This is a genomic window from Micromonospora sp. NPDC049559, from assembly GCF_040676675.1.
Taxonomy (GTDB): domain Bacteria; phylum Actinomycetota; class Actinomycetes; order Mycobacteriales; family Micromonosporaceae; genus JBFAPK01.
This window is the reverse complement of sequence record NZ_JBFAPK010000016.1, coordinates 56124-113794: the sequence shown is the minus strand read 5'-3', so window position 1 is coordinate 113794 and position 57671 is coordinate 56124. Positions and strand designations below refer to the sequence as shown.

Below are 57671 nucleotides of genomic sequence, written 5' to 3'. Positions count from 1 at the left end.
CGCCCTCGTGCTCTCACCGGCGGTGGTGCACGGGATGCTGGCCGGAATCGGCATCGTCATCGCCCTCAGCCAGCTGCACGTGGTCCTCGGTGGCGCCCCGCAGCACTCGGCCTGGGCCAACCTGCGGGAACTACCCGCCCAACTCGTCGGGTACCACGACGCGGCGGTACTGGTCGGCGTGGTCACCATCGCGGTGCTGCTCGGCTGGTCCCGGCTGGTCAGGGTGCCGTACCTGCCCGGACCGCTGGTCGCCGTGGCGCTGGCCACCGGGATGGCCACCGGGATGGACCTCGACCTGGCCCGGGTCGCGCTGCCCGACGACCCGCTGAGCGTACTGGCCGCGCCGCACTGGCCGGACGTGTCGATCGGCGCCCTCGCCTCCGGCGTCCTGCTGCTCGCGCTGGTCGCCAGCGTCGAGTCGCTGCTCTCGGCCGTGGCCCTGGACAAGCTGCACGACGGCCCGCGGGCCCGGCTCGACCGGGAACTGATCGCGCAGGGCGTCGCCAACACCGCGTCCGGGGCGCTGGGCGGGCTGCCTGTCACCGGGGTCATCGTCCGCAGCTCCACCAACGTCGCCGCCGGCGCCCGCAGCCGGGCCTCGGGCATCCTGCACGGGGTCTGGCTGGCGCTGGCCGTGCTGCTCCTCGCCGGCGTGCTGGAGCGCATCCCGATGGCGGCGCTCGCCGGCGTACTGGTGATCGTCGGGTTGCGGCTGGTCAGCGTCGCGCACATCCGTACCTTCGTGCGGCACCGCGAGTTCGCCGCGTACGCGATCACCGTGGCCGGCGTCGTCTTCCTCGACCTGGTCACCGGCGTGCTGATCGGCATGGCGGTGACCCTGCTGTCGGCGCTGTACCGGCTCACCCACTGGCGGATCGAGGTCGAGCCGCGCGGTGAGCAGGAGTGGCTGGTCCGGATCACCGGCACCCTGCTCTTCCTCGGCGTCGGACGCCTCACCCACCAGCTGCGCCGGCTGCCGCCCGGCCAGCGGGTCCAGCTGGAACTGCACCTCGACTTCCTCGACCACGCGGCCTTCGAGGTGATGCGCGACTGGCGCGACGAGTACGAACGCGGCGGCGGCCGGGTCCGCGTCGAGGAGGTGCACGACACCTGGTTCGACCGCGCGGTCCGCGACCGGCTCGGGGTCCGCAAGAGCCTGCCCGACCTGCTCCCCCGCTGGTTCGCACCCTGGTCCCAGTGGCAGGGCACCACCCCGACCGACCCGCCCGGCCCGACCCCGGCCGTACGCACCGAACGAGAGCCGGAGGCGGTCGCGCCCGGGGCGCAGCCGGCCACCCGCACCGGCCACGAACCGGTGCCCGCCGGCTCCGGAGGCACCGACGGCGCCGCGGCGAGCCTGCTGGTCGGCGTGCGGGAGTTCCAGCGGCGCGTCGCCCCGCACGTGCGGCCGTACCTGGTCGAGCTGGCCCGGGACGGGCAGCGACCGCGCGAGCTCTTCATCACCTGCGCCGACTCCCGCATGGTGCCGAACCTGGTCACCGCCAGCGGGCCCGGCGACCTCTTCTGCCTGCGCAACATCGGCAACATCGTGCCGCGCCACGGCGCGCCCGGCGACGACAGCGTCGGGGCCGCCATCGAGTACGCCACGGACGTGCTCGGCGTCGCCACCATCACCGTCTGCGGGCACTCCGACTGCGGCGCCATGCGCGCCCTGCTCGGCGACGACGTGGGCAGCCAGACCCACCTCGCCTCCTGGCTCCGGCACGCCCGCCCGCTTCCCGTCGGCCGGGTCCCGACGGTGGTCCCGGCCGACGACGAGCGCGTGCGGGCCGCCGGGGAGCGGGCCGGCGAACTCGACGGCGCCGAGCCCGGCGGCGCCGAGCTGCCGCCGGTGGAGCGGCAGGCGCTGGTCAACGTCGTGCAGCAGCTGGAGAACCTGCGGACCTACCCGAGCGTGCGGCGGCGGTTGCACTCCGGCCAGCTCGCCCTGGTCGGCATGTACTTCGACCTGCACGAGGCCCGGATGTACCTGGTGGACGACGGGAGCAGCACGCCGCGTCCGGTCCCCGGCTGACCGTCCCGCCCCGACCGTCCGTCCGGGGCGGGACGGGCGGGACGGGCGGGGCGCGCTCGCTCAGTCCCGGGTCAGGACGATCAGCTCGGCGTCGTGCTCGGCGCTCCACCGCACCGGCAGCCCGACCGAGGTGAGATGGGCGCCGGAGTAGACCTGCTCGCCGTGCCGGTACGTGCCCTCGGGGGCGAGCCCGCGCAGCGGCAGGCGTACCGGGCGCGACGGGAGCAGACCCGCGCCGTCGAGCCGCCCCGGATGCCAGGCGAGCACGACGATCTCACGGCCGTCCACGCCGGTGTACTGCACGGCGCACCGGTCCTGGTCCGGTCCGCCGACCAGGTGCACCTCGCCCCGGGTGACGACGTGCCGGATCCGCTTGTAGCGCGCGATCCACTCGGCCGCCTCGGCGCGCTGGGCGGGCCCCCAGTGCCGCAGGTCGGCGCCGATGCCGAGCACGCCGGCCATGGCGAGGACGAAGCGGAACGCCAGCGACCGGGGGCGCGGGTCGAAGATCCCGGGCGCGTCGGTCACCCAGGAACTCATCAGGTGCGGGGCGTTGGCGTGCAGGAAGCCGTACTGGATGGCGAGCCGGTCCAACGGGCCGGTGTTGTCGCTCGGCCAGATGACGTCGGTACGCGCCGCCATCGCGAGGTCCGCCCGGGCCCCGCCGCCGGCGCACGCCTCGATCAGCACCCCGGGGTGGTCGCGGCGCAGCGCCGCCAGGATGCGGTAGAGGTTGGCGACGTGGCCGCCGTCGAGGTCGACCGGGCCGGAGCCGGGCCGGCCGGGCTCCGTACGCGGGCGGTTGAAGTCCCACTTCAGGTAGCCGATGTCGTACGTGGAGAGCAGGCCGTCGAGGGTGCCGTGGACGAACTCCGCGACCTCCGGCCGGCCGAGGTCGAGCAGGTACTGGTTGCGGATGGGGGTGAGCGGCCGGCCGTGTACCGAGTAGACCCAGTCGGGGTGCTCGGCGTAGAGGCGGGAGCGCGGGCTGACGCACTCGGGCTCCACCCAGAGGCCGAAGTTCAGGCCGAGGGCGCGGACCTCGTCGACGAAGGCCCCGAACCCGTCGGGGAACTTGGCCGGGTCGGGGGTCCAGTCACCGAGCCCGCCCCGGTCGTCGTCGCGGCCGACGAACCAGCCGTCGTCGACGACGAAGGTCTCCACGCCCAGCTCGGCCGCGACCCGGGCGAGTTCCAGCTGGGAGTCGGCCCGGACGTCGAAGTAGGTGGCCTCCCACGAGTTGTAGAGCACCGGGCGGACCCGCTCCAGCCGGTCGCCGGCGAGCTGGCGCTGGTAGCGGTGCCAGACCCGGGCCAGTCCGTCGAGGCCGTCGTCGCTGTAGGCGCCGGCGGCGACCGGCAGGACCAGCGTCTCGCCCGCCGGCAGCTCCAGCGGGCCGTCGGCGAGCAGTCGGCCGACGCGTACCCGGGTCAGGCCGCCGTTCTCCACGTCGGCCGCGATCTCCCACGAGCCGGTCCAGGTCAGCGCCGTACCCCAGGTGGGGCCGTCGGCGCCCGCGCGGTCGCGTACCGCGAGCCAGGGCGCGAAGGCGTGGCCGGGCACGCCCTGGGCGCTGCCGACGCTGAACCGCCCCCGGGTCAGCTCGACGTGGTCGAGCTGGAACTCCTGGGCCCACTGTCCCCAGAGGTAGCTCAGCCGGGCGCCGTGCGGCGTCGGTACCGAGAAGCCGGCCGACCCGGCCCGGACCACCCGCAGCGCGGCGTCGCCGGTGTTGGCCAGCTCGACCCAGCGCTCGACCACGTCGGTGCCGGCCGGGATCCGGTAGTGCAACGTCGCGCGCGCCCCGGTGGCCTCGTCGGCGAAGACCACCCGCAGCGCCGCGTCGTCGCCGTCGGCCTCGACGAAGCGCCACTGGACGCCCCGGTCCCCGCCGGCCGTCTCCAGGACCAGGTCGGCTCCGGCGAAGGGGCGCAGCCCGTCGGTGGCGTACTCGACCGGGGCCGCGTCCCCGGCGGTGAAGTACGGCGTCGGCCCGGCGTACGCCACCGGGGACGGGCCGGTGCTCACGCCGTGCGGACCCCAGGCGGTCAGCTCCAGCCACCGGCCGTGCCCGGGTACGGCTACCGTGTACTCGGTGTGCGCGCCGCGCAGCGTCCACGGACCGGCCGGGGCGTCGGTCTGGCTCATCCGGCGGGATCCTCCTACCCGACCCGGCCGGAGCCGGGTCGCTCGTGCAGCCGACGTCGCTGTGGCCGGCATCGCTGTCGCTGGTGTCGCTCGGATATCCGGGAGGGCCGATCTCCCTGCTCGCCCGGGCCGGCGGATGAAGTTGTCCGCCCCAGACGGTTGCATCCGGGCCGCGAGGCTGTCAAGATGTTTTCCTAATTAATGGTTTGATGACGGGGGCGGGTGAGCCGGCGAAATGCGACGCCTGGAGGGACGGGTTGCCCTGGTCACGGGCGCGACCGGCGGCGTGGGCGGGGCCACCGCCCGGCGGCTGGCCGCCGAGGGGGCCGCCGTGGCCCTCGCCGACCTGCGCGACCCCGAGCCGCTGGCCCGGGAGATCCGGGAGGCCGGCGGACGGGCCCACGCCGTGGTCGCCGACGTCGCGGACGAGGCCGTCTGGGCGCAGACCGCCGAGTCGGTACGCCGCGCGCTCGGTCCGGTCAACATCCTGGTCAGCAACGCCTACTACAGCGAGGTCGCGCCCGCCCACGAGACCAGCCGCGCCTCCTGGGACCGGCAGCTCGCGGTCTGCCTGACCGGCACCTTCCTCGGCGTCCGGGCCTGCCTCGACGACCTGCGCGCCGACTCCGGCGCGGTGGTGATCGTCTCCTCCGTGCACGCGCTCGTCGGGCTGCCCGGGCACCCGGCGTACGCGGCGGCCAAGGGCGGCCTGGTCTCGCTCGGCCGCCAGCTCGCGGTCGAGTACGGCCCGCGGATCCGGGTCAACACCGTGCTGCCTGGCCCGATCCTCACCGCCGCCTGGGACCGGGTATCCGAAGTGGACCGGCAGCGTAGCGTGGCACAGACCGTGGCCGGGCGGTTCGGCACCCCGGACGAGGTGGCGGCCACCGTGGCCTTTCTCGCCTCGCCCGACGCCGCGTACGTCACCGGTGCGAGCCTGGTGGTGGACGGTGGCTGGACCGCGGTGAAGGCCTCGGCCTGACCATCGACCGGACGAGCGAAAAGGCGCGGAGCATTGGCACAGTACGCACGGCGGGGGGTCCACGGGCAGACCGTGGAGGTGATCGCGCGCCGCATCCTGGCCGGCGAGATCGGCGAGGGCGAGACGCTCAACATCGGGGCGCTGCAGGAAGAGCTCGACGTGAGCCTCACCGCCCTGCGTGAGGCGCTGAAGGTGCTCACCGCCAAGGGCATCGTCGACGCGCGCCAGAAACGCGGCACCTTCGTACGGCCGCGGGCCGACTGGAACCTGCTCGACGGTGACATCATCCGCTGGCAGTTCGCCGAGGGCGCCGCGCCCCGGCTCCTGGACGAGCTGCACGAGGTGCGCGGCATCATCGAGCCGGCCGCCGCCCGGCTGGCCGCCGAGCGGGCCGGGGCCGACGACCTCGCCGCCCTCGACGCCGCGCTGGCCGAGATGGCCGGCGCCGGCGGCGAACCCGTCGCGGCCATCACCGCCGACCTCGGCTTCCACCGCGCGCTGCTCGCCGCGACCCACAACGAGCTGCTGCAACGGATGGAGGTCGTGATGGAGACCGGCCTCGCCGAGCGGGACCGGCTCGTGCACGGCGGCGCGCGGCACGACGATCCGGTGCCGAGCCACCGGGCGGTGGTGGAGGCGATCCGCGCCGGCGACGCCGGCGCGGCCGAGCGGGCCATGCGCGACCTGTTGGAGAAGGCCGGTCGCGACGTCGAACGGGTACGCGGGAAACGGGGAGAGAGCCAGTGAGCGCGAGAGGCAGCCGGTGAAGATCGACCGAATCGAGACCTTCCTGGTACCGCCCCGGTGGCTCTTCTGCCGGGTGGAGACCGACACCGGGTTGGTGGGCTGGGGCGAGCCGGTGGTGGAGGGACGCGCGGAGGTGGTCCGCAGCGCCGTCGAGGTGCTCAGCGAGTACCTGCTCGGCGAGGACCCGCTGCACATCGAGCGGCACTGGCAGGTCCTCACCAAGGGCGGCTTCTACCGGGGCGGTCCGATCCTCTCCAGCGCCGTCGCCGGGATCGACCAGGCGCTGTGGGACATCGCCGGGCAGGCGTACGGCGCCCCGGTGCACGCGCTGCTCGGCGGAGCGGTACGCGACCGGGTCCGGATCTACTCCTGGGTCGGCGGCGACGAACCCGGCGAGATCGCCGAGCACGTCGCCGCCCAGGTGGCCGCCGGGCTGACCGGGGTGAAGATGAACGCCTCGGGGCGCCTCTCCCCCATCCCGACCTCGGCCGAGGTGGACGCCGTGGTCCGCCGGGTCGCCGCGGCCCGCGAGGTGCTCGGCGCGCACCGAGACGTCGCCGTCGACTTCCACGGCCGGGCCAGCGCCGCGGCCGTCCGCCGGATCCTGCCCGAGCTGGCCCCGCTGCGCCCGTTCTTCGTGGAGGAGCCGCTCCTGCCCGACCAGGGCCACCTGCTGCGCGAGGTCGTGAACTGCTCGCCGGTGCCGATCGCCACCGGCGAGCGGCTCTACGGACGCGGCGACTTCCTCGGACCGTTGCAGGCCGGGGTGGCCGTCGTGCAGCCGGACCTGTCGCACGCCGGCGGGATCTCCGAGGTCCGCCGCATCGCCGCGGCGGCGGAGACGTACGGTGCCGTGCTCGCCCCGCACTGCCCGCTCGGGCCGGTCGCGCTCGCGGCCAGCCTCCAGGTCGCCTTCGCCACGCCCAACTTCCTGATCCAGGAACAGAGCATCGGCATCCACTACCACACCGGCGCCGAACTGCTCGACTACGTGGTCGACCGCGAGCCGTTCCGCTTCGTCGACGGGCACATCGCCCGGTTCACCGGGCCGGGCCTCGGCATCACGGTCGACGAGGCCGCGGTACGCGCCGCCGACAAGCGGGGCCACGCGTGGCGCAACCCGGTCTGGCGGCACGACGACGGTTCGTTCGCCGAATGGTGAGCCGGGTGAAGCTGCGCGCCGAGGTGGACGACCGGCTCGGCGGGCGCTGGACCAGCCTGCGCGGCGGCCGGCGGGAGTGGCTGTGGTCCCGCCCGGACCCGGCCCGCGCGGGCGCCGTACCGGGCGACGGGTTCGTCGACGCGGGCGGGCTGGAGGAGTGCCTGCCGACCGTACGCGGCACGCCCGACCACGGTGACGTCTGGTCCCGCCCCTGGCGGCGCACCGGCGACGGGGAGTCCACGGTGGCGGGGGACGACTTCGCGCTGCGTCGCCGGATCGCCCACCACGACGGCGCGGTGACCGCCGACTACCTGCTGCGGGCCCGCCCCGGCTACCGCTTCGTCTGGGCGGCGCACGCCCTGCTCGACCTCTCGCCGCGCGCCCGCCTGCTCGCCCCGGACGGCACGCCGACCCGGCTCTACCCGGACGTACTCCCGCAGGCGGCCGGCCCCGGGACCGCCGGCGCCGGTCCTGCCCCCGCCGAGCCCGAGGCCCGGCCCACCGGGCCCGAGCCCTGGGTGACCGGCGCCTGGCCCGATCCGGCCGGGATACCGCTGGACCGGTTCGGGCCGGACGACGGCAGCGCCGTCGGCGCGGTACTGCTCGACTGCCCCGAGGTACGGGTCGCCGACGGCCTGGACACGCTGACCCTGCGCCTGGACTGTCCCGGGCAGCCCCGGTCGACCGCGCTCTGGCGCAACCTGGGCGGCTGGCCGGCCGGTACGCCGTACCGCAGCACCGGGGTCGAGCCGATGCTCGGCGCGGTCTTCGACCTGGCCACCGCCGGACCCGACGACGCGGCGGTGGTACCGCCGACCGGCGTCCTCGGCTGGCGGCTCACCATCTCCGCACACCGAACCACCGGAGGCGACCACCCGTGAACCTGCTCGACGCGCTGCGTACCCACCGGCTGCTGGCCATCGTGCGCGGCACCGACCCGGAGGCGGCGCTGGCCTCGGTGCTGACCCTCGCCGACGCGGGGGTGGCACTGGTCGAGGTGTCGCTGACGACCGCCGACGCGCTGACGGTGCTGCGCCGGGCCCGCGCGGCCCTCGGCCCGGGGTACGGGCTGGGCGCCGGCACTGTCCTCACCGCCGACGACGCCCGGCTGGCCGCCGAGGCGGGCGCCGCCTTCCTGGTCACCCCGGCCCTCGCGCCCAGCGTCGCGACGGCGGGCCAGCTCGGGCTGCCGGTGCTCGCGGGCGCCCTCACCCCCACCGAGGTGGTCCAGGCGACCACCGCCGGCGCGGTCGCGGTCAAGCTCTTCCCCGCCTCGCTCGGCGGCCCGGACTACCTGCGCGCCCTGCGCGACCCGTTCCCCGGCACGGCCTTCGTACCCGTCGGGGGCGTCGACGCCGCCGGTGCCCGCGACTACCTGGCCCGGGGCGCGGTGGCGGTGGGCGTGGGCTCGCCGCTGCTCGGCGACGCCCCCAGCGGCGGGGACCTGGCGGCGCTGCGGGAGCGGGCGGCGGCCTTCCGGGCGGCGGTCGCGGCATGACCGGCGTACCCTCGCCCGGCCCGGCCGCGCCGGACGTGCTCACCCTCGGCGAGACCATGGCGGCGTTCCGGGCCGCCGGCGCGCTGCGGCTCGGCGGCAGCCTCCAGCTCTCGATCGCCGGCGCCGAGTCGACCGTCGCGATCGGCCTGGCCCGGCTCGGGCACCGGGTCCGCTGGCTCGGCGTCACCGGCGCCGACGAGCCGGGCGAGCTGATCCGGCGCACGCTGCGCGCCGAGGGAGTCGACCTCACCGGGGCCCGGATCGACCCGGACGCGCCGACCGGGCTGATCCTGTTCGAGCCCCGGGTCGGCGACCTCACCCGGGTCAGCTACTACCGGACCGGCTCCGCCGGGTCCCGGCTGGACGCCTCGGACGTCGCCGCCGCGTTCGCGCCGCCCGGCGCGGCGCCGCGGATCCTGCACGTCACCGGGATCACCTGCGCGCTCGGCCCCGAGCCCCGCGCCGCGGTGGCGGCGGCGATCGAACGTACCCGGGCGGCCGGCGGCACCGTCTGCCTGGACGTCAACCACCGGCGGCGGCTCTGGTCGACCGAGCGCGCCGCGGCGGTGCTGCGGCCGCTGCTCCCGTCGGTCGACGTGCTGGTCGCCTCCGACGACGAGCTGGCGGTGCTCACCGACGACACCACCGATCCCGCGCGCGGGGTCCTCGCGGCGGGCGTCGGCGAGGTGGTCGTCAAGCACGGCGCGGACGGCGCCACCAGTCACACCCCGGCCGGCAGCGTGCACCGGCCGGCCCGGCGGGTCGCGGCCGTGGACACCATCGGCGCGGGCGACGCGTTCGTGGCCGGGCTGCTCTCCGGCCGGCTCGACGGGCTCGACGTCGCGGGGCGGCTGGACCGGGCCGCCACCACCGCCGCCTTCGCGGTCGCCACCCGCGGCGACTGGGAGGGGCTGCCCACCCGGGCCGAACTTCCCCTGCTCGACCACGCCCCCGGCACCGCCCTGCGGTGACCCCGCGGGGTCCGCCCCGTCCCGAACGGAGACCGCATGCGACTTCCCGAACCGACGCCGTGGAGCGACGACCGGCTCGAACTGGGCGAGGGCGCCCGCTGGGTCGCCGACCGGCTCGTCCTCGTCGACCTGCTCGCCGGGCGGCTGCTGGAGACCGGCGGCGACGCGCCCGCACCCCTGCGCGAGCTGCGCCGGGTCGACGCCCCGCTGGGTGCCGTGGCACCGCTGGCCGGGCGGCCGGACGCCTGGCTCGCCGCGCTCGGTACCGGCGTGGCGGTGTTCGACGGCGCCGACGACCGCTGGACGTACCTGGCCGACCTGGAGAGCGGCAACGCCGCCCGGGCGCGCATGAACGACGCCGTCGCCGACCCGCACGGCCGCTTCTGGGCCGGCAGCATGGCGTACGACAGCACGCCCGGCGCCGGTACGCTCTACCGCGCCGCGCCCGGGTCCGCCCCGGTGGCCGCCGTGACCGGGCTGACCATCAGCAACGGTCCCGCCTTCGACGGCACCGGCACCGTGATGTACCTGGCGGACACCCCGCTCGGGCACGTGGACCGGTTCGCGGTCGACGCCCGGACCGGCGAGCTCTCCGCCCGGGAACCCTTTCTGCGGCTCGCACCCGCCGAGGGCTCCCCGGACGGCATGACGGTCGACGCGGCCGGCCACCTCTGGGTGGCGCTCTGGGGCGGCTACGCGGTACGCCGGTACCGCCCGGACGGCACGCTCGACCGCGAGATCCGGCTGCCCGCCGCCCAACCCACGAGCGTCTGTCTCGGCGGGCCGGAGCTGCGCCGGCTCTTCGTCACCACCGCCCGCATCGGACTGGACCGGCCCGGGCCGCTCGACGGCGCCCTGCTCGCGCTGGACGTGGACGTCACCGGGGTGCCGGCCCGGCCGGTACCCGCCGACGGCTGGAGCGCCTGACCGCCGCCGGGACGGGCACGCGCCGCGACGCGCCGGTCCGGGACGGGCACGCGCCGGCCCGACGGCCGGGCCGGCGCGCGGATCAGAGCACGATCAGGTCGGTGTGCACGAGCCGGTTGGCCACCCCCGCTCCGTCCCCGCCGGCCGACGCGGCGACCCGTTCGAACTCCTCGACCACGAGCCGCCGCGCACCGCGCTGCGTCACCGGCGGTAGGGTCACGGTCCCCTGCCAGACGGTGTGCCCGTTCGGCTGCTGCTGAGCGCCGAGGGTGACCGGTACCCCGGGCGCCCCGGCCGGCAGCCAGCCCAGCGCGCCGCCCACCACCGGGTCGCGTACCTCGGGGGTGACGATCACCAGCGACGGACCGGCCGCCGCCGTCGTGGCCCGGTACGACGGCCCGCTCACGGTCACCTTGACCGTGGTGTCCGAGGTGACCTGCACGGTGGTGAGCCGGTCCGGGGGAAGCTGGGTGAAGTCGACCAGCGCCACCGGAGACAGGTGCAGCCCGGGCAGCGAGTGCGGCTGGTACCGCACCAGGGCGAGCCGGACGAACGGCAGGTAGCTCGGTCCCACGTTGACGTCGACGTCGCAGTACCAGAGATCCCGGTCCGGATCGAACGCGACGGCGTGGCCCACCACGTCGACGTTCTCCGGCGCGCCGGCCAGGGCGAGGTTGGTACCGGTCGCCGCGGCGAGCGGGAACATCGCCGGGGTCAGCGCGGTCGCCGCGAGGCCGGCGGTGGCGTAGACCGGGTCCTCCCCGCAGAGCGTGACCACCGAGCGGAGGCGGTCGCGGACCTCGGACGTCTTCGGCGCGCCCGGGTTCCGCTCCAACACCACCCCGAGCAGCTCCCCGTCGCCCGAGGACCACCAGGGGCGTTCCAGGTAGACGCGCAGGCCACTGCCCTGCCGGCCGCTGGTGACCAGGGTCGAGGTGCGCTGCTCGGTCCAGCGGAACGTCGGTACCGCGTGCCGGACCACCGGCGCGGCGGGCCGGGCGGCGGACGGGATGTCGAGCACCACCGGCGTGGTGCTGTCGCGGGTGATCGGCGCCGCCAGGTACTCCACGCTGACCTGCGCCCCCTCGGCCAGGTGGGACGGGTCGCTGCGGGCGATGGTGCCGGCGTCCGGATCGAGCACGTAGTCACGGCCCTCGGCGTACTCGCCGGCGGCGTCGGCCACCACGACCGAGCCGGGTACGAGCCCCGCGGGGTCGAGCACCACCGGGTCGGTGCCGGTCAGGCTCAACCACTGGCGCCGGGTGAAGTACTTGCTGAACCGCGAGGTCGCCACCGCCCGGTAGGTCACCCGGCGGTAGCGGGTGTCGCCGAACTCGTGCCGGTCGGAGATCGGTACCGACTCCGGCTGGGCCGGGTTCTCCGCCACCGTGTGGTTGGCGACGGCGGCGGAGGCGGTGCGGGTGTGCGGGGGCGGCGCGCCCGGCCCGCCGTCGACCCGCTCCGGCCACTGCGCCAGTACGTCCAGCCGGGACGTGCTCCTGCGGTCGGCGTGCAGTACGCCGTCGAGCGTGGCGTGGGTCTGGCCGGCGGCCCGGGTCGGCGTCCAGCCGACGGGTTCGGGGGTGAGCAGCGGCTGCCGGACGGCGTGCACCAGGGTCAGCTCGACGTACGGGGTGAGCATCCAGTGCCGGCCGTCGAGCGCCGCCGCGGCCAACCCCTGGCGCACGCCGGCCGGCAGGTTGGCGCTCTCGATCAGCTGCCAGATACCGAGCAGGGACAGGTCCGCGTCGGTCAGGTTGCAGCTGACCCGCACGACGCTGGTCTCGCCCTTGGGCAGCGACACCCGCAGCACCCGGGTCGCGTCGTCGAAGTCCGCGTGCGCCGGCCCCTCGGCGAGCACCACGCGCAGCGGGCGCAGGGCGTACCACGGCTTGCCGGGCTCCGGGGTGAAGGGGACCTTGACCGGTGCCACCGATCCCCCGGGCAGCCCCAGGAAGGTGGCGCCCCGGGCGATCGGGTCCGGCAGGTACGGCAGGTCGAGCTGGTCCACGTCGTAGTAGGGGTGCGGTTTGATGCCGTCGGTCTCCCAGGAGACCTGCGGCGACGTGTCGAGGTCGCGGTGCTCCCGCTCGGTGATCAGCGCCCAGGCGGCCGGGTCGAGGACCGAGGGCTGTCCGGGTTGGGCCGGGGTGTCGAAGCGGCCGTGCTGCTCGGCGGTGAGCTGGGCGCTCTGCGGCGGTACGACGTGCCGCTGACTCTCCGCGGTCGCGGCGGTGTCGAAGTTGGACCGGATCACCATGTGCGCCACGCTCTCGCCCTCGGTACGCGGCTGGCGCAGCACGAGCACCGGCGCGGCGACCGGCTCGTAGCGCAGGTACGGCAGCGCCGGGGTGGCCACCGGCGCGGCGGGCGCGGTGGTGGCGTCGAACGGTACGGAGTTCCCGGCGAGGTCGACCGCCCGCATCCGGAACCGGTACGAGCGCCCGAAGCGCAGCCTCGGCAGGGTGCCCGGCCGGGGGGTGAAGCGCACCTCGAGCGGGTACGCGGTGGCGGCCTTGTTCTCCGGCGTGCCGATCTGCTCGTCCGGCGTGATGGAGGTGCCGGGCGGCGGGGCCGCGAGGCTCCACCCGAGCCACTGGAAGAGCGACTCCTGCAGGTAGAGGTCGGGCGAGGAGCCGTCGGCCGCGCTGGTCGGGGTGGTGGTGAGCGCGCCCTCGTCGGTGACCAGCAGCTCGATTCCGGTGCCGGGGACCGTGTAGCGGCCGACCCGCGCGTGCAGCGGGTACCATCGGCCGGCCGCCTCGTCGAAGACGTCGACGCGGTGCCCGCGTACCAGGTCCTCGGCGTCGAGCACGAGGCCCTGCCCGCCCTGCGCGGCGTCGTGCAGCTGCTTGGACCGTTGCAGCGCCGCCACGAGCGCGGCGGCGCGGCCGGTGCGGGCCACCGAGAAGCCGGCGGAGCGCAGCGTCGGGACGGCGTACGCCTCGGGCTGCCCGGTCCAGCTGTGCTGCCGCGAGGCGGCGAGGTTGGCGACCAGGTCCATGGTCTTGATCGCGGCGCCGTCCGGGTCTATCCGCACCACCGTGTACCGGTCCGGATCGCCGACGGGCAGGTGGCCGCCGACCAGGTCGGGTGCGCCCGGGCGGGGCGCCGCGACGAGGGCGCCGCCGGAGAGCGCGCAGCGGGTGCGCGGGGTCTGGTCGGTGTGGGTACCGCCGGCGGCGGTCAGCGCCGGCGACCACGCCGGTACGACCGACAGCTCGCTCGCGGCCGGCACGCCCGCCAGCAGCTCCGTGGGCACGTCGAGGTCGACCACGAGGCCGAGCAGGCGCAGCAGCGCCGGATGGTCGAGCACGAGCGCCAGGACGTCGTGGAAGTCCAGCTCGGGCGGGGCCAGTTCGACCACGGCGGCGCCCCGGGGGGCGTGGAAGCGGCGCAGCTGGAGGAAGTCGCGGGGCGGGTCGGCCGGACCGGGCGGTACCGCCCGCTGCTGCGTCAGGACCTCCTCGATCTGCTCCATCAGGCGGCGGCCACCGTCGCGGCCCGGATGGAGCTGCCCGAAGAGGCCCGCGTCGACCAGCTCCTGGTAGCCGGGGTACTCGGTCGGCGCGGTGGTGGCCACGGTGCGGTACCGCTCGGTGAGGAACGCCTCGACGTGCCCGACTGGGTACGAGCGCACCTTGCGGTCGTGCAGGTCGGGAAAGGCGTACGGGCGGACGAACGTCTCCGGCGCGAAGAGCGCCCGCCACAGGTCCGAGCGGGGTTCGGAGACCACCTCGGCCGGTACGGCGTTGCCGCCGAGCCGCACCGTCCAGCCGACGCCGGCCACCGTGGCGGGCCAGTCCAGCAGGTCCGGGAACTGGGTCAGCCGGGGTACCGGCAGGTCCTCGTCGGTCTGTAGCCGGGGCGCGACGTGCACCGACACGCGCAGCCGGTCGGGTGCGGGCGGCGGCGTTCCGGGTGCCGGGGGCAGGGCGGTGAAGGCGATCTTCTGGTCGCGCATGCCGGATCATCCTCCGAGGGGTGCGAACGCGCCGGCGTACTCGTCCCAGACCGACTGGGCCGGCATCTGGTCGAGGAAGGTCGGGTCGTTCTCGTCGCCGCTGAACCTGCGCTCGACGTGCAGGCTGACGCTGGTGCTGAAGAAGAGCACCTCGACGGCGAGGGTGACGGTGGCCTGGCCGATGACCTTGTTGCCGGCGGACTGGTAGGTCAGGCCGAGGTACATCTCCAGCGAGATGGTGACGATGCCGAGCGCGCTGACCTGCCCGCGCATCCGTACGTAGCCGGTGAGGGTGCAGGTCTGGTTGCCGCCGGGGTCGATGTCGAGCCGGAAGTAGAGCCCGGCCATCACCTCGATCATCCCGGCGGCCACCACGAAGTCCAGCTCGGCGTGGGCGCCGAACTCCAGCGCGGCCTCGATGAACTCGGCGCCGTCGGTACCGAAGCCGGCGGCGAAGTAGCCGCCGCCGCCGAAACACTGCACGGCCAGCAGGAACGGGTTCTGCCGCTCGGCGAAGTAGAAGGTGAGCCGGATGGGCCGCTCCTGCCCGTCGGGCACGGCCGGTACGAGCAGGGGCAGGGTGACCGCGACGCCGGCCATGAGGTTCTTCAGCGAGAAGACGCCGAGCTTGATGGCGGGGATGCCGAAGAGCAGCCCGACCTCCAGCGCCGGCCCCGGCAGGAAGTGCACGATCTTGCCGAACTGCGGGGTGCCGGGCGGCTTGGGCGCGCCGCTGATCTCGTCCATGATCCGCTGTAGCAGCTCCAGCGGCCCCTTGAACCGGATCTCGCCGAGCACGAAGTCGATCACGTGGTCCTTGCCGGTCTCGGCGATGAAGTAGACCCGCTGGAACTCCACCTCGACGAAGGTGAGGACGTCGCCGACGAGCCGGAGCACGAGGGCCGGCGCGGTGCCCACCAGCGGGCCGGGCTCGGTGTCGTCCGGCAGGTCCTGGGTCTTGCTCCACGGCTTGCCGTTCGAGATCAGCGCCTGGAACCGGTGGTAGACCAGGTTCGGGTCGTTGTTGTCGACGCCGATCTCCAGCTCGATCGAGGCGTACGTGTACGGGAAGACCTCGATGATCTTCAGCGGATCGCTGACCAGCTTCGGGCGGAGTTCGAACCGCTGGCGCGGTCCGACCGCGTCGCCACCGCCGGTCAGGGCCTGCGGCGCGCCGCCCGGGTGCTCGGTACGCAGCACCATCGCCCCCTCGGGCGCGGCGCCCGGGGTGACCGGTACGGGCGCGACGATGTCGCTGAGCTTGACCCCGCCCATGATCCGGGGCGTGGCCGCCGTCGCCTCGAAGATCGCCGGCAGGTCGTAGCTGCCGGCCTTCAGGGTCTGCAGGTCGCCACCGACCGGGCCCATGGTCCGGGAGAGCCCGCGGATGTCCATGGCCGGCGTGAAGGGGCCCGCCTTGTCCGCGTCGAAGGCCAGCGTCACCGGCTCGGCCAGCACCGCGTACACCTCGGCCGGGTTCTGGGCCGGGTCGAAGCCGTGCGCGGCGTAGCCGTCGTCGATCTGTACCGCGACCTCGCCCAGGTCGCGCCCCGAGAGCTGTTCGGCGGCGGGCAGCCGAATCCCGGCCGCCGACACGGCCGGATGGCACCGGACCTGGTCGTGGGCGACGAACGCGGCCGTGCCGTGGTTGCCGACCGGGGCCTGCGCCCGGAACGTCAGGCTGGTGGCCGCCACGTCGGTGTCACCCGGACGGTCGCTCGCCGCCAGCGCCAGTCGCTGCCCCGCGAGGGGACGCCGCCGCAGCGGGTCGGCCTCCGGTACGGCGTTGTACGCGGCGCGGACCTGCGCCAGCTTCGGCTCGTCGAAGGCGATCGTCGACTTGACGAAGACCACCGGCGCGGTGAACCGTACCCGCCGGCCGCCGTGGTCCACCGCGCTGAACTCGAAGGCGTACGGCTCCCCGCCGATCCGGGGCACGAAGGCGTCCTGCCCCAGCGCCGGCACCAGGGGCTGCGGGTCGTCGATCGTCGGCGTGGTCACCCGGGTCACCGTCAGGGACCGGAACGGCAGCCGCCGTCCCTCGTCGGCCTGCGCGAACGCCGGGTACCGCCGGGTCGGCTGGCGGACCACCAGCAGGTACCGCTGCCGCAGGTACGCCACCTGCCCGCCGGACCGGGCCGGTGACACCTTGCGCTCGGTGATTTCGAGCAGCGAGGCCTGGTGGCCGAAGGGCAGCAGGTAGCCGCGCTCCACCACGCGGACGTCCTGGTCCCGGCCGAGGGTGGCGCGGTGCCGCCAGGACAGGATGGAGAGCGCGTTGGCCGGCGGGTCCCAGCCGCCGTGCGCGTCCAACCAGCCGCCCATGCCGCTCAGGGCCAGCCGGTTCACCTCGACCGGGCGCGGTTCGTAGCCGGCGATGGTGTGGTCGGCGCTGGCCCGCACGATCTGCACCCGGTCGCGCGGGGTCAGCGGCATCCGGAACGGCAGCCCCGGTGCCGGCACCACCGCGCCGTCCGGCGGGGTCTTCGCCCCCGGCGAGCCGGGCGGCAGCAGCCAGGCGCCGAAGTCCGGGTCGGTTCCCCAGATCGCCCGTACCGTCCGCGACTCGGCGTCGTCCTCGTCGGTCGTGCCGTCGGCGCCGGCCACGCCGAGCCGGGTGTGCCACAGCTCGGTACGGCCGTCGCGGGTCACCGGCGTGGTCGAGTGCGCCCAGGCGCTCCGCTCGTGCGGCGAGAGCAGCAGGCGCCAGGGCAGCTCGATGGCGGTGTGGTACGGCTGCGGCGGCCCCAGCGCCGGGGCGCCGCCGGGCGGCGGGGCCGCCGCCGGGTGCACGCTCGCCGCCAGCTGGCCCCAGGCGAGCAGCGCCGACTCGGTCAGGGGCACCTCCGCCACCGCCTCGGGCACCGCGAAGGCGAGGCGGCTCGGTCCGGCCAGCCGCGCGTCGACCGGCCAGTCCGCCGGCTCGCCGCCGGAGTCGGGATAGGTCCGCTCGGCGAGGTGCTGCGGCGCGAGCACCGCGACCACGTACGCGGGGCCGGGTGAACTCCGCCGCAGCACGGCGCCGCCGGGGACGGGGTGCGGCTGCAGGTTGTAGAAGTCGAACCGGATCTGGAGCTGGTCCTCGCGCCGGCGCAGCCAGCGGGAGAACGAGAAGGTGACGAGCTGCTCCGGTGCTGGCCGCCCGGACTCGGCGGTCGGCTTTTCGGCGTCCTGCACGGTGCCCTCCGAGGATCGGTACCCGGTCAGCGGTTACTTGTCGACGAAGACGAGGGTGTAGCCGCCGACGATCTCGTCGTCGCGCCGGCCCTGGACGTGTACGACCGTCGCCGTGCCGCGACCCGGCGCGGGGGCCCGGCCGGGCTCGCCGATCTGGACGTCCTCGGCCCGGGTGGCCCGCCGGCCCGGCGCGACGAGATCCACGATCGGCTGCGCCCCGGCGCCGACCAGCCAGAAGGTCAGCCGGGCACCCCTGGGCAGCGTCCCGCCGAGCTGTCCGAGCAGCGGCGCGACGTCCGCTCCCCACGGCAGCACCATGATGTTGCGCTGGGCGACCTTGCGGTCCACGGCGGGCTCCAGGTGGTCCGGCGCCAGCGGGTCCCCGACCCCGCTGGCCCGCACGATCAGGCACTCGTGGCCGCCGTTGACCAGCGCCGGCACCCAGGCGACCGGGCACTTGACCAGCTTGTGGCACTCGGCCGCGCTGGTCCGGCTCGCCAGGTCGACGCGGGCGGTGGCCCGGAACAGCGGCGCCTGGCCGGCGAACGCGATGGACGGGTTGAAGACCAGGAACTCGACGGTGGCACCGATCAGCGGCGCCAGGCCGAGGTTCCAGACGTGGGCGTAGAGCGTGTGCGGCTGACCCACCACGGGCGAACCGCCGGGGTTCGCCGGTACGGCCGGCGTGCTCGCCGGGTCGCCGGGCGCGACCCAGATGTCCGGGCTGTGCCAGAAGGTGCCGCCGTACGGCCGGATGCCGAAGTCGCCGACGTAGGTGCGGATCAGCAGCTCCGGGCGGAAGGCGATCCGGTTCCGCTCCATCCGCGGGCCGAGCCGGTCGCGGAGCGTGTCGAGCAGTTCGCGTTCCCGGTCGTCGGCCGGCAGGCCGAACCGGTCGGCGGGGTCGGTGGTCACCCCGCCGCTGCGGCCCGGGGCGGAATCGAAGAGCGGGTGGCTGGGCGGGGTCTCGACCATCGCTACTTGGCCTCCAGGTCGATGTAGCGGATGCGGACGGCGGGTGGGCTGGCGTTCGGGTCGTGCACCGGCGGCGCGGTACCGCTGATCACGTCGTCGTCGCACCAGCCGTAGCCGGCCGATGCCGGGGGCGAGTACTGGTGGCCCGAGTTGGCCGGCTGCGCGTCGTCCCGGTACGCCTCGGGCGCGGCGACGGCGGACGGGTCCCGTACCCAGTCCCAGCAGAGATAGCCGTAGCCCCGGTCGGCGTCGAGGTTGAAGTTGGGGATCGTGCCGGGGTCGTCCCGGGTGAGCCGGGCCACCACGTAGCCGGTGAAGTCGACCGGGCCGCCCAGGGTGCGGAGCGGCAGGTGGTTGTTCTGCGCCTGCACGGTCTCCTGCTCGCTGCCGGCCTGCTCGAAGTCGGCCCGGGCGCCCGGATCACCGGCGAGCGGGGCGATCAGCGCGGTGGCGTCGGTCAGGCTCGGGTACGGGCTCAGCCGGGTGCTGGTCCGCTCGATGTCGACGGGCTGCTGCGCCAGGTTGCGCAGCGGGAAGAGCCAGGGCCGGACGAAGGCGCTCGGCGCCGGGCCGCCGGCGCACGGATTGGTGATCGGGATGCCGCCGGCCGCCAGCACCGCGTCCTCCTTGTCGACCACCGCCTCGCGCGGCGCGCGCAGGCTGCGCTCGGCCCCGGACGGCTCGGAGGCCGGACCCTCGGGCGGCACGATCAGGCCGCCGCTCAGGTCGTTCAGGGCCGACTGCAGCGTGCCCCAGGCGTCCGCCGGCGTCACCCCGAGGGTCATCAGCCCCCGGCTGGTCTCGGACCTCATCGGCAGCGCCAGCCCGGTGTACGCCAGGTACCAGTGCAGCGCGGCCCAGGCGTTGTAGAGCGGCACCTCCAGCAGCTCGTACACCAGGTAGCGGATCGGCGCGGTGGCCAGCGTCGTGACGATGCCGACCAGCGCGGTGGCGGCCCACGCCAGTACCTGCGCGAGATAGAGCAGCCAGGCGAGGATCGCCAGCAGGATGTCCAGGGCGCTGTCCCAGGTGTCGGCGTCGTCGCCGCCCGGGCCGTCGTTCGGCGTGCCGGAGCCGGGCGGCGACGGGAACGGCGGAACGGTGATGACCTCGAACTCCGGGTACCGCATCGAGTAGTAGTCGGTGGTGGTCCACTTCAGGTACTTGAACAGCCACCAGTAGGTGGTGGTGACCGCCTCGGGATCCGCGTAGCCGTCCTCGGAGAAGCCGTTGGGGCCGGGGTCCAGATCGGCGATGATCGTCGGGTGGGACGCGGTGGCGCCGTTCGGGCCCGTGTCGAGCCCCGGGTCGGCGAAGAACTCCCGGGCGGCCCCGGCGATGAACTGCGCGAGACCGGCGGGCAGATCCGAGTCGACGTCCCACGCCTTCTCCCGGTCGAGCAGGTCCAGGGTGGTGTCGCCGGTGGCGTGGGTCGGGCCGGGCTGGCTGTCGAAGAAGTCGTGCCGGGACGTCCCGTCCGGATTGAACGCGATCCAGAGGTGCAGCGCCGAGTTGTTCAGCATGTTGTAGATCGGCTCACCGCCGCGCTCGGCGTCGACCACCCGCGCGTCCATGTGGTTCTCGACCAGCTTGTGGCGCTGCCAGTGCAGCCGGTACGGCCCGCCGCACTTCTCGTTGGTGAAGGCGTGGCCGGTCACGTCGGTGGCGAGGTGGCTCATCCAGCCGAGCGCGAAGGCGAGGTGGGCGTCGTTCCCGCTGGCCTGCGCCTTGGTGAACAGGTGCCGCCCGAACTCGAACGTCTTCCGGTAGTGGAACATGTCGCTCCAGAAGAACGTCTGCTCGTCGTACCCCTCGGGCACGCCGCTGCCGAGCAGGCCGAAGATGTCGTACTGCCGGACGAGGGCGACCTCGACGAAGGCGATCAGGAACGCGATCCCCTGTTCGGCGATGGCGCCGAGCTGGTCCAGGACGCCGCCGGTGAGCGCGCCGAGGGTGTCGGCGTTGTTCATGGCGATCGGTTCGAGGGTGTTCTCCCAGGGCTCCAGGAAGTTCTCGTCCCAGCCCTCGACGAAGTCCTTGAGGAAGTTGGCCGCGCCCCAGAGCCCGGTACCGAGCGGTGGCTTGAAGTCGGGCAGCAGGAAGAACATGTCGGGCCCGAGCGCGCCGAGGGCGGTGTAGGCGGGGTGGTCGCGGGCGATCTGTTCCAGCTCGGCGGCGGAGGGTCCGTCGGCGGCGAAGAGCGCCGCCGCGCCCGGGTTGGTGGCCAGGGCCGACAACGCCCGCCGGGCCACGTCCATGTGTGCGTACAATCCGGGCACGATGCCTCCGTAGGGGTCGGTGCGCGGCCCGCCGGCCGGGCCCACGGCGTACGGCGGGGGCGGGGCGTCGTCGGCCGCGACCGGATGCGGGCAGGGTGGGGCTCCGGCCGGACGGTGTGCCGGACGGCGGGCGGAGCGCGGCAAACGGTGGAGCGGGCCGAGGCGGGAAGGTGCGGGGCCGAGGCGGAGAGGTGCGGGGTGTCGATCGGCGGTGGCGCGCGGTCGAGAGCGACGGTGGGCAGCCGCTTCGGCGCGGCGGGTCACCGGTCGGTCGTCGGTTGCAGAAGAGATATCCCAGCGGCGATCGGGCTGTCACCGACTCTGTCGTTTTCTCGACAGCCTTCGCGCGCGGCTGCGGGAACGGATGCGGGCAAGCGTTCCCACACCGGACCCACGCAGCACTGTGGACAGAGCGGACATACCGCTACCAGCGGATTCACCCGTTAGAGTGACGTCGACGGGCGGGCCGGCGGCGGCCGGCCGATCAGCTCCCCGGTGCGGCCTCGATCGTCGTCTCGTACCGGCGCGCGGCCGCCTCGACGCCCTGCCACGGGCGGCGCAGCGTCAGCCGGACCCGGCCGCGCCCGGCGCCGACGACGCTGAAGCGCAGCTCCCGCCGGCCCCGTCCGCCGCGCTCCACGCCCGGCGGCGGCAGGAACCGGTCACCGGCAGGTTCGAGCACGTTCTGGTCGAACTCCTCGACCTGCCAGCGGAATCCCGAGGCCGGCGTCTCTTCGAGGTGGATACGAACGAGGTCGCCGGGGCGGGCGGAACGTGTCCCGCCCGCGTCCTGCTGACCGAGACTGATCTCCGCCATCACATCCCTGTCTCTCCTGGCCGCGCCTGTCTCTCCTGGCCCCGCCGACGCGGCTGTCGCGGGTGTCGCGGGTGTCGCGGGTGTCGCGGGTGTCACGGCTCGCGGCTCGTGCGGCTCTCGCGTGAACGGGCGCTAGTGCGGCAGTTCGGCGGCGCAGCAGGCCTCACCCTGGTCCTGTAGCAGCCCGTCGAAGTCGCCGCGCCGCATCTTGAACCGGCCGCCGAGCCCCCAGTCGTCGCCCCAGGAGTTCTGGAAGAGGTATGCGTCCTCGGCGTCGAGTCGGTCCAGCATGAGGTAGCAGTGCCCGCCGGCCGCCGAGCCGGTCGGTCGGACGTACCCGTCCGCGTCCGGGTTGAACATGTCGGAGGTCCAGGTGGTACCGACCACGACCGAGCCCTGCGTGTTGATCCACTCGTCGATCTCGTCGGTGGTACGGGCGAACGCGAACGCGGCGAGCCGGCCCCGGGCCCGTACCGCCAGCGCCCCGGAGCGTACGGTCGAACCGTTCTCGGCGAGCGGCTCGCCGTCGATGACCTTGCACTCGTAGTAGAGCGCGTGGCCGTCCGCGTTCTGGTAGGAGCCCTCGACCGGGCTCGCGTCCACCCAGCCGGCCCAGCCGAACCCGACACAGTGTCCGGTTTCCCCCTGGTCGAGCTGGATCTTCAACTCCCAGGCGGGCGCCGCGTCGACCGGTCGCGGTTCCGGCTCCCGCTGCCGGCTCAGCCACCGCCAGAAGACCAGGTACGCCCGCCAGTCCGAGAAGTACGTCGTCTCCCGCATCACCTGCTCGATCGTCCGCTGCCGGATCGACTCGGGCGGCTCGGCGATCTCCATGAGCTGGGGCAGGGTCCAGTCCCGCGGGTCCGGCGCGTAGACCCGGCCGAGCAGGCGGGGCCCGGGCACCAGGGCCGCGCTGCGGGGTGGCGGGTCGACCGCCAGTCGTCGCTCGTTCGCCATCGGACATCCCCCTTCCGGACACCGGCGCGGCGGCAGCAAATCACCGCCCGCCGCGGTCCGGACGCGAACCACTCGGGCACGGCGAACCGCTATCCGCGCTCACCTTTCCCAACGAGCCGGACCGTGGGTGCGTGGCGGGCGGGTCCTCCCCCACGCTGGTCAGCGACGTTCGGCGGTGACCAGCAGCCGGATCTGGGCGTCGACCCAGGAGCGCACCGCCGCCTCACCGGGGTCCGGACCGAGCGCGGCGGCGAGGTCCGCCAGCGCCGCGCCGCAGCGGCCCAGACCCGCGGTGCCCAGGTCACGGCCGGCGGCGCGCAGCCGCCGGGGAACCGTCGGGGGCAGCCGCCGCAGCCCCCGGTGGGCGACCTCGGCGAGCAGGGCGAGCCCGGCGTCCAGCGCCGCCACCACCGGGTCAGGGGCCTCGGCCTCCCCGGCGGCCAGCGCCGTGCCGCCGTCGCCGGGCGCCAGGTCCGGCACCACCGGGCCGGCATCCGTCACCACGGCGACCGGGGTGATGACCACCCCGCCCCGGGTACGGTGCAGCGCCCCGCTGACCAGCCGCGGCCCCGCCGCCGGATCGAGCGCGGCGGCGAGGCTGTCCAGCGCGCCCGGGCAGGCGCCCCGGTGCACGGCGGAGATCGTGGCCGTACCGCCGAGCCGGTCGCTGACCTCCGCGTCGAGGCGCTGGTCGCCCGGGGCGTACCGGAGCGAACGCACCGCGCCGAGCTGGACCACCCGTACCGACTCGGCGTCGACGCGGGGCCGGACCAGCCGCGGCGGCAGGGCGTCCAGCTCCCGGGCGTACTGCGCCAGGTCGCGTACGACCAACTCGTCCGGGAGCGTCTCCCAGTCCCCGGTCGACGGGGTGACGGTGGTCCGCGCGACCCGGTGCGACGCGAGGCGGATGCGGCGGCTGGCGGTACGCACCGCCGACTCGGTGACCACGTTGCCGGCCGCCAGCCGCGCCAGCGGCACCCCGGCCAGCCGCCGCGCGCCCAGCTCGGGACCGGTCGGGCCGGTCCCCGTCGGGGCGCGGGTCGGTGCGGTCCCGGTCTGTGCGTTCTCGGGCGGGGCCGGCCACCGCTGGCGCAGCACCAGGACCGTGGCGGTGTCGACGTGGGCGAGGAAGACGTCGGCGGTCCACTCTCCCCCGTTCGACCCGATCCGGCAGCCGAGGCCGACCAGCCGGGCCCGCCGCAGCGGTGTCTCGGCCGCCTCCTCGGTGCCGAGCACCCGCGACCGCGGGCTGGCGCCGCCGTTGCGTACCGCCCGATGCCGGGCGTGCAGCTCGGCGAGGAGTTCGGCGAGCCGCTCGGGGCGGTAGTCGGCGGCGCGGTCACGGTATCCGGCGAGCGCGTCGGCGATCTCGTCGAGCGCCAGCAGCGGCCAGCGCAGGTTCGCCGCGTCCAGGTCCCGGCGGACGGCCGCGAACGCGGCGGCCTGCCCGGCGCCGGTGTTGACGGCACCGTCGAGCAGCACCTCGGCCGCGAGCGCCAGGGCCGGCTCGACCCCGGTGGCGCTGCCTCCGCCGCTCTGTTCCCCGCCGACCTGGACCTGGAGGTCGCTCGCCTGGGGCGCCCGCTCGTCGGCGACCCGGAACGCCCACACCGCCAGCGCTATCGCCTGTTGGTGGGCGCCGTGGGCCGCGTCCGTGTGCGCGTAGCCGAGCTGCCCCGGCACGAGGAAGCGCACCGTACCGGCGGGAAGCTCCACCCTCGGCGCCGGATCCGCCGCGCTCGGCCGCCGCACCCGGGCGCTGTAGCCGCGCCGGTACGCCCGCCGCGCGGCGGCGAGCGTCGACGCCCCGACGAACTCCGCGAGTTCGTCGTCGCCGAACCGCCCCGGTGACCAGTCGACCGGCTCGGCCTTGGCCGGACCGGTTCCGGCGGGCCCGGCCTCGGACGTGGCCGCCCGGGGTTCGGTCGGCGTCGCCTCGGGCTCAACGCGCGGCCCGGACCCGCCGTGCAGCCCGGACTCGGAGTGCGGTTCGGACCCGGAGCGCGGCCCGGACCCGGAGCGCGGCCCGGACCCGGAGCGCGGTTCCGAAATCAGGTCCGGTTCGGACACCGGATCTCCGTCGGGCGGTGCCGGCGTGGACGGCGTGACCGGCGCCTGCGCCGGACCGACCGGCGGCTCCGGTGGGCTCGTCGTCTCGCCGGCCCCGCGCTGGTACGCCAGCACGAGGATCAGCACGTGCCGGCAGTGGCCGGTGGCGGCGCAGCTACAGGCGGCGGCGTCGAGTCCGCCCCGGGCGGGCAGCGCGGTACGGGTGCCGTCCGGGTGCTCCGCGCGCACGGTGCCGTCCGGTTCGACGCGTACCCGGGGCGCCTCGCCGCCGTCGAGCGCCTTGCCGGCCCGGCGCAGCAGTCCCCGGTTGGTCAGCGCGGCGAGCGCCTCCGGGGTCAGCGCGAGCAGGTCGGACCGGACCGGCGAAGCCTCCGTCGGCACGCTCACCGGCCCACCCGCTCGGCGACGAAGCCGGCGAGTTCGCCGGGGGTCATGGCGCCGACGTGCACCCCGACGTCGGCGAGCCGCTGGGCCAGCGCGCGGTCGAAGTCGGGGTTGGCCTCCTCGTCCAGCGCGGCGAGCCCGAGCACGTGGCTGCCCTGGCCGACGAGCTGCCGCGCGGTGTGCACGAGCTGGTTGGCGTCGCCACCCTCGTAGAAGTCGCTGATCAGCGCCACGATGGTGCGGCGCGGGTGCTCGACCAGCTGGGCGGCGTACCCGAGCGCGCGGGCGATGTCGGTGCCGCCGCCGAGCTGCACCCGCAGCAGCAACTCGACCGGATCGTCCACGTCGGCGGTGAGGTCGACGACGTCGCTGTCGAAGGCGACCAGGTGGGTACGGACGCCGGGCAGCCCCCACAGGCAGGCCGCGGTGACGGCGGCGTGGATCACCGAACCGACCATCGAGCCGGACTGGTCGACCAGCAGGATCACCTGCCAGCGGTCCAGGTGCCGCCGGGTACGCGAGCGGAAGTACGGTGTCTCGATCAGCAGCCGCCGGTGTTCCGGCTGGTAGTGGGAGAGGTTGGCCCGGATCGTGCGGTGCACGTCGAAGTCGCGGGCCTGGCGGAACCGGCTGGGGCGGCGCGCCCGGGTGCCCGAGAACGCGTGCCGGACCTCGGTGGCGAGGCGCTCGGTCAACTGCCGTACGACGGCCGCCACGATGCGCCGCGCCAGCCGCAGGACCTCCGGGTTCATCAGGTGTTTCGTGCGCAGTACCGCCTTGAGCAGCGTCGCGTTCGGCTCGACCCGGGCCAGCACGTCGGGGTCCGTGACCAGGTCGTCGATCTGGTACCGCTCGACCGCGTCGCGTTCGAGCCGCTCGATCGTCTCCTTCGGAAAGAGGCGGACGACCTGGTCGAGCCACTCCACCGTGGTGAGCACCGAGGGGCCGCTACCGCCGTCGCGGGTGCCGCCCCGGCGGATCCCGCGCCGGGCCAGTTCGCCGTCGCGGCCGTAGAGCCAGTCCAGCGCGGCGTCCCGGCCGAGGGCGATCTCGCCGAGCGACTGGCCGTTCAGGCAGGCCTGGCCGGGCTCGCCGAGCACCAGCCGCCACCGCTCCAGGCTCGCCCCCGCCGACCCGCCCGCCTCGCCGGTCATGACCGTTCCCCGGTCGACATCAGTCCCTCCCGCAGCAGCAGGGCGTCCACGTACGCGTCGAGGTCGCGGGCGCGCGCGACCAGCATCGGGTCCAGCTCGACCCGGAGCAGGGACCGGCCGGAGCCGGCCAGCCCGCGCCGGGCCAGCAGCCGTCGGGCGATCACGTCCCGTTCGCGGGGTGGGAAGAAGGCGAACGCCTGCCGCAGCGCCGGCAGCGCGACCAGGAAATCGTGCTCGCTCATGGCGCCGAGCACGACGTCCACGACGCCGAGCAGGTCCACCACGGCGGGCGACCCACCCGACGAGCCGACCGGGTCCGACCCGCCCGGCGCGTCCCGGCCCGACCCGGCCGGCGACCCGCCCGACCGCGACCCGTCCCGCCCCGACCCGGCCGGCGGTGCCTCGGCGGCCAGCACCTCCTCGCCGGCCAGCACCTCCTCGCGGGCCAGCGCGAACAGCCCGGCGAGCCAGTCCCCGAGCACGGCCGGGCCGGCGGCACCACGTACCCCTCGGACCGGGTCGACCGGGTCCCCGAGCGACCAGGCGAAGCCTGAGGCGGCCCCGCGCAGGTCGGGCGGCACGCCCGGGTCGGCGGCGAGCCGGCGCATCACCGCCAGCGCCGGACCGCCGTCGATGCCGAGCGACGGGCCGGCGTGGACGATGGTGTCCCGGGCCGCCGCCAGCGCGGCGAGCCGCTCCGGGTCGGCCGGGGCCCGCCCGCCGCGGATCCCCTCGACCAGCCAGAGCAGTCGCGGCACCGACGCGGTCAGGACCACGCCCAGCGCCTCGGCCCGCGCGGTGCCGAGCAGCCGGTCGTGCCGCCACAGCCCGAGCACCACCGCCAGCACCCGGCCGAGCGCGCCCACGTCGCCGACACCGGCGATCGACCGGGCGAGCATGGCGAGCACCCGCTCGGAGAGGCGGTCGACGCCACAGAGGGCGGCGTCGAAGAGCACCTCGGCCAGCCGGTCGACGTCCGGGCCGGCCCGGTCGATCCGCTCGGCCAGCCGGGCCGCCGCCGCGTCGGCGAGGGTGGCGCCGTACGCGCCCGCCTCGATGACCGCCACCAGCCGCTCGCCGGCCGGCCGCGGGGACCAGTGCTCCCGCAGCCGCGGATCGGCACCGCTCGCGTCCGGGCCGCTGTCGCGGGCGTACCCGGGGACGCCGAGCACCCGCAGTCGGTGCAGGACACGGCTGGTCTCCCGCTGGTCCCGGTCGGTCAGGTCGAGCCGTACCGGGTCGTCGCCGGCGAGCCCGTGCCGCTCCAGCTCGGCGGCGACGTCGTGCACCAGCGGCGGTACCGGCGTGGCCGGGTCGAGCCGCCCCACCCGGTCGCCGCTGAGCGCCGCGACCATCTCCACCACCACGGGATGCGTACCGGCCTCCAGCCGGCCGCGCCGGCTCCACGGCAGCGGGCCGTCGAGGGCCTCGCCGACCAGGGCGGAGACCAGGCCGTCGAGCACGTCGGCGCGGGCCGGGTGGCGGTGGCCGCGGATCCGGGCGAGCCCGTCCGCCATGGTCCGGGCGGCGACGAGGTCGGCCGTGGAGACGGGCTGCCGGCGCCCGCGCAGGCGGCGTACCACCGCCTCCAGCAGGCCCTCGGCCGCCCCGGCCGGCCCGTGCTCCCAGAGCCGCTGGTAGTAGTCGGGCGAGGGCAGCCCCGACTGGTACCCGTCGAAGGCATCGAGCCGCCTGAACGAGTACGGCACCAGGTAACTGCCGGCGGTCGCGTCCTCGGGTGGCGCCGGTACCTCCGGCCAGTCCCGCCCGGTCGGCGCGCCGGCGGCCAGCCGCAGCAGCGCGGGGCGGTGGAACCCGCCGCAGACCACGAGCACCGGCCGGCCGTCGGCGTGCGAGCGGGCGGCGTCCACCCAGTCCGCCATGTACGCCTCGCGGGCGGTGTCGTCGTCGCCGGCCGGCGACTCACCACGGAGCAGGTCGAAGTAGACCGCCAGCCGCTCGGCCAGCCCTTCGTCGGGATCGCACTCGAAGAGGTGGTCCCAGAGGGTGTCCACGTTGTCCATCGCGAAGGCGCGGCACAGGCGCTCGACCGCCTCGGCGTACCGCAACTCGGCGTCGGCGTACCGGTTGCTCCGGTCGGCGAACGCCGGATGCCAGGCCGGCAGGTCGATGAAGCGCAGTCCGGCGCCGTGCCGCCGCCCGACGGTAAGCGCCACCCACTCGGGCGAGTACGCGCAGAACGGCGCCCAGGAGGCGTGCGCCCGCCGCCCGTCGCGGTACGAGGTGAAGACCGCCACCGGCAGCTCGTGCCCGAGCAGCAGCTCGTCGAGCCGGTCGTTCATGTCCGCCGGCCCCTCGACCAGCACGTACGCCGGCCGCAGCGCCGCGACGGTGTCGGCCACCAGCCGGGCACAGGCGGGGCTGTGGTGGCGTACCCCGATGACGGTGACCTCGGCGGCGCCCATCAGCCGGGAAGCAGGTGCCGGGCGTCGTGGAACTCCCGCCAGTGCGCGCCGGACCGCCGCCCGGCCTGCTGCTCCAGGTAGCGGCGCAGCCGGGCGAGGTCCTCCGCGTCGTCCTTGGCGGCGGTACCGGCCAGGCAGGTGACCAGGTCGGCCGGCGTGCCGGCGGCGCCGTGGAGGAACCAGCCGCGCAGACCCACCGCGTGCGCCACCGAGACCGCCTCGGCGGTGCTCATCACCGCGGAGAGCCGGTCCATCGCCTCGCCCCGCTCGGTGGCGCCGTGCCGCAGCTCGCGGAAGGTGGTCACCAGCACCTCCAGCACGTCGCGGCGCGGCGGCGCGGTGACGCCCGAGCGGCGCAGCAGCTCGCCGGCCTGGGACTCGACCAGGTCCAGTTCGGTGGCGAAGTCGGCGATCGGGAAGACGGTCTCGAAGTTGAACCGCCGCTTCAGCGCGGCGCTCATCTCGTTGACCCCGCGGTCCCGGGTGTTGGCCGTGGCGATGATGTTGAAGCCCTCCTGCGCGAAGACCATCGCGTCGGCCCCGGTCAGCTCCGGCACGGCCAACACCCGGTCGGACAGCGGCGAGAGCAGGCAGTCCTGCACCTCCAGCGGGCAGCGGGTGATCTCCTCGAACCGGACCACCCGCCCCTCGGCCATGCCGCGCAGCAGCGGCGCCGGGACCAGCGAGCGCCGCGACGGCCCCTCGGCCACCAGCAGCGCGTAGTTCCAGGAGTACTTGATCTGGTCCTCGGTGGTGGCGGCGCCGCCCTGGATGGTCAGCGTCGAGTCGCCCGTCACGGCGGCGGCCAGCAGCTCGGAGAGGAGCGACTTGGCCGTGCCGGGCTCCCCGACCAGCATCAGCCCGCGGTTCGTGGCAAGGGTGACCAGCGCCCGGTCGATCAGCGACGGGTCGCCGACGAACTTCGTGGCGATGCCCGCGGACTCGTCGCCGAGGATGAAGCGCCGGGCCGCGCGCAGGCTCAGCGCCCAACCGGGCGGGCGCTCGTCGCGGTCGTCGGCGCGCAGCCGGGCGAGCTCCTCGGCGTACCGCAGCTCGGCCGGGGGCCGCTGCGCGCGGTCCACGCTCACGCGGTCACCTCCACCAGGTCCCGCAGCAGCTCGGAGGCGGTGACCGGGTCCAGCACCCCGAACGGCAGCCGCTCGCCGTCCCGCCAGATTTCCACCTCGCCCCGGGTCAGCTCGATCTCCCGCAGCTGCTGCACCGGCCAGTACTCGATGTCACCGACCGGGATGCCGGGGTCGAGGTGGACCGCGAGCGTACGGTCGCCCGGCAGGCGCCGTTGCACCCAGCCCTGGATGCCGGCATCCTCCGGCGTGCCCCGCTCCCAGCCGCGCCGTTCCAGACCGACCAGCTTCGCCGCGGCGACCTTGATCCCCTCGAACCGGGTCAGTCGCGTCGCGGCCAGCTCCTCCTCGGTGAACCGGTGCACCTCGCGGCCGAGCTGCGGGAACGGTTGGAGGATCTCGTAGTCGGCGAGGAGTTCGGACCAGGCCGGCACGGCCGTACCGAGCCGCACCGGGTGCGCGATGCCGACCTCGGCGGCGTCGTCGAGGTCGAACGTGTCGTCGGCGACGTCGGCGAGGGTGCGGTCCTCGGCGACCCGGAACGCCGTACGCACCTCGCCGTCCGGGCCCCAGGTGGCCCAGACCAGCCGGCGGACGATGTGCCACAGCAGCGGATGGGCCACGAAGTACCGCCGGAAGTCGGCGCCGCTCCACCGCCGCTCGGTGACCATCGCCCGTTCCAGTCGCCGGATCTGGTCGGCCGCGAGGGTGCGCACGTCCTTCTTCAGCGCGCCGAACCGCTGGTACGCCGCGGGCGCGAGCCGCTCGTCGTCGCGGGCGCCCGGCTTGGGCAGCGCCTTGCGGCGGGCCCCCGTCCCGTCCGCGACGTACGGCTTGAGCTGCTCGTCGAAGCCGACGGTGAACCGGCGGGGGCCGTAGTCGAGGACCAGGCTGCCGTCCGCGTCGAGCCCGAGGTCGGGCACCAGCCGGTCGCCGAGCTGTTCGGCGCTGAGCCCGAGGTCGGCCGCGACCTCGGTGATGCGCTGGCCGGCCTGCTCGCGCAGCGCGGCGAACTTGACCTTCTGCGAGATGCCGTACAGGTGCATGAGCGCGACGTCGGTACCGATCGCGGCCAGCACGTCCAGCCCGACCACGGCGCGTGCGTGGCCGCCCTCGCCGGGCCAGGCCCGGATCACCGGCGCGAGCCGGCGCACGGTCTCGTCGTCGCCCAGCCAGCGCAGCGCCTGCAACGTCCAGCCCTCCTTGGCCGACGAGCCGCTGGAGCGCCACCGCTGGAACAGCGCCCAGCCGAACTCGGCCAGCGAGGCGGGGTCGCAGACCTCGACGACCCGCGGGACGCCCGCGTACGGGGCGTCGGGCTGGGAGATGGCGAGCATGGTGCACAGGTGCCGCACCGCCGCCTGCGGCAGCGCGGTCTGCCGGTCGCGCAGCAGCACCTGCGGCAGCATGCCCGGATCGGCCCAGGCCGGCAGCACCGGGATCTTGGCCGGCAACAGGTGCAGCGGATCCGCCGCCAGCAGCGCCTCGACGGCGGCGACGGCGGCCGGCCCGTACCCCTGGGCGGCGGCCACGAGCGCGCCCTCGTGTCCCGCCGCGGCCAGCGTCCGCAGGCCGTGCTCGGCGGCGCGCCGCCGGGCCCCCGCCTTGCCGAAGGCCGGCGGCAACAGGCCCCGGGCGGCGGACTCCGGGTGACGGACCAGCCAGGCCAGCGCCACCGGCCGGACGGACTTGAGCCGGATCGAGCAGTCGGCCATCAGCTCGGCGACCTCGGCGTCGGCGTACGGGGCCAGCAGGCCCGCGGCCTGCGTCGGGTACCGCCGCGCCAGGTGCAGCACGGCGGGGAGCGCGTCCAGTTCGAACCGGGCCACGATCGGCCGTAGGTGGTCCTCGGCGTCCCAGGCGTCGTCCGGCCGCCAATCCGCCAGCAGCGGCCGGGCGAGTTCCTCCGGCGCGTACAGGAAGAACTCGACCTGTTCCCAGTGCCGCAGTCGGCCCGCCCGGTGCTCCGCCGCCCGGCGCGCCCAGTCCTGGTTCCGGTCGCGGCCGGCCAGGAACAGGTTCCTGACCGGGGTCCACTCGTCGCGCTCCCCCGGCCGCCAGCGCACGGCCCCCTCGGCGGGCGCGGCGAGGCCGTCGAGCACCAGCGGCCTGGCCGTCCGGCCCGGCGCCGACCAGGGCGGGTCGACCAGCACCGGGGGCAGCGCCGACTCGGGCGCCTCCGGCACCAGGTCCGTCGCGTCGCGGACGGCCTCGACCCGCGCCCGGGCCGCCTCGTCCAGCGACGGCAACCCCGCCTCGACGGCGGCCGGAGTGGTCAGCACGTGCGCCCGGAGCAGCTCGGCGGCGATCCGCCCCCGGTCGGACTCGGCACCGGCAGCCACGGCCAGCAGCCGCAGGGCCCGTACGGGATAGCGCCGGGCGGCCTCCGCGACGGCCGGCTGGACGTACTTCTGGTCGAGCCGGTCGAGCAGCAGCCGCAGCGCCTCGTCGGTGGGGAGCGCGGTGATCACCGAGAGCAGTCGTTGCCGGCCGGTGGCGTCCAGATAGGGCTGGTCGAACCAGGCCGCCAGGCGCGACGCGATCGCCGGGCCCACGCCCTCCGCCGCGGTGCCGAGCAACCCGAGGTCGTGCAGGATCACCCAGGGCTGGAGCCTGCCGCTGATCAGCTCCAGCTGCTCGGGCGTGCTCGCCGCGCACCAGAGCAGCATCCCCAGGTCGCCGCCCTGGCCGACGGGGACACCGGACAGCTCGCGGCAGTCGGCGTCCACCCACGCCGCCTCGGTGGGCAGCAGGAACGAGGTGGCGACCCGCTGGTGCTGCCCCGCGTCGCGGTACGCCGCCAGGGCGTCGCGCGCCCGCGCGTACTCCTCGTCGCCGCCGGCCGCGAGGTGGGCGCGGACCCGGCCGCCCAGCACCCGCCAGTGCGGGTGGTACGTCCACGCGCCGCCCGGCGCCTGATGCCCGATGTGGGCATGTTGGACGGTGCCCGCCCGCTCGGTGGCGACCCGCAGGCCGCTCAGCTCCACCACGACCAGGGCCGCGAAGGTCGACCCGTACGCCGCCATCCAGCCGTCCGCGAGCTGCCGCAACCGGCTCTCGTTGGACCAACCGATCGCGTGGCTCGCGGCGCCCGCGACCACGGCCGCGCCGAGCGCCGACTCCGCCCCGCCCAGGTACGCCTCGGCGGCGGCGACCAGGTCCGGATCGCTGGCCGGATGCCGCAGCACCCCGGTCAGCTCCTCGCGCAGCTCCTCGACCAGCCGATCCGCGGCCGCCCGCGCGCTCGGACCGGCCGGCAGGGCCGGTCCCGGCGTGCCACCACGTCTCGGCAGCAGTCCGGCCCGCCGCCACGGCGCGGGGATCAGGAACGTCTCCTCGTCCGGAAGTTCCACACCGGCACCGACGTCGTCAGCTGAAGCTCGCACCAGGCTCTCCTCGATCACCACGATCTCGCGGGCGCCACTGTAACGACAGCCCCCGACAGCCCCACGGAGAGCAAGCGCAGCGGCGCCGGTGGTGTCCGCACTGACGCGTCGCGGCGAACGACCACCCGCCCACACCACCGCGGAAGGGAAGACACCACCCCTCAGGCGCCGCGAAGCGCGCGAGCGCAGCAGTACAGCGAGAACACAAATATTTCGCATCTGTCGCCAATCGACGGAGGACGAGCCGGCGAATGGCAATAAACAGCGCGATTGGTCAATGGCCGACACGCCCGCGCCGGCAAAGACGTACCAGCGGTGACGAGTGCCTGTCGCTATTCTGACCGGCGTGCTCGCCGAAAGGGCGATCCGCTGGGTGGCCGGCCGGGGGCAGGCTACGCGAACCATCTCCAGCAGGAGGTAACGCGTGAGGTTGAGCCGTTCCACTACCCGCCAGTCGCGACGGAGGTTCGCGGTCGCCGCGCTCCTCGCCGTCGTACCGGTCGCGCTCTACGCCACACCGGCGGCGGCGATCGTGGTACCGCCCGTGGTGGCGGGAACCTTGGCCTCAGCCGACCCGTCCGACGTGACCCCGCACGCCCGCGACGGCGAGGTACGGGCGTTCGCCCAGATCGGCAACACCGTCTACGTGGGTGGAACCTTCACCCAGATCCGTACGGCCGCCGACCCGACCTGGATCAGCCGCGCCTACCTCTTCGGTTACGACCGTGGCAGCGGCAACATCGTCACCGGTTTCGCCCCGGTGCTGGACGGCGCGGTGAACGCCCTGGTGGCCAGCCCCGACGGGAAACTCATCGTGGGCGGCGCATTCAAAACCGTCAACGGGGTGAGCCGCAAGAACCTGGTCGAACTCGACCCGATGAGCGGGGCGACGGTGGCCTCCTGGACGGCGCACTCGGACGGCGGCAACATCCGCGCGATGAAACTGCACGGCGGCAATCTCTACCTGGGCGGCGCATTCAACTGGCTCAACGGCGTGGAGCGGCACGGCGTCGCCCGGATCAACGCGACCAGCGGCGCCCTGGACACCGGATTCGTCGTGGACGCCACCGGCGGCCGCAACGGGGTCGCCCCGTACGTGTGGACGCTGGACGTCTCCCCCGACGGCGGCACGCTCGTGATCGGCGGCAACTTCACCGTGGTCAACGGAGTGTCCCGCAACCAGATCGCGCTGCTGGAGCTGGCCGGTACGCCGACGGTGGCGAACTGGAGCACCACCCGCTACGTCCCGCCCTGCGCGGCCCCGGCGACGTTCACCCACTACGTCCAGGAGGTCGACTTCTCCGACGACGGCGACTACTTCGTCGTCGGCAGCAACGGCGGCGCGGGCTGGCCGGCGGCCTACTGCGACGTGCTGGTCCGCTTCGAGACCGGCACCCGCGGCGCCAACCTCGACGGCACCTGGGTCGACTTCACCGGCAACGACACCATCACCTCGATCGAGGCCACCGACGACGTGATCTACCTCGGCGGCCACTTCCGCTGGCTGAACAACCCGAACGGCATGGACAACGCCGGCGCCGGCGCGGTCGACCGGCTCGGCATCGGCGCGGTGGATCCGAACAACGGGATGCCGCTGAACTGGAACCCGCGCCGCAGCGGCGCGCCCGCCGGTACGACGGCCTGGGGTTCCACCGTACCGGTGCTGTGGCGCGGACCGGACGGGGTCTACTTCGGACAGAACTCCGACGGCATGGGCGGCGAGTACCACGGTCGCCTCGGCGTCTTCCCCCTCGCCGGGGGCCGTACCGTGCCGGCGGTCGACGCGCCCGGCGCCACCCCGGGCTACCTCTACCTCGGCACCGCCGCGAGCCAGTTGACCAAGGTGCCCTTCAACGGGACCGCCCTGGGCAGCCCCACGGTCTCCAGCCAGCCCAACCTCAGCTCGGCCGGGGTGACCATGCGGGTCGCCGACAAGCTCTACTGGTCCAGCGGCAGCCAGCTCGGCTTCTCGGTCTTCAACGGTTCGACGGTCGGCGCCCCCTGGTACATCGGCTACAACGACTGGTACAACCCGTCCACGCTGACCGGAGCCTTCTACCTGTCCGGACGGATGTACTACACGAAGCCGGGCAGCAACACGCTCTTCTACCGCTACCTGGAACCCGACGGGTACACCGTCGGCGCGACCGAGTTCACCCTGCCCACCACCGGCCTGAGCTGGTCTCAGGTACGCGGCATGGCGTACGTCGGCGGCGGCCGGATCGTCTACGGCTCGGCCGACGGATCGCTGCGCGCGGTGCCATTCGACGCGGCCGCGCCCGGCGGGGTGGCGGTCAACGGTGCCTCGATCACTGTCGTCGCCAGCGCCTCCGCGGGCTTGACATGGTCGCGGCCCACTCTGTTCTACTCAGTCCAGTGACCACGAGAGAGCAGTCGGTAGCGACCGGACGCAACCCAGTCCCGACCGGCCGGTCGGTCGCCGCCCCACGGGCCGGGGCGGAGATCGACCCGCCGGCCGACGCGGGCGCGCCTCCGGCGCCGGACGCCCACGCCGGCCCGGACGCCCCTTCGGCGCCGGACGCTGACGCCCGGCCGGCGCCGGGCGTCGGCGCGCCGCACCGGCTCGCCCAGCACCGCGCCGCCCGGCTCGTCTTCGCCGCCAAGGCCGCCTACTACCGGCTGCGCTACCCCCGGCTGCGCCTCGGCCGGGACGTGCAGATCCGCGGCCGGATCCGGCTGCGCCGGGGCGTACGGGTCAGCATCGGCGACCGGACCCGGATCAACAAGCTGGTCCGCTTCGCCGGGCCGGGCGAGGTGCGCGTCGGCGCCGACTGCCTGCTCAACGCCACCTGGATCGGCTGCTGGACCACCGTGGTGGTCGGCGACCGCTGTCTGCTCTCCGACTGTCAGCTGGTCGACAACACCTTCCACAACCTCGACCCGGACCGCCGCCACGATCCGCCGCTGCCCGCCACCCGGGCCCCCATCGAGCTGGCGGCGAACGTCTGGGTCGGTGCCGGCGCCCTGGTCATGAAGGGGGTCCGGATCGGCCGGGACAGCGTGGTCGGCGCGGGCACGGTGGTCCGCGCCGACGTGCCACCCCGGGTCGTGGTGATCGGCAACCCGCAACAGATCGTCAAGAGGTTCGATGATTGACATGACCGACGTGGCCGTCGTCGGGCAACGGCGGTCCATGACCCTGGGCGAGCTGCTGCGGGTGCCGCTGCGCCGCTGGCCCACGGTGCTGCTCTGCGCGCTGCTCGGCCTGGTCGGCACCGCCGGCTTCCTGCTGCTGGTCCCGCCGAGCTACGAGGGCACGGCGGTGGTCGTGGTGCGCCCGGTGCTCGCCGACCCGTTCAGCCTGCCCGGCTCCGGCGCGGACCGCACGGTGAACATGAACGCCGAGACCGGCGTCGCCACCGGCAGCCAGGTGGTGGCGGCGGTGGTCGCGGCCACCGGACGCGCGGCGCCGGAGGTACGCGACGCGCTGCGGGTGGAGGTGCCGGTCGGTACGCAGTTGCTGCGCTTCAACTACACCGGGCGCTCGGGCACCGAGGCGGTACGCGGCGCCAACGCCGCCGCGACCGGGTACCTGCAGGTCCGGCAGAAGATGTACGCCGACCAGCGCGCCGCGCTGCTGGCCTCGTACGACGAGGCGATCAAGGCGGCCGGCGCGGAGGAGGCCGCCGCGCGGCGTACCCTGCCCGGCAACCTCGCCCCCGACGCGCCGACGCCGCCGGCGGTGAACGCGACCATGGAACGGCTGCGCGCCCTCAACGCCCAGCTGACGGAGCTGGCCGGGCAGCGCGCCAAGGTCGCCGGGGTGGACGTCACCCCCGGCACGGTGACCAGCCTCGCCGAGCCGCCCGTACCGTCCAGCCACGACGCGGCGCTGCTCTACCTGGCCGCGGCGCTGCTCGGCGGCGCACTGCTGGGCGTGCTGCTGAGCTACGGGCAGGAGTCGCTGGACCGCCGGGTCCGCTCGCAGACCGACGCGGAGGAGATCACCGGTCTGGCCACGCTGGCCACGCTGCGGCGCCGCCGGCCGGGCAGCGACGACCGGCGTCCCGCGACGGACCTGCGGTACGCCGCGATGGCCCTGGTCGGCCGGCTGCACCCGCCGACGCCGCCCCGGGTCATCCTGCTCGCGGCGCGGGCCGAGGAGATCGACGGGGCGCTGGTCGCCGGGCTCGCCGGCGCGTTGGCGGGCCAGGGCCCGGCGGTCCGGGTCGAGGGCGCCGTCACCGCGCCCGCCGACCCCCGTTCCCGCGTGGTCGCCGCGGTGCGGGGCGGCTGGCGCGCGCTGCGCGGCGGCGCGACCGCGCTCGCGCCGGGACTCGCCGCCGCGCGGCCGGCGCTCGGGGCCGGGCCGGCTGCCGACGGCGCGGACGCGGTGGCCGGATCACCGTCGGCCCGGCAGCCGCAGGCCCGCCCGGCGACCGGTCGGGCCAGCGTACGGCCCGCGGGCGAGCGTCCTCGACCGTTCCCCCGGGACGGCCAGCCGGGCGCCGAGCGCCCGCTGGAGGGTGAGCCGGTCGCGGCCGGCCCGCTGCCGCTGCTGCTGGAGGACGAGCTCTCCGGCCCGCTCGCCGAGACCGCGCCACCGCCGGCCCCGCTGCCCCGCTCCGGTGGCGACAGCCCGTGGGCGGCGCCGCCGCGCCCGGTCGCCGCCGCCACGGCACGGGTGCGGATGCACGCCTCCGCCGGGCCGGCGCCGGCCCTGGTCACCCTGGTCACCGCCCCGCCGGCGGAGTCCGACGAGCAGGGGGTACGCGCCGCCCGCGACGGCGGCGGCGTGCTCGTGGTGGCCCGCGACCGGACCCGGGTACGCGAGCTGCGGCGGCTCGTCGAGCGGCTCCGCGTGGCCGGCATCCGCCCGCTCGGGCTGCTCTTCGTCGACGGTCGTGACTGACCCGGCGCGCCGTACCGGTACGCCGCCGGCGGCCCTGCCGACCTGGCCGCTGTTCGCGATGTTCGGCCTGGTGCCCCTCTGGTGGCTGCTCGGGGCGTTCTACCTGGTCTGGCCGCTGTTCGGGGCGCTGCTACTGGCCTTCCTGCTGCGCCGGGGACGGGTGGTGCTGCCCGCCGGCGCCGCCGGGTGGCTGCTCTTCCTCTGCCTGGTGCTGCTGAGCGCCACCCAGCTCGAACGCGGTACCGCGTGGCTGACCTTCGCGCTGCGGCTCAGCTTCTACCTGACCGCCCTGGTGGTCTGCGTGTACGTCTACACCGCGCTGCGCGAGCAGACCCCGTGGCGGCGGGTCTTCCTCCCGCTCTGCCTCTTCTGGCTGGCGCTGGTGGTGCTCGGCTGGGTCGGCGTGCTGCTGCCCCGGCTGGCCGGGGTGACGGCGACCGAGCGGCTGCTGCCCGACCTGCTGGCCCAGGCGCCGTTCATCAACGACATGGTCCACCTGCACGCCAGTGAGTTCAACGCCCGCTCCGCGCAGCCGATCTACCGGCCGTCGGCGCCGTTCCCGTACACCAACAACTGGGGCAGCGCGTACGCGATGCTGGTCCCCTGCGTGGTGGCGTACCTGCTGTCGGTGCGTACCGGCCGGTGGCGGCCGGTGCTGATGGTCTCGCTGCCGCTGTCGCTGCCGCCGGCGTTCCTCACCCTCAACCGCGGCATGTTCGTCAGCCTCGGCGCGGGGCTGGCGCTGCTGGCCGTGCGGGCGCTGCTGCGCGGCAACGTACGGGTGGTGGCCGGCGTGGCGGTGCTGGCCGGCTCGGTCTGGCTGGCCACCCTGGTCATCCCGGTCGCCGACCTGATCGCCGAGCGGACCAGCCGGAGCGGCACGACGCTCGACCGGGCCGGGCTCTACCTGGAGGTGCTGCGCCAGGTGCGGCGTTCGCCGCTGCTCGGTCACGGTGCGCCGGTGGCGGTCGACACGACCACGTCGAGCGCGCCGGTCGGCACCCAGGGGCAGTTCTGGCTGGTGCTGTTCAGCCACGGGATACCGGCGCTGCTCTGCTTCCTGTGCTGGTTCGCCGTGGTGACCTGGCACGCCACCCGGGCGGTGTCGCCGGCCGGGCAGTGGCTGGCCGTGGTGCCCGTGGTCGCGCTGGTGCAGTCGCCGTTCTACGGGTTGACGTTCCAGAACCTGACGGTCCTCTTCTTCGCCGCCGGGCTGGCGCTGGCGGCGGTCGACGGGCCGGTGCGCCGTACCCCGGCGGGTGCGCGCGCGCCGGTACGCCGTACCCCGGCGGGTGCGGGCGGGCGGGGTGGGCCGTGGCCGGCATGACGGGGGCGCCGCCACCGGTCGCGACCGGCTCCACACCCGACGCCGGACCGGCGCCGGAGCTGCGGCGCAGCGCCCGCAGCGGTGCCGTGGGGCTGGCCGGCGCCGCCGCCAGCGGCGCGTTCGGATTCCTGCTGGCCGTCGTGATCACCCGTGGCTTCGGTACCGCCGGCGCCGGCGCCCTCTTCACGGCGATCGGTCTGCTCACCGTGGCCGGCGCGGTCTGCTGCCTGGGGGCCGACACCGGGCTCGTCTGGGCGCTGCCCCGCCGGGGCGTACGGCCCGGCGGCGACGCCGCCCGTCTGCTCCCCGTGGCGCTGGTGCCGCCGCTGCTCGCCGCCGGCGCGCTCGCGCTGGGCGGGATCCTCGCCGCGGACCGGCTCGCCCCGGTGCTGCTGGACGGCGCCGGCCCGGACGGAGTGCGGCTGCTGCGGCTCGCCTTCGCGGCCGTACCGCTCGTCGTGGCGACGACGATCCTGCTCGCGGCGGTGCGCGCGGTCCGGCCGATCGCCGCGTACGTCGGGGTGCAGTTCCTGCTCCTGCCGGTCGGCCGGCCGCTGCTGGTGGCCGCCGCCGCCCTGGTCGGCGCGGGGACCGTGGCGGCGCTGGCGGGCTGGGCGCTGCCCCTGGTCGCGGCGGTGCTCGCCGGCGCGGCGCTGGTACGCGGGCCGCTCGGGGTCGGTACCGGCACGCCGCTGCGCCCGGCGCGCGCCGACTGGTCGACGTTCTGGCGGTTCGCGCTCCCCCGGGCCGCGTCGGCCGTGATCGACAGCGGCGGGATGTGGTTCGGCGTGCTGCTCACGGCCGCGCTCGCCGGCCCGGCCGAGGCGGGCGTCTTCGGGGCCGTCGGCCGGTACGTGCTCGCCGGCCAGCTCGCCCTGCACGGGCTGCGGGTGGCCGTGGCCCCGCAGCTCTCCCGCCTGCTCGGCGCGGGCCTGCGGGACCGGGCCGGGGCGGTGCACCGGCAGACCACCACCTGGGCGGTGCTGCTCTCCTGGCCGGTGTATCTGCTGCTGGCGGCGTTCGCGCCGGGATTCCTGCTGCTCTTCGGGCCCGGTTTCACCGCCGGCGCGGCGGCGCTGGCCGTCCTCTCGGCGGCGATGCTGGTCAACGTCGGACTCGGCAACGTGCAGACGCTGCTGCTGATGGGCGGCCACAGCGGCCGGCACCTGGCCGCGACGGCGCTGGGGCTGGCCACCACCGGGCTGCTCGGGGTGCTGCTCGTCCCGGCGCACGGCGCGCTGGGGGCGGCGATCGGCTGGGCCGCCGGGATCGTGGTCGAGAACGTGGTGGCCGCCGTGGCGGCGGTACCGGTGCTGGGACGGTTCCCGGTCGACGCCGCGGTGACCGGCGCGGCCGTCGGGGTCGCCGCCGCGGTGGGCGCGGCGGCGCTGGTCGGCGGGCTGGTCGCCGGTCGCGGGCTGGCCGGGCTCGCGGTCGCGCTCGGCCTGCTGGCGGCGGGCGCGGGCGGGGCGCTGACCCGGCCGGCGGTACGGCGGCGGATGGCGGGCGCGGTGGCCACGCTGCGCGGCGGTACGACGTGAGGGCGACGGGGTGGGAGGGGCGATGACGACGATCCGCGACCGGGTGAACCGGGCGGCGCCCGCCGGGCTGCGCGACCGGCTCAAGGCGGGGCTGGTGCGCTACGGCGAGCGGACCGCCGACCGGCGGCCGACTCCGGACTTCCTCATCATCGGCACGAAGCGGGGCGGCACCACGTCGCTCTGGAACTACCTGATCCGCCATCCCCTGGTGCCGCGTCTCTTCCCGGCCTGGAACACCAAGTCGACGCACTACTTCGAGGAGAACTGGCACCGGGGCGAGCGCTGGTACCGCTCGCACTTCCCGACCGAGCGGCAGCGGGCGGCGCTGGAGCGGCGGTACGGCGGCCCGACCCGGGTCGGCGAGGCCGCTCCGCTCTACCTGTTCCACCCCCTCGTCCCGTGGCGCGTGCGGGAGCTGATGCCCCGGGTACGCCTCGTCGTGCTGCTGCGGGATCCGGTCGAGCGGGCGTACTCGCACTGGAAGGAGCGGCGCGGCGAGGGGAAGGAGCCGCTCGGCTTCGCCGAGGCGCTGGCCGCCGAGCCGGTGCGTACGGCGGGCGAGCGGGAGCGGCTGATCGCCGACCCGTACCACGTCAGCGAGGCGTACGACTGGTACAGCTACCGGGCCCGCGGGCGGTACCTGGAGCACCTGACCCCGTGGCTGGAGCGGTTCGACCCGGGGCAGCTGCTCGTGCTGCCGAGCGAGACGCTGTACCGCGACCCCGCCGGCACGTACGCGCGGGTGCTGGACTTCCTCGGGCTGCCCCGGCACGACCCGGGCCGGTACGAGGTCTTCAACCACCGCCGCTCGGCGCCCATGGACCCGGCGGTACGGGCCGAGCTGACCGCGTACTACCACCCGTACAACGTGGCCCTGAGCGAGCGGCTCGGGATCGCGTTCGACTGGGCCGTGCCGCCGGCATGAACGGCCCGGACGCGTGAGGGGCCCGGACGCGTGAGCGGGCGGCGGGCCGGCGCCGATCCGCGCGAACGCCACGACGGGCTGGGCTGGGTCACCCGGGCCGTCTTCGCCGACGAGCGGCTGCGGGTGACGCTGGCGGACGGGCAGTCCCCGCCGGGGGACGACCGGGTGCTGCGGTTCGCCGTCGTCCCCTCGGTACGGCGGGCCCGGTTCCTGCTGCCGCTGGGCTCGCGGCGGGTGACCGCGGCCTCCGTGCTCGCCTACAACGCGCTGCGGCCGGCCGGGGTGCGCGCGGCCCGGGCGCTGGTGGGGGCGCTGGCGCGGGCCGGAGCGGCGCCGCTGGGCCGGCTGCCCGTGCTCTCGGTGGTGGTACCGCCGGACCTGGACCCGGCCGAGGTGCTGCTGGTCCGGCGGCTGGCCGCCGCGCTGCCCGGGACGGCGCCGCACGCCGGGACCGGGGTGCGCCCGACAGCGCCGCACGCCGGGACCGGGGTGCGCCCGACAGCGCCGCACGCCGGGACCGGGGTGCGCCCGACAGCGCTGCACGCCGCGATCGGGGTGCGCCCGCCGGACCCGAACCGCAAGCCGACGTTGCAGCTCTTCGACGACGCGGGCCGCCCCGCCGGGTACGCCAAGATCGGCTGGAACGGGGCGACCCGGGCGCTGGTCCGGGCGGAGGCCGCGGCGCTGCGGGCACTGCCGCGGCCCGGTGGCGCGGACTACCCGCTCGCGCCCGAACTGCTGCTCGACGCCGACTGGGCGGGGCAGGCGGTCGCCGTCATCGCGCCGCTGCCGCCCCGGGTGCGCCGGCTCGACGCGCCGCAGCGGCCCCGGCTGGACGCGATGCTCGCGGTGGCCCGCCGGGGCGGACCGGCGGCCCGGCCCCGCCCGCTGGCCGGCTCCCCCTTCCATCGGCGGCTGTGCGACGACGCCCGCGCGGCGGCCGGCGACCCGGCCGGCGGCGAGGCCGGGCGGCGGGCGTACCGGCTGGTCGAGGCGCTGCTCGCGCGGTACGCCGGCACGGCGCTGGAGTTCGGGGACTGGCACGGCGACTGGGTGCCCTGGAACCTCGGCCGGTACGGCCGGAAGCTGGTCGCCTGGGACTGGGAGCACAGCGGCGCCGGGGTACCCGTCGGCTTCGACCTGGCCCACCAGTACTTCCAGACCGCGTTCGTGCTGCGCGGCGAGCCGGTACCGGGGGCGGTCGCGGCGGCCGGGGCGGCGCTGGCCCGGCACGGCGGACGGTTCGGGCTCGGGCCGGTGCAGGCGGCCGCCGTGCTCGACGCGTACCTGCTCGAACTCTGGCTGCGGATGCGCCGGCTGGCCGCCGGCGGGGCGGGCTGGCATCCGGTCCTGCACCCGGGGCTGCTGCACGTACTGGCGGAGCGGCTGCGATGACCGGCCCGGCGGCGGTGCCGGGCGGGCCGGCCGTGGCGGTCACCCGGCGGATGGCTCGGCGAGCCGGCCGACGGGCGGGGCGGCGCGAATTCGGCTATGGCCGGCATGCCGGGCTGGACCGGAGAAGATCGATCTTTCACGATGGGCGGAAACGGCACGGGGGATTGTCATGACAGAAACCGGTTCATCATCGCCCGTTCATGGATCCTCGGTAGGGGCCACGGCCGACCGGTGTAGGGGTGGCCCGTCGACCCGGGAGGAGCGCGTGGCGAAGATTCCCGTACAGGCGGCTCCGTCCGACGCGGGCCGGCCCTCGCGGCCGGACCTCACCGTGCTGCTCGTCGCCTCCAGCGGCGGGCACCTCGCCCAACTGCTCGCGCTGGCCCCCTGGTACCGCGACCGGAACCGCTGCTGGGTCACCTTCGACACGCCCGACGCCTGCTCTCTGCTGCGCGAGGAGGAGGTGGTCTGGGCGTACCACCCGACCACCCGCAACATTCCCAACCTGCTGCGCAACACCTGGCTGGCGGTACGGCTGCTGCGCCGCCGGCGCTTCGACGCCGTGGTCACCACGGGCGCCGGGGTGGCACTGCCGTTCGTCGTCCTGGCCCGGCTGCGCGGCATCCCCACCGTCTACATCGAGGTCTACGACCGGATCGACACGCCGACGCTGACCGCCCGACTCTGCCGGCCCTTCCTCTCCGCGATGCTGGTCCAGTCCGAGGAGCAGCGCCGGCTCTACCCGGAGGCCATCGTGGTGGGGCAGCTGCTGTGACCGGGTCGGGGCGCCCCGGCGGCCCGGCCGGACTCGCCGTACTGGTGGTCGTGGGCACCGACAGCCACCCGTTCGACCGGCTGATGGGTTGGCTGGAGCGCTGGTACGTCCGCCGCGCCGACCGACCCCGGCTGCTGGTGCAGCACGGCAGCAGCCGGGTCCCGCGGATACCGGGTGCCCGGGCGTACCTCGCCCACGAGCAGATGCAGCGGGCGATGCGGGAGGCGGTGCTGGTGGTCACCCACGGCGGGCCGGCGACGATCACCGAGGCGCGCCGCACCGGCCACCTGCCCATCGTCGTACCCCGCGACCCGGCGCACGCCGAGCACGTCGACGACCACCAGCTGCGCTTCGCCCACCGGCTGTCGCGGCTGGACACGATCCGGCTCTGCGAGTCCGAACCGGACCTGGCCGCCGCGCTGGACCGCGGCCTCGCCGAGCCCGCCGCGTTCGCGCTGCCCGAGCCGGCGGCGCCCGGGCCGGCCGGCCAGACCGCGGTACGGGTCGGGCGGATCGTGGAGGACCTGGTCGAACTCGCCCGGCAGCGCCGCAATGGCCGGGGACGCCGGTGACCGGCGGCGCCGGAGCCGCTCCGGACCACGGCGCGGCGCCGACGGTCAGCGCGGTCGTACCGACCCGGGACCGGCCGGAGCTGCTGCGCGGCGCGCTGGCCGCGATCGACGCCCAGGAGTACCCGGGCCGGATCGAGACCATCGTCGTCTACGACCGGTGCGCGCCGGACCTCTCGCTGGAGCGCGACGACGCCCGGCGCCCGGTACGGGTGCTGCGCAACGCCGGTACCCCCGGCCTGGCCGGCGCCCGCAACACCGGCATCCGCGCGGCCACCGGCGAGTTGGTCGGCTTCTGCGACGACGACGACGAGTGGCTGCCCGGCAAGCTGGCCGCCCAGGTGGCCGCGCTGCGCGCCACCGGTGCCGAGTTCGCCTGCTGCGGCATCCGGGTCCGGTACGACGACCGCGAGCACGACCGGGTGCTGCCGCTGGAGCGGGTACCGTTCGCCGCGCTGCTGCGCGACCGGCTCACCGAGCTGCACCCGTCGACGTTCCTGGTCCGCCGCGACGCGCTCCTGGGCCACGGCGAACCCGGCGGGAGCGCGCCGGACGGGGCCGAGCCGCCCGGAACCGGGCCGGACGGGATCGGGCCGGACGGGATCGGACTGGTCGACGAGCGGATCCCCGGCAGCTACGCGGAGGACTACGAGTTCCTGCTCCGCGCCGCCCGCCGCAAGCCGCTGGTCAACGTGCCCGAGCCGTACGCGCTGGTCCGCTGGCACCGCCGCTCGTACTTCACCGGGCGCTGGGAGACGATCTCGGCGGCGCTCGAGTGGCTGCTGGCGCGCTACCCGGAGTTCGCCACCTCCCCGCCCGGCCTGGCCCGGCTGACCGGGCAGATCGCGTTCGCCCGCGCCGCCGGCGGCGACCGGCGGGCCGCCCTGCACTGGGCCCGCCGCACGCTCGCCCGCAACCCGCGCGAGCCCCGCGCCTACCTGGCGCTGGCCGTCGCCGGCCGCGTGGTCCCGCCGGACCTGCTCCTGCGCGTCCTGCACCGCCGAGGTCGCGGCATCTGACCGGCGTGCTCTCTCCTTCCGCGCCACCTCACGTTCGATGTGGTCACACGGCCGAAGATGTGGTCACACAGCCGAAGGCGTACGGCGAGCGGAGCGAACCGGTTCCGGGGTCGTTACCGGTGGTTCCACCGGCCGGTCAGCGCTGCCAGACCCGGACGTAGTCGACGCGGAAGTCGGCCGGGAAGGCGGTCGAGTCGTCCGGGTCGCCGAGCCAGCCGCCGACCTGGAAGTTGAGCCGCAGGTGGTACGGGCGCTGGAACACCTCGTCGAACCAGGGCGTGCTGCCCCGGTCCCGCTGCCAGACCTGCCGACCGTCGACGTACCAGCGCAGCACGCCCGGTTCCCACTCGGCCGCGTACGTGTGGAAGCCGTCGGCGGGGTGGCCGGACGGGAAGGCGTACCGGTTGTCCTGCTTGACCGGGGTGTAGTCGTAGAAGATCGCCTGGGTGGCGGCCCGGTGGTACTCGTCGCCGCCGGCCAGCTCGACGACGTCGATCTCGCCGTTGCCGCCGTCGTCCGGTCGCAGCCAGAAGGCGGGCCAGAGGCCGGTGGAGTTGCCCGGGCCGGTCGGCGACTTGGCGCGGATCTCGAACCGGCCGTAGGTGAACGACGCCGTGCCGACGGTGTCCAGGTAGGCCGTCGTGTAGTCCCGTCGCTGCGAGCCGCAGCTGAAGCTCTCGGCCCGCGCCCGCAGCGTGAGCAGCCCACCGCCGACGAAGACGTTCCGGTCCCGGTCGGTGATGCAGGCCCGGTCGTAGTCCACCCACGCGTCGTTCCTGGCGTTCCAGCGGGTCCGGTCCAGGGTCGAGCCGTCGAACTCGTCCGACCAGACCAGCCGCCAGCCGGGCGGCGACGCGGAGGGCGACGGGGACGCCGGCCGGCTCGGGCTCCGGGTACCGCCGGGCGAGGTGTCGTACGTGAGGGTCAGCCGGGGTCGCAGCGCCTCGTCGCGGTTCTCCCGCGACGCCCAGTAGATCCGGCTGTGGTGGCTCTCCTGCCGCACCGTGAAGGTGTACGTGCCGTTGCCCGCCAGTGCGGCGGAGACGTCCCACTCGTTGCCGCCCTCGCGCACCGTCGCGTTGCGGTCCAGTGGCCCGTCCAACGCCGGCCGGTCGCCGGTGTCGCCCGAGCCGCGCGCCCCGCCCGCCGCGCCGAAGACCTCGGTACGGGCCGGCGCGTCGGCCCAGGAGTGCAGCCGCAGCCGGGCCCGGATCCGGGTGGCGTTCGCGGGCAGCCCGGAGACCGCGAACTCGATCACGGCGTCCCGCCAGCCGGCCGGGTTGCCCTCGCAGAGCTCCGGGCAGGTGGCCAGCGTCGTCTTGGTCCCGTTGTCGCCGTCCTGCCGTACCGCCGTGACGGTGGTGTCGGCGCTGGCCCGTACGGTCACACTCCCCTCGTCGTCGGCGAGCAGCGGTACCGCGCCGGCCAGCACCGCGGCCAGCGCCGTACCGCCGATCGCGAGGTACGCGGATCGCCTCGTGCCTGCCATCCCGCCGCTCCCTGTCTCGACGCCCGATTGGCACGCTACCTGGCGCGACGCTCTGATCACACGAGGTGCGCCGGTTCTGAGCCACCGCCAACCCGGGGCTGACCTCCGCGTCATCCGGCGCGCCGGCCCATCCCGCCCCCCACCGCTCTCGCCGATCATGGAGTTGCGGCGGGGACAAAAGGGTCAACACGGGATACATCAACGACCATAAGTCCATGATCGACGTGGCGTGGCGCGCGGGGCGGCGCGCGGGGCGAGGAGGGACGGCGCCGGACGCCGGGGTCAGTTGCCGTAGACGGCCTGCGGCCAGCGGCCGTTCTCGAAGGTGCCGTGGTCGTTGCGCCGGGCGAGCACCTCCCGGAGGTCGCCGAGCGTCGCGACGAACTTGTCCGCCAGCTCCACCAGCTGGTTCACGGCGGCCTTGAGCAGCTTCTTCACGGCGTCGGCGGCGTGGTCGAGGGCGAACTGGACGTTGATGATGCTGATCCCGTCCACCGTGACGTTGACCAGCTCCGCGGCGGCGTCCACGAGGAGCTTCACGACCTCGACGGCGTACGCGACGTTGGTCTTGCCGATCTTGTAGAGCCATTCGCTCATGAAGACCGCGTTGTCGGCCGCCCTGTCGGCCGCCGCCTTCTGGGTGCCCTGCTTCTGCCGGTACGCCAGCGCCGCCGCGCCCCGCCAGTAGCCGAGGTTGTCGTCCTGCGGCGTGTTGATGTCGTACGCGATGTCGGAGACCGGGGACTGCACCGCGTTCAGGTAGTCGATGCTCGTGACGAAGAGCGAGATTACCGGTACGCCGCCCTGGAGCACCTTCTCCGCGTAGGTGATCGCCTCCTTGAGCGCGTCCCGCAGGTCGTCCAGGTGGTTGCGGATGAACCAGAGCGGGAGCGGCCCGAGCAGCCAGGCGTGTTCGTCCACCCCCTCGACGATCCGGTTGAAGTTCTGCACGCAGAGGTCGACGGCGTCGCGGAGGTGGTCGAACGCCTGCTCCAGGGCGAGCCGGCTCGACTCGATCTCGGCCACGTCGACGGGCGGCGGCGCCATCTCAGTTCCCCTCGGGTCGGGTGCCGTAGATCGACGTCAGGTCGACGCCGGCACGGGTGTCGCTGTCCGCGTACGCGTCCGCGGAGCGGTCCAGCGCCCCGCCGATCCGCTCGAACTCGGTGCCCGCGTCGGCGAGCAGCTGCACGAACCACTCGTGGAAGCCCGCGTACGACGAGTGGTGGCTCGTCACCGAGACCACGTCGGCGAAGAAGAACGCGCTCGGAGAGAGCTCCAGCCGGTTCGCGTCCGCCCTGACCCGACCCATCTCCTCGGCGAGCCGCCGCCACTTGCGGGCCTCGTTGTGCAGCGCGCTCAGCGCCAGCTCCACGCCCTCCTGCTCCTCGCCGGGCATCGAATCCCTCCTTCGTCGGTACCGGTCTCGTGCGGACGCGCCCGCGGACGCGCTGTGCCTCGATCGCGCTGTACTCAGCGGCGCCGTACCTCAGCGGCGCGACGCCCCGCCGACGTCGCGTACCTCGGCGAACGCGGCGCGCAGGTCGCCGGCGACCGCGTCCGGGTCGCGCTCGGCGAGCCGGATCGAGTCGACCAGCACGGCGCTGACCGTCGCGCCGACCGCCCGCAGCCGGACGTGTCCCGCCGGTCCGGGGACCGTACGCTCCGGCTCCGCCGCCGGGACCGGGGCCGAGGCGAGCCGGTCGAGGCGCTGGCGGGCGTCGTCGAGGCGCTGCCACACCCAGTCGAGCCAGCGTTCGTCGGTCACGTCCGGCGCCGGTGGCTCGTGCCGGGGCGCCGCGCCCGGCCCGCCCGGCCTCGCGCCGGGCCCGCCCGCGCGGGCGAGCGCCAGCGCGCGCTTCTGCTCCGCCTGCCGGTACGCCTCGAGCACCGCGTCGCCCAGCCGCTCGGGCGCGAGCCGCCGGGGCCACGCGCGGCTGATGCTCACGTCCACCACCGCGCCGTCGGCGCCCACCGTGACCCAGACCGAGTCCGACGCGTCGCCGCCCTGCTGCTGCGTGCCGGTACGCAGGTCCGGCTCCAGGCGGGCCATCGCCTCCTCGGCTCGGCTCCGCAGCGTCTGCGGGTCGCCGAGTCCGTCCAGGCGCGCCAGCCCGAAATCGTCGCGCATCATTCCTCCGGCGTCCATGAGCCGCTACAGCATAGGGGGGCCGGCGGAGCGGGCGCCGGGCTCGTCAGCGCCGCCGCAGCACCGCGCAGATCGCGTTCCCCTCGCGGAACTCGATCGTGTGCACCAGCTCGAAGCCGGCCGGGGCGAGCCGCTCGGTCGCGGCGAGCGCGACCGCGAGCCGTACGTGCCAGAAGCCCTTGGTGGCCGAGACGACCAGGTGCCGGTGCGGGTACTGCGCCAGGTCGAACTGGCCGGCGAGGACGGTCTCCGCCCGGACCTGGAACGTCTGGGCGATCAGCTGCGGCGTCTCGGGAGGCATGCGAGCCACCCTAGAGCCTGTTTCGTACGGCGCCCTGAATGGCCGTCCGATCGCTCCGGCGCCGGTAACTCGGCGTCGATCCGGTCGTTGGTCGCCATGTGCGGCAGGTCGCCGGCCGGTGGCCGGGTGAACCCCACCTCGGGAGACGTCACGAGCTCGGTGTGGGTGGGCCGGCGGGGGGCGCGGCGGGAGCTGATCGATGACGAGCGCGAATCCGGCCGGGCTACGCCGTATCCCCGGAGCATCGGATCGGGCGACCCTACTGGAGCTGTTCTTCGACGTCTTCTACGTCGCCTTGTTCGCGCAGTTGTCGACGGAGTTCGCCGAGGAACCCGGTTGGGGTGGGCTGGGACGGAACCTTCTCCTGCTGCTGGCCGCGTGGTGGACCTGGTCGGCTACCGCGCTCACCACCGAGTTCTACGATCCCCGGTTACGGGTGCTCCAGGCCGTGATCGCTGGCGCGATGTTCGGCGTGGTCCTGATGGCGGTCGCCGTACCGGGCGCCCACGAGGGACGCGGTCTTCTCTTCGCCGCCGCGTACGTCGGCCTCCACCTCGCACGCGAGGTGATGCTGGTCCTCGCGCTGCACCGGCACCACGCGCACGACCGAGCCCAGCGGTTCCTGTTCTGGTTCGTCGTCTCCGGAGCGCTGTGGCTCGGGGGCGGGCTCGTCGACCAGGCGTGGCGCGCCGGGCTGTGGGCCGTTGCCCTCGTTGTCGACTACGTGGCGGCCGCCCTGCGCTACCCGGTACCGGGACGAGGTCGGGTGCCACTCGACCAGTACGATCAGTTGAGCGTCCACTTCGGCGAGCGGTACCAACAGATCGCTATCCTGGCCCTCGGCGAACTGGCCCTGACGGCGGCGTTGGAATCCGGGAGCGTGGCATTCACTCCCGCCCGGACCGCCGCCTTCTTCGCCGCGATCGTCACCGTGCTGCTGTTCTGGCAGATCTACGTGATCCAGACGCACAGGTTCGTCGATCGATCGGCACACCGGTATCCGCGCCACGCCGTGCGCCTCGCACCATACGTCTACGCCACCTTGGTGACCGGGGTGGTCGCGACATCGGCCGGGGTGGATCTCGTCCTCCACCGGCCCCTTGGCACCACTCCCGCGAGCTGGATCGCCCTCATCGTCGGTGGCCCGGTCCTGTTCGTGCTCGGACGGATGGGCTCGGAGTACGTGCTCCTCCACCAGATCTCGCGGTCGCGGCTGGGCTGGCTGGCGCTGCTGATCGGGGCGGCGCCGGCGCTGACCGCGCTGGCCCCGGTCTTCGTCATGATCGTCGCCACCGGCGCGCTGGGCGGCATCGCGGTCACCGACACCTGGCGCGTCCGACACGAGGCCCCCGCCCGCTAGCCCGGGCGGACCGGTGGCCCCGCCGCCACGACCGACCGGCCCGAACCGGCGAGCGGGCCCGGGCCCCGGACGGGCGTACGTTTGGTAGCGGCGGAGGGAGCGCGACGTGATTCCCACACTGGTCCTGTTCGGTCTGGTGTTCGGCCGGTGGTGGCGGTCGGCGCTCGTCGCCGCCGCCGCGGGCTGGCCGCTGCTGCTGGTGGTCACCGGCGACGCGCCGGCCGGGCCGGGGTTGCTCGCCGGGGCCGCGCTCGCGGTCGTCAACACCGGCGTCGGCGTCCTGGTCCACCAGGGGCTCCGGCTCGCGGTAGGCCGGGCACGACGCTCGGCCGGCGGCTGAGGCGACCGGCCCTTCGAACGGGCCCTCGGCCGGCCGCCCCGGTCGGAGCGGCGGCAGGTCGCGGGTGGGCGTTGGGCGGCGGGGCGCGGTGTCAGGCGAACCAGACGAGTTCCTGCCCGTGCCCCCGGGTGAAGGCGAGCGGTCGCCCGTCGAGCGCGAGCACGTTGTAGAGCGCGTCGCCGGGCGGCTCCGGCAGCTCGTCGTACCGCAACACGCCCGGGTCCTCGTTCGCGATCCAGTGTCCGGGCAGCCCCCGGACCAGCCTGGCGAACGCCTCCCGCCGCGGGCCGGGCACCTGGTACAGCACCGAGCTGTGGAACACCACCAGCGTCGCGCCGGCCGGCGCCCGCGCCGCCAGGGCCGGCAGGTCGTCCACCAGGTCGCCGCGGACCAGCAGCGGCGGGTCGGCGGTGGCGACGGCCGCCGCGGCCCGCAGCCGGGCGCGGCGGTGGGCGTGCTCCGGCCAGACGAGCGCGTCGAGCCACCCGACGTCGGCCGGGTCGGTCAGCCGCAGCGGGTTCAGGTCGAGGCCGGCCCGCCACACCACCTCGGGGAGCCGCGCCGGCGGCGCCACCCCGGTCGCCGCGCACTCCAGGACCGGCTCGCCCGCGCCGACGAGCCGGTCCCCGTACCGGTAGGCGTACCGGTCGGGATAGAGGCAGAGCCCGGCGGAGGCGCCAACCTCCAACAGCGCGAGCGGCTGCGGCAGCGCGGCGAGGACCGGCAGCAGCACGGCGCACCGTCCCGCCTCGTTCGTCTGGGTGGCCCGGCGGCGCAGCTCGACGTCGACCGCCGCCCAGTTCGCCAGCACGAAGTCGCGGAACCCGCCCGGGTCGTCGACCGGCCCGCCGAGCAGCCGTACGACGCCGAACAGCAGGTTCGGCTGCCGCTTGCCCGCCGGGAGCGTACCGAGCCGGCCGAGCAGTTCCGCGTCGCCCGAGACCGCGAGGGCGAGCCGCTCGTACGTCGGCGACACCCCGCGCGCCTCGCGCAGCGCGAACCCGGCGTACTCGGAGGCGATCGTCATGCCGGGAGAATAGGCGTGGTACCCCGGTCGCCGCCCGCCCCGTACCGACGGCCGGGGCGGGCGGACCATGAGCGGGCGGACCGGGGCGGGCGGACCGGGCTCAGACCCGGGTGATCCGGACCGCGTCGGCGATGACGTAGCCGGTACCGGCCGTCCACCGGCTCACGCCCACCTTGTCGCCGTCGCCCGCGGCCAGGCTGAACACGCCGAGCGACACCCAGCGACCGCCGTTGGTGCGCTGGTTCACCCGGACCGTCTGGTTGCCGGCGGTGGTGGCGACGACGAACGGGGTGGAGTCGTTGTATCCGGCGTCGGCCGCGTACCAGACCGACACCTCGTAGCTGCCCGTCTCCGGGATGTCCGCCTGGTACCAGGCGACGTCGCTGGCGGAGACCGGTTCGGCGAAGCGGTAGTCCGCGCCGTACCGCTGGGTGGAGTAGGTGGACGTGCCCCAGTTCGCGCTCGCGGTGAACCGGCCGGCGGTGGTGTTGTCGATCGTGGTGCTCCACGCCGGCGGCTGGCCTCCCCCGCCCGCGGCGACGTCGAGGTAGTTGCGGTCGATGTGGATCTGTACGCCGCCCCAGGTCTCGTAGACGTTGCCGGCGTACTGGTGCAGCCGCTGGTGGTTCGCCCAGTACTCCGCCGGTACGTACGAGCCGCCGTCGGTGTCCGCCGCGTTGTTCCACCAGGCGATCCAGATGTGGTCCACCCGGCTGTAGGTGGGGTCGTCGTAGGCGCTGGCGAGGTCCACGATCCCGGACGACGCGCTGGAGTAGACCCCGGAGAGGTAGCCGCGCGCGTGCAGCGTGTCCGTCCAGCCGGAGAGGAACGACAGGACCGCGGCCCGGCAGGTCGCGTTCGACGGATAGCCCTCGATGTCGTTGTAGATCGCACTGCCGGCGGGGATGCCGAGCGCCTGCGCGGCCGAGACCGCGCTCGACGCGGCGGTCGAGCCCTGGGAACGCGCGGTCGCGGGATCGGTGGAGATCAGCAGCGTGTACCGGGTGGAGCAGGGCGCCTGCCGGCCGAGTTCGATCGGGATCAGGTGCCAGCCGTTCGCCGTCTGGTTGGTGACCCAGGTCGCGGTCAGGTTGGGTTGGGCGCACGAGCGGTTCGCGCCGCTGATGTAGATGCCGACGGCCCGGTACGGGCTGCTGTTCCGCCAGGCGTTCATCGCCGACTGGGACGGTGCCGTGCAGGTGTCGAAGCCCTTGCCGGTGTAGGCGCCGGGCTGGGGGCCGGCCGCGGCCAGCGGCGCCGCCCCGGCGGCGGCCCGCGACGCCGCACCGACCTCGGGTGACGGCGCGGGCACCGCGTCCGGGCCGAGGGTCGCGGAGGCGAGGATCCGGCGGACGAGAGGTTCGGTCGACGGCGTGTGCGCCGCCGTGACCAGCACGCCCGCGTCGCGTACCGCGAGCTGGATGGCGTCGTCCCGCGAGGCCGGCGCGGTCGCGACCGCCGTGCCCGGCGCGGTGGTCGCGGTGACCGCGGCCGCGCGCTCGGCCGACACCGCGTCGATCGGTTCGATGACGAGCCCGGCGGTACGCCCGGCGAGGTGGGTGGGGCAGGAGGACTGGTCGCCGGGGTGGCCCAGGTAGACGGCGGGCCGGTCGAACCGGACGCAGGCGTGCGGGTCGGACGCGAGGTCGACGACGGGCCAGTCCGCCGGGACGGCGACCCGGTAGCCGCGGTAGCTGACGGTGTGCGGCGCGAGCGGGTCGCCGGTGGGGTCCGCCTGGGCCGCCGTGGTCACCGCGGACGCTCCCGCGACCACGGCCAGGAGGCCGACCAGACCCGCCATGATCCTTCTCATCGACCTCTCCCTTGGAAAGAATCTTCACTCAATTCCGAGATACTTGGAAGATTCCTACCATTGATCGATGACGACCGCTAGGCCGTGTTCGGGCCGAGGCGACTCTCGGCCCCTAGGCTGGTGGCAGCTGGCTCAACGCGGACGGTCCCCACCCGGTCGGGTCGTCGCCCGGTGGCACCATCTCCATGGCCTGCCAGAGCAGCAGGATGTCCAACCAGCTCGCCTCGGCCGGAGTCAGCGGGCACACGGCCTGGTAGCCGGCGAGGAACCGCGTGCGGACCTCGGCCGGCACCGGCCCCCAGTCGTGGTAGCGGGTGCCGAGCAGGATCGCCGCGCGGGCCAGCTCGACGAGCCGGTGCTCGTGCCGGGTTTCCTCGAAGTCGAGGATCGCGGTGACCTCGCCGCCGGCGAACAGGACGTTGGCCGAGCGGAAGTCGAAGTGGACAAGTTGTCGCGGCAGCCGGTCGGCTGGAGCGGCGGCGACCAGCCCGCGCAGCACGTCGCGAGCCGCTGCCGGCAGATGCCCGGCGCGAGCGTCGAGCCAGCCGGTGACCCGCCGCGTCAACGGCTCGCACGCGACGTCGAGCGCGCGGAATCGATCAGCCTCCGGGTACGCCGCCAGCGCCTCCTGCAGCCGGGCCAGCGCCGCTCCGGCCGCCCGCACCTGATCGGGATCGGCGGTGTCGAGGAGATCGCCCTCGATCACCCGTTGCAGACCCATGGAGACGCCGTCGACCTCGGCTTGAAGACGGCCGTCCCGAGCGGGAACGGGGGCCGAAACCGGCAGCCCGTGGCGGTCCAGCCAGCTGGTGAGCCGCGCCACCTCCGCCAGGCGGGAGAAACGCCCGGGCACCACCGACCACTTCGCGAGCAGCCGACCGGACCGCGTGCCCACCCACGCCAGCGCGTTGCCGCCACTCATCACGATCCGCTCGCAGGAGTCGACGCGAACGCCCCAGTGCTCGTCCAGCGTGTCCGCCACCCAGCGGCCAGCCGCCTCCGCCCGGCCGAAGCCGAACCTCCCGTCGAGCGCCTGGCGGGGGTCACGCGCCTCCCACAGCATCTCCAACACCGGCGCAAGCGATTCGCTCATTCGGCGTATTCCATCATGGGACCGGCGGACCGCCCCGCCGCGGCACCGCCTCGGCCGCTGGTCAGCACCAACTGGTCGCCGCGGCACCGTCCCGAGTCCCGGGCCGCGGCGCCGGCCGCCCACCGGATACGCGCTCCGCGCGGTGCCGAGCATCGTCGCCACTCGCCGCCGTCATCCGCAGATTCCCCACCACAGCCCTCCAATCCCCATTGATCACCCAAATCGGACGATACGAGGATCGGCGCCCCAGGCGCAGGGTCAGAAGTGGACAACCGCGAACGACATCTTCCGGCGTCTATGTATCCGTGATTAGGGTGTTCCATGCGTCGCAGCGCCCTTCTCGTGGTGGCCGTTCTCGCCACCGGCACCGCGCTACCGAGTCCGCAGGCCGCCACCGCCGCGAACACACCCGCCGCGACGACATCCGCCGCGCTCGTGATCGCCAGCGACTTCCCCGATCCCGACGTCGTCAAGGTCGGCAACACCTACTACGCCTACTCGACCAACGGCGGGCAGGGAAACGTTCCTGTCGCCACGGCCGGATCCCTGACCGGGCCGTGGACCCGGCACCCCGACGTCCTGCCGACGCTCGGCGCCTGGGCGAGCGGGGGCCTCACCTGGGCGCCCGACGTCTCGTCCCGCGCCGACGGCACGTACCTGCTCTACTACACGGCGCGGAGCAGGGCCGTCGGCCGGCAGTGCATCGGCGCGGCCGTGGCCGGTTCCCCGCTGGGTCCGTTCACCCCCGTCGGCACCGGGCCGCTGGTCTGCGACGGCGGCGAGGGGGGCGACATCGACCCGTCGAGCTTCGTCGACGGTACGGGCACGCGCTACCTGCTCTACAAGGACGACGGGAACGCGATCGGCCAGCCGACGAGCCTCTGGCTGCAACGCGTGTCCGCCGACGGGCTGACGCCGCAGGGCGCCCGGGTCGAGCTGCTGCGCAGCGACCGGGCCGAGGAGGCGGGCGTGATCGAGGCGCCCGTGCTGACCAGGGTGGGGTCGCGGTACGTCCTCTTCTACTCGCTCGGCGGCTACGGGGGCGAGGGCTACCAGACGAGCTACGCCACCTCGACCTCGCTGACCGGTCCGTACACGAAGGCGTACCGGTCGCTGATCACGACCTCGACGGTGGACCGTGCGGTCATCGGCCCCGGCGGCGCCGACGTGGTACGCGAGCCCGGCGGCGACCACATCGTCTTCCACGGCTGGATCAACAACAACACGGCCCGGGGCATGTACGTGGCCGCGCTCGGCTGGAGCGGCGAGTACCCCGTGGTGCGGGGCAGCCGGGTGCGCTACGAGGCCGAACGCGGCGCGCTGAACCACTGCTCGGCGCGGACCGCCCCGAATGCCTCGCAGGGGCAGGTGGTGGCCTACCTCGACTACGCCGACAGTTGGGTCGACGTCACCGTCTTCGCCCCACGGGCCGGCGGGTACACCGCGTACATCACCTACGCCGCCGGTTACGGCGACGCGCAGCACACGCTGACCGTGAACGGCGGGGCCGCCCAAATCGTCGGCTATCCCGCCGCCGGCTGGGACAACTGGCGGCAGGTGGGGGTGGGGGTGACGCTCGCCGCGGGGGCCAACACGCTACGGCTGGCGTACCGCGACCGCTGGGCGGAGGTCGACCACATCGAGGTGGCCTGAGCCGTCACCCCGGCGCCGTCCCCCGGCCGGCCCGGCGGTCAGAGCCCCAGGTCGCTGAGGCCGGGGTGGTCGTCGGGGCGGCGCCCCTGCGGCCAGTGGTACTTGCGGTCGGCCTCGGCGATCGGCACGTCGTTGATGCTCGCCAGCCGGACGCGCATCAGCCCGTCCTCCTCGAACTCCCAGTTCTCGTTGCCGTAGGAGCGGTACCAGTTGCCGGAGTCGTCGTGCCACTCGTAGGCGAACCGGACGGCGATGTGGTTGCCGTCGAACGACCAGAGCTCCTTGATCAGCCGGTACTCCAGTTCCTTCGCCCACTTGCGGGTCAGGAACGCGGTCACCTCGTCCCGCCCGTGCAGGAACTCGGCGCGGTTGCGCCAGTAGGTGTCCGGCGTGTACGCCAGCGCCACCTTCTCCGGATCGCGGGAGTTCCAGGCGTCCTCGGCCAGGCGGACCTTCTGCCCGGCGGTCTCGCGGGTGAACGGTGGCAACGGAGGTCGGGTCATCGCGCTTCCCCTCGGTCCCTTCCGCCGACGCGAACGGCCGGTCGCGCCCGGACCGCCGCCGTCGCGGCCGCCCCGCTCCCGCCTCGACTCGGCATGATCGACACGAGCAAGCCTATCCGCTCCCCCGGCCGCCGGTACGGGTCTCCGAAAGACCGGCCGCCCCGGCGCGTCGGGCGCGCGGCCCGGCCGGCGGACCGGGTACGCGACGCGGGCACGGACCGGCCGGCAGGGCGAGCATGCGGGTCAGGCCGGCGGGGCGAGCCCACGGGTCAGGCCGGGGGTCAGGCCGGGGGGTCCGCGTCGAGCAGGGCCGCGACCGCCTCCGGTACCGGCCGGTCGGCGGGCAGCGGCGAGACCGCGACGACGGCGTCGACC

General features: G+C 75.0%; 43 protein-coding genes (2 of these 43 cut by a window edge). 21 read left to right on the top strand and 22 right to left on the bottom strand.

Annotated elements, in window-relative coordinates:
* Nucleotides 1-2035: the 3' portion of a bifunctional SulP family inorganic anion transporter/carbonic anhydrase gene (locus AB0J86_RS19030; RefSeq protein WP_363858736.1), read on the top strand. 392 nt of this gene lie to the left of the window's left edge; only the last 2035 of its 2427 coding nucleotides appear in the window; its start codon lies off the left edge, out of view; the stop codon is at nucleotides 2033-2035.
* Between the two features lie 60 nt (nucleotides 2036-2095).
* Here AB0J86_RS19030 and AB0J86_RS19025 read toward each other — a convergent pair whose 3' ends face one another.
* A complete protein-coding gene (locus AB0J86_RS19025; protein ID WP_363858734.1) occupies nucleotides 2096-4183 on the bottom strand; it encodes an alpha-galactosidase in 2088 nt (695 codons plus the stop codon).
* A 235-nt stretch (nucleotides 4184-4418) separates the two neighbouring features.
* Here AB0J86_RS19025 and AB0J86_RS19020 point away from each other — a divergent pair, with 235 nt between their 5' ends.
* The 7 genes from AB0J86_RS19020 to AB0J86_RS18990 are packed head-to-tail and all read left to right on the top strand — an operon-like array spanning nucleotide 4419 to nucleotide 10470.
* On the top strand, nucleotides 4419-5165 hold the full coding sequence (locus tag AB0J86_RS19020; protein WP_363858732.1) for an SDR family oxidoreductase: 747 nt from the start codon (nucleotides 4419-4421) through the stop codon (nucleotides 5163-5165).
* Nucleotides 5166-5198: 33 nt separating this feature from the next.
* Nucleotides 5199-5912 carry an FCD domain-containing protein gene (locus AB0J86_RS19015; protein WP_363858730.1) on the top strand — a complete coding sequence of 238 codons (714 nt, stop codon included), beginning with the start codon at nucleotides 5199-5201 and terminating at the stop codon, nucleotides 5910-5912.
* A 16-nt stretch (nucleotides 5913-5928) separates the two neighbouring features.
* Entirely contained in the window at nucleotides 5929-7074 is a 1146-nt protein-coding gene (gene dgoD / locus AB0J86_RS19010) for a galactonate dehydratase (RefSeq protein WP_363858728.1), read from the top strand.
* Nucleotides 7068-7955, top strand: coding sequence for a hypothetical protein (locus tag AB0J86_RS19005; RefSeq protein WP_363858726.1), 888 nt, complete (start codon nucleotides 7068-7070; stop codon nucleotides 7953-7955). The genes dgoD and AB0J86_RS19005 overlap by 7 nt, the downstream gene beginning before the upstream one ends.
* Nucleotides 7952-8572: a bifunctional 4-hydroxy-2-oxoglutarate aldolase/2-dehydro-3-deoxy-phosphogluconate aldolase gene (locus AB0J86_RS19000; RefSeq protein WP_363858724.1), complete on the top strand. Its 621-nt coding sequence runs from the start codon at nucleotides 7952-7954 to the stop codon at nucleotides 8570-8572. The genes AB0J86_RS19005 and AB0J86_RS19000 overlap by 4 nt, the downstream gene beginning before the upstream one ends.
* Nucleotides 8569-9543 carry a sugar kinase gene (locus tag AB0J86_RS18995; RefSeq protein WP_363858722.1) on the top strand — a complete coding sequence of 325 codons (975 nt, stop codon included), beginning with the start codon at nucleotides 8569-8571 and terminating at the stop codon, nucleotides 9541-9543. Before AB0J86_RS19000 ends, AB0J86_RS18995 begins: the two co-directional genes overlap by 4 nt.
* 36 nt (nucleotides 9544-9579) lie before the next feature.
* Nucleotides 9580-10470, top strand: a complete 891-nt coding sequence (locus AB0J86_RS18990; RefSeq protein ID WP_363858720.1) for an SMP-30/gluconolactonase/LRE family protein — start codon at nucleotides 9580-9582, stop codon at nucleotides 10468-10470.
* An 82-nt stretch (nucleotides 10471-10552) separates the two neighbouring features.
* On the opposite strand, the gene AB0J86_RS18985 is transcribed toward AB0J86_RS18990, so the two are convergent.
* From AB0J86_RS18985 to AB0J86_RS18935, 11 genes are all read right to left on the bottom strand, one after another.
* Entirely contained in the window at nucleotides 10553-14434 is a 3882-nt protein-coding gene (locus AB0J86_RS18985; protein WP_363858718.1) for a hypothetical protein, read from the bottom strand.
* Nucleotides 14435-14440: 6 nt separating this feature from the next.
* Nucleotides 14441-17611: a hypothetical protein gene (locus AB0J86_RS18980; RefSeq protein ID WP_363858716.1), complete on the bottom strand. Its 3171-nt coding sequence runs from the start codon at nucleotides 17609-17611 to the stop codon at nucleotides 14441-14443.
* Between the two features lie 33 nt (nucleotides 17612-17644).
* Complete coding sequence (locus AB0J86_RS18975) at nucleotides 17645-18586, bottom strand: hypothetical protein (protein ID WP_363858714.1); 942 nt, start codon at nucleotides 18584-18586, stop codon at nucleotides 17645-17647.
* 2 nt (nucleotides 18587-18588) lie between these two features.
* A complete protein-coding gene (locus AB0J86_RS18970) occupies nucleotides 18589-20865 on the bottom strand; it encodes a hypothetical protein (protein ID WP_363858712.1) in 2277 nt (758 codons plus the stop codon).
* Between the two features lie 484 nt (nucleotides 20866-21349).
* The gene (locus tag AB0J86_RS18965) at nucleotides 21350-21682 is read right to left on the bottom strand and encodes a protease inhibitor I42 family protein (RefSeq protein WP_363858710.1); all 333 of its coding nucleotides are present in this window, start codon (nucleotides 21680-21682) and stop codon (nucleotides 21350-21352) included.
* Between the two features lie 132 nt (nucleotides 21683-21814).
* Nucleotides 21815-22639, bottom strand: a complete 825-nt coding sequence (locus AB0J86_RS18960) for a C1 family peptidase (protein WP_363858708.1) — start codon at nucleotides 22637-22639, stop codon at nucleotides 21815-21817.
* Nucleotides 22640-22798: 159 nt separating this feature from the next.
* Nucleotides 22799-25096, bottom strand: coding sequence for a hypothetical protein (locus AB0J86_RS18955; RefSeq protein ID WP_363858706.1), 2298 nt, complete (start codon nucleotides 25094-25096; stop codon nucleotides 22799-22801).
* The gene (locus AB0J86_RS18950) at nucleotides 25093-26247 is read right to left on the bottom strand and encodes a VWA domain-containing protein (protein WP_363858704.1); all 1155 of its coding nucleotides are present in this window, start codon (nucleotides 26245-26247) and stop codon (nucleotides 25093-25095) included. The genes AB0J86_RS18955 and AB0J86_RS18950 overlap by 4 nt, the downstream gene beginning before the upstream one ends.
* A complete protein-coding gene (locus AB0J86_RS18945) occupies nucleotides 26244-28673 on the bottom strand; it encodes a DUF5682 family protein (protein WP_363858702.1) in 2430 nt (809 codons plus the stop codon). Before AB0J86_RS18945 ends, AB0J86_RS18950 begins: the two co-directional genes overlap by 4 nt.
* Nucleotides 28673-29761, bottom strand: a complete 1089-nt coding sequence (locus AB0J86_RS18940; protein WP_363858700.1) for an AAA family ATPase — start codon at nucleotides 29759-29761, stop codon at nucleotides 28673-28675. Before AB0J86_RS18940 ends, AB0J86_RS18945 begins: the two co-directional genes overlap by 1 nt.
* Nucleotides 29758-33144, bottom strand: a complete 3387-nt coding sequence (locus AB0J86_RS18935; protein ID WP_363858698.1) for a DUF4132 domain-containing protein — start codon at nucleotides 33142-33144, stop codon at nucleotides 29758-29760. The genes AB0J86_RS18940 and AB0J86_RS18935 overlap by 4 nt, the downstream gene beginning before the upstream one ends.
* A 532-nt stretch (nucleotides 33145-33676) precedes the next feature.
* Here AB0J86_RS18935 and AB0J86_RS18930 point away from each other — a divergent pair.
* The 10 genes from AB0J86_RS18930 (at nucleotide 33677) to AB0J86_RS18885 (ending at nucleotide 45568) form a co-directional block, all read left to right on the top strand.
* Nucleotides 33677-35524: a delta-60 repeat domain-containing protein gene (locus AB0J86_RS18930; RefSeq protein ID WP_363858827.1), complete on the top strand. Its 1848-nt coding sequence runs from the start codon at nucleotides 33677-33679 to the stop codon at nucleotides 35522-35524.
* A gap of 260 nt (nucleotides 35525-35784) precedes the next feature.
* Entirely contained in the window at nucleotides 35785-36261 is a 477-nt protein-coding gene (locus tag AB0J86_RS18925) for an acyltransferase (protein WP_363858825.1), read from the top strand.
* Nucleotides 36254-38017: a lipopolysaccharide biosynthesis protein gene (locus AB0J86_RS18920; RefSeq protein ID WP_363858696.1), complete on the top strand. Its 1764-nt coding sequence runs from the start codon at nucleotides 36254-36256 to the stop codon at nucleotides 38015-38017. Before AB0J86_RS18925 ends, AB0J86_RS18920 begins: the two co-directional genes overlap by 8 nt.
* Nucleotides 38018-38075: 58 nt before the next feature.
* Nucleotides 38076-39344, top strand: a complete 1269-nt coding sequence (locus AB0J86_RS18915; RefSeq protein ID WP_363858823.1) for an O-antigen ligase domain-containing protein — start codon at nucleotides 38076-38078, stop codon at nucleotides 39342-39344.
* Nucleotides 39341-40885, top strand: coding sequence for a lipopolysaccharide biosynthesis protein (locus tag AB0J86_RS18910; protein ID WP_363858821.1), 1545 nt, complete (start codon nucleotides 39341-39343; stop codon nucleotides 40883-40885). The genes AB0J86_RS18915 and AB0J86_RS18910 overlap by 4 nt, the downstream gene beginning before the upstream one ends.
* Before the next feature lie 22 nt (nucleotides 40886-40907).
* Nucleotides 40908-41810, top strand: coding sequence for a sulfotransferase domain-containing protein (locus AB0J86_RS18905; RefSeq protein ID WP_363858695.1), 903 nt, complete (start codon nucleotides 40908-40910; stop codon nucleotides 41808-41810).
* A gap of 30 nt (nucleotides 41811-41840) precedes the next feature.
* On the top strand, nucleotides 41841-43205 hold the full coding sequence (locus AB0J86_RS18900; RefSeq protein ID WP_363858693.1) for a hypothetical protein: 1365 nt from the start codon (nucleotides 41841-41843) through the stop codon (nucleotides 43203-43205).
* Nucleotides 43206-43479: 274 nt separating this feature from the next.
* Entirely contained in the window at nucleotides 43480-43980 is a 501-nt protein-coding gene (locus tag AB0J86_RS18895) for a UDP-N-acetylglucosamine--LPS N-acetylglucosamine transferase (RefSeq protein WP_363858819.1), read from the top strand.
* A complete protein-coding gene (locus AB0J86_RS18890) occupies nucleotides 43977-44552 on the top strand; it encodes a glycosyltransferase (protein WP_363858691.1) in 576 nt (191 codons plus the stop codon). The genes AB0J86_RS18895 and AB0J86_RS18890 overlap by 4 nt, the downstream gene beginning before the upstream one ends.
* Nucleotides 44549-45568 (top strand): glycosyltransferase family 2 protein, encoded by a 1020-nt coding sequence (locus tag AB0J86_RS18885; RefSeq protein ID WP_363858689.1) that lies wholly within the window; start codon nucleotides 44549-44551, stop codon nucleotides 45566-45568. Before AB0J86_RS18890 ends, AB0J86_RS18885 begins: the two co-directional genes overlap by 4 nt.
* 136 nt (nucleotides 45569-45704) lie before the next feature.
* On the opposite strand, the gene AB0J86_RS18880 is transcribed toward AB0J86_RS18885, so the two are convergent.
* The 5 genes from AB0J86_RS18880 to AB0J86_RS18860 form a co-directional block, all read right to left on the bottom strand.
* Complete coding sequence (locus AB0J86_RS18880) at nucleotides 45705-47057, bottom strand: glycoside hydrolase family 16 protein (RefSeq protein ID WP_363858687.1); 1353 nt, start codon at nucleotides 47055-47057, stop codon at nucleotides 45705-45707.
* Between the two features lie 282 nt (nucleotides 47058-47339).
* Nucleotides 47340-48104, bottom strand: coding sequence for a hypothetical protein (locus tag AB0J86_RS18875; protein WP_363858685.1), 765 nt, complete (start codon nucleotides 48102-48104; stop codon nucleotides 47340-47342).
* Nucleotide 48105: 1 nt separating this feature from the next.
* Entirely contained in the window at nucleotides 48106-48456 is a 351-nt protein-coding gene (locus tag AB0J86_RS18870; protein ID WP_363858683.1) for a hypothetical protein, read from the bottom strand.
* 90 nt (nucleotides 48457-48546) lie between these two features.
* A complete protein-coding gene (locus tag AB0J86_RS18865; protein WP_363858682.1) occupies nucleotides 48547-49206 on the bottom strand; it encodes a hypothetical protein in 660 nt (219 codons plus the stop codon).
* A 46-nt stretch (nucleotides 49207-49252) separates the two neighbouring features.
* The gene (locus AB0J86_RS18860) at nucleotides 49253-49507 is read right to left on the bottom strand and encodes a hypothetical protein (protein ID WP_363858680.1); all 255 of its coding nucleotides are present in this window, start codon (nucleotides 49505-49507) and stop codon (nucleotides 49253-49255) included.
* A 199-nt stretch (nucleotides 49508-49706) separates the two neighbouring features.
* Between AB0J86_RS18860 and AB0J86_RS18855 the strand changes: the two genes are divergently transcribed.
* Together AB0J86_RS18855 and AB0J86_RS18850 are read left to right on the top strand one after the other, a co-directional pair.
* The gene (locus AB0J86_RS18855) at nucleotides 49707-50867 is read left to right on the top strand and encodes a low temperature requirement protein A (RefSeq protein WP_363858678.1); all 1161 of its coding nucleotides are present in this window, start codon (nucleotides 49707-49709) and stop codon (nucleotides 50865-50867) included.
* A 106-nt stretch (nucleotides 50868-50973) separates the two neighbouring features.
* A complete protein-coding gene (locus AB0J86_RS18850) occupies nucleotides 50974-51207 on the top strand; it encodes a hypothetical protein (protein ID WP_363858676.1) in 234 nt (77 codons plus the stop codon).
* Nucleotides 51208-51298: 91 nt separating this feature from the next.
* Here the strand turns inward: AB0J86_RS18850 and AB0J86_RS18845 are convergent, their stop codons facing one another.
* The 3 genes from AB0J86_RS18845 to AB0J86_RS18835 all read right to left on the bottom strand — a co-directional run bounded on the left by AB0J86_RS18845 (nucleotide 51299) and on the right by AB0J86_RS18835 (nucleotide 55140).
* Nucleotides 51299-52234 carry a DUF2332 domain-containing protein gene (locus AB0J86_RS18845; RefSeq protein ID WP_363858675.1) on the bottom strand — a complete coding sequence of 312 codons (936 nt, stop codon included), beginning with the start codon at nucleotides 52232-52234 and terminating at the stop codon, nucleotides 51299-51301.
* Nucleotides 52235-52334: 100 nt separating this feature from the next.
* On the bottom strand, nucleotides 52335-54047 hold the full coding sequence (locus tag AB0J86_RS18840; RefSeq protein WP_363858673.1) for a glycoside hydrolase domain-containing protein: 1713 nt from the start codon (nucleotides 54045-54047) through the stop codon (nucleotides 52335-52337).
* A gap of 112 nt (nucleotides 54048-54159) precedes the next feature.
* Nucleotides 54160-55140, bottom strand: coding sequence for a phosphotransferase (locus AB0J86_RS18835; protein WP_363858671.1), 981 nt, complete (start codon nucleotides 55138-55140; stop codon nucleotides 54160-54162).
* A gap of 321 nt (nucleotides 55141-55461) precedes the next feature.
* Here AB0J86_RS18835 and AB0J86_RS18830 point away from each other — a divergent pair, with 321 nt between their 5' ends.
* Complete coding sequence (locus tag AB0J86_RS18830) at nucleotides 55462-56793, top strand: family 43 glycosylhydrolase (protein WP_363858669.1); 1332 nt, start codon at nucleotides 55462-55464, stop codon at nucleotides 56791-56793.
* Between the two features lie 38 nt (nucleotides 56794-56831).
* Here AB0J86_RS18830 and AB0J86_RS18825 read toward each other — a convergent pair whose 3' ends face one another.
* Together AB0J86_RS18825 and AB0J86_RS18820 are read right to left on the bottom strand one after the other, a co-directional pair.
* Nucleotides 56832-57296, bottom strand: coding sequence for a nuclear transport factor 2 family protein (locus tag AB0J86_RS18825; RefSeq protein WP_363858668.1), 465 nt, complete (start codon nucleotides 57294-57296; stop codon nucleotides 56832-56834).
* A 281-nt stretch (nucleotides 57297-57577) separates the two neighbouring features.
* Nucleotides 57578-57671, bottom strand: the end of a protein-coding gene (locus tag AB0J86_RS18820; protein WP_363858666.1) for a DUF952 domain-containing protein. It continues 263 nt past the right edge of the window; only the last 94 of its 357 coding nucleotides appear in the window; its start codon lies beyond the right edge, outside the window; its stop codon occupies nucleotides 57578-57580.

What these genes read in the sequence shown, in the direction of transcription:
- AB0J86_RS18835 (WP_363858671.1), bottom strand. Translation starts at nt 55,140, where the DNA reads ATGAGCGAATCGCTTGCGCCGGTGTTGGAGATGCTGTGGGAGGCGCGT.
- AB0J86_RS18880 (WP_363858687.1), bottom strand. Translation starts at nt 47,057, where the DNA reads ATGGCAGGCACGAGGCGATCCGCGTACCTCGCGATCGGCGGTACGGCG.
- AB0J86_RS18855 (WP_363858678.1), top strand. Translation starts at nt 49,707, where the DNA reads ATGACGAGCGCGAATCCGGCCGGGCTACGCCGTATCCCCGGAGCATCG.
- AB0J86_RS18960 (WP_363858708.1), bottom strand. Translation starts at nt 22,639, where the DNA reads ATGGCGAACGAGCGACGACTGGCGGTCGACCCGCCACCCCGCAGCGCG.
- AB0J86_RS18865 (WP_363858682.1), bottom strand. Translation starts at nt 49,206, where the DNA reads ATGGACGCCGGAGGAATGATGCGCGACGATTTCGGGCTGGCGCGCCTG.
- AB0J86_RS18840 (WP_363858673.1), bottom strand. Translation starts at nt 54,047, where the DNA reads ATGAGAAGGATCATGGCGGGTCTGGTCGGCCTCCTGGCCGTGGTCGCG.
- AB0J86_RS18915 (WP_363858823.1), top strand. Translation starts at nt 38,076, where the DNA reads ATGTTCGGCCTGGTGCCCCTCTGGTGGCTGCTCGGGGCGTTCTACCTG.
- AB0J86_RS18965 (WP_363858710.1), bottom strand. Translation starts at nt 21,682, where the DNA reads ATGGCGGAGATCAGTCTCGGTCAGCAGGACGCGGGCGGGACACGTTCC.
- AB0J86_RS18985 (WP_363858718.1), bottom strand. Translation starts at nt 14,434, where the DNA reads ATGCGCGACCAGAAGATCGCCTTCACCGCCCTGCCCCCGGCACCCGGA.
- AB0J86_RS18825 (WP_363858668.1), bottom strand. Translation starts at nt 57,296, where the DNA reads ATGACCCGACCTCCGTTGCCACCGTTCACCCGCGAGACCGCCGGGCAG.
- AB0J86_RS19005 (WP_363858726.1), top strand. Translation starts at nt 7,068, where the DNA reads ATGGTGAGCCGGGTGAAGCTGCGCGCCGAGGTGGACGACCGGCTCGGC.
- AB0J86_RS18875 (WP_363858685.1), bottom strand. Translation starts at nt 48,104, where the DNA reads ATGGCGCCGCCGCCCGTCGACGTGGCCGAGATCGAGTCGAGCCGGCTC.
- AB0J86_RS18945 (WP_363858702.1), bottom strand. Translation starts at nt 28,673, where the DNA reads ATGGGCGCCGCCGAGGTCACCGTCATCGGGGTACGCCACCACAGCCCC.
- AB0J86_RS18860 (WP_363858680.1), bottom strand. Translation starts at nt 49,507, where the DNA reads ATGCCTCCCGAGACGCCGCAGCTGATCGCCCAGACGTTCCAGGTCCGG.
- AB0J86_RS18920 (WP_363858696.1), top strand. Translation starts at nt 36,254, where the DNA reads ATGATTGACATGACCGACGTGGCCGTCGTCGGGCAACGGCGGTCCATG.
- AB0J86_RS18990 (WP_363858720.1), top strand. Translation starts at nt 9,580, where the DNA reads ATGCGACTTCCCGAACCGACGCCGTGGAGCGACGACCGGCTCGAACTG.
- AB0J86_RS18975 (WP_363858714.1), bottom strand. Translation starts at nt 18,586, where the DNA reads ATGGTCGAGACCCCGCCCAGCCACCCGCTCTTCGATTCCGCCCCGGGC.
- AB0J86_RS18845 (WP_363858675.1), bottom strand. Translation starts at nt 52,234, where the DNA reads ATGACGATCGCCTCCGAGTACGCCGGGTTCGCGCTGCGCGAGGCGCGC.
- AB0J86_RS18950 (WP_363858704.1), bottom strand. Translation starts at nt 26,247, where the DNA reads ATGACCGGCGAGGCGGGCGGGTCGGCGGGGGCGAGCCTGGAGCGGTGG.
- AB0J86_RS18830 (WP_363858669.1), top strand. Translation starts at nt 55,462, where the DNA reads ATGCGTCGCAGCGCCCTTCTCGTGGTGGCCGTTCTCGCCACCGGCACC.
- AB0J86_RS19020 (WP_363858732.1), top strand. Translation starts at nt 4,419, where the DNA reads ATGCGACGCCTGGAGGGACGGGTTGCCCTGGTCACGGGCGCGACCGGC.
- AB0J86_RS18870 (WP_363858683.1), bottom strand. Translation starts at nt 48,456, where the DNA reads ATGCCCGGCGAGGAGCAGGAGGGCGTGGAGCTGGCGCTGAGCGCGCTG.
- AB0J86_RS18995 (WP_363858722.1), top strand. Translation starts at nt 8,569, where the DNA reads ATGACCGGCGTACCCTCGCCCGGCCCGGCCGCGCCGGACGTGCTCACC.
- AB0J86_RS18905 (WP_363858695.1), top strand. Translation starts at nt 40,908, where the DNA reads ATGACGACGATCCGCGACCGGGTGAACCGGGCGGCGCCCGCCGGGCTG.
- AB0J86_RS19025 (WP_363858734.1), bottom strand. Translation starts at nt 4,183, where the DNA reads ATGAGCCAGACCGACGCCCCGGCCGGTCCGTGGACGCTGCGCGGCGCG.
- AB0J86_RS18910 (WP_363858821.1), top strand. Translation starts at nt 39,341, where the DNA reads ATGACGGGGGCGCCGCCACCGGTCGCGACCGGCTCCACACCCGACGCC.